This window comes from Acinetobacter sp. YH12145 (assembly GCF_013418335.1).
In the GTDB taxonomy this organism is placed as follows: domain Bacteria; phylum Pseudomonadota; class Gammaproteobacteria; order Pseudomonadales; family Moraxellaceae; genus Acinetobacter; species Acinetobacter amyesii.
On the sequence record NZ_VPCE01000001.1, the window covers coordinates 173,015 to 230,685 of the forward strand.

At 40.9% G+C, this 57,671-nt stretch carries 59 protein-coding genes, 5 tRNA genes, 1 other RNA gene and 1 riboswitch (2 of these 66 running past the window's edge); of the genes, 30 read left to right on the top strand and 35 right to left on the bottom strand.

The genetic code is table 11. The features are described 5' to 3' along the window. Window positions 1-616 carry the 5' portion of an All-trans-nonaprenyl-diphosphate synthase gene (gene sdsA, locus FTU80_RS00805; RefSeq protein WP_078191391.1) on the bottom strand. 362 nt of this gene lie to the left of the window's left edge, so 616 of the gene's 978 nt are visible here — the first part of the coding sequence; the start codon lies at window positions 614-616; its stop codon lies beyond the left edge, outside the window. Between the two features lie 460 nt (window positions 617-1,076). Between sdsA and rplU the strand changes: the two genes are divergently transcribed. The 9 genes from rplU to FTU80_RS00850 all read left to right on the top strand — a co-directional run bounded on the left by rplU (window position 1,077) and on the right by FTU80_RS00850 (window position 9,853). Next, complete coding sequence (gene rplU / locus FTU80_RS00810) at window positions 1,077-1,388, top strand: 50S ribosomal protein L21 (protein WP_078191390.1); 312 nt, start codon at window positions 1,077-1,079, stop codon at window positions 1,386-1,388. 19 nt (window positions 1,389-1,407) lie between these two features. Then, window positions 1,408-1,662 (top strand): 50S ribosomal protein L27, encoded by a 255-nt coding sequence (gene rpmA / locus FTU80_RS00815; RefSeq protein WP_067764378.1) that lies wholly within the window; start codon window positions 1,408-1,410, stop codon window positions 1,660-1,662. Between the two features lie 183 nt (window positions 1,663-1,845). Next, window positions 1,846-3,645, top strand: a complete 1,800-nt coding sequence (locus tag FTU80_RS16345; RefSeq protein WP_257221377.1) for a YadA-like family protein — start codon at window positions 1,846-1,848, stop codon at window positions 3,643-3,645. A gap of 232 nt (window positions 3,646-3,877) precedes the next feature. Then, entirely contained in the window at window positions 3,878-4,573 is a 696-nt protein-coding gene (gene lolA / locus FTU80_RS00825) for an outer membrane lipoprotein chaperone LolA (RefSeq protein ID WP_111885313.1), read from the top strand. A gap of 161 nt (window positions 4,574-4,734) precedes the next feature. Then, complete coding sequence (locus FTU80_RS00830) at window positions 4,735-5,526, top strand: RsiV family protein (protein WP_180083732.1); 792 nt, start codon at window positions 4,735-4,737, stop codon at window positions 5,524-5,526. A gap of 117 nt (window positions 5,527-5,643) precedes the next feature. Next, the gene (gene serS, locus FTU80_RS00835) at window positions 5,644-6,915 is read left to right on the top strand and encodes a serine--tRNA ligase (RefSeq protein ID WP_078192204.1); all 1,272 of its coding nucleotides are present in this window, start codon (window positions 5,644-5,646) and stop codon (window positions 6,913-6,915) included. Between the two features lie 73 nt (window positions 6,916-6,988). Continuing rightward, complete coding sequence (gene cysG, locus FTU80_RS00840) at window positions 6,989-8,389, top strand: siroheme synthase CysG (RefSeq protein ID WP_180083735.1); 1,401 nt, start codon at window positions 6,989-6,991, stop codon at window positions 8,387-8,389. A gap of 315 nt (window positions 8,390-8,704) precedes the next feature. Beyond that, window positions 8,705-9,184 carry a tRNA (cytidine(34)-2'-O)-methyltransferase gene (locus tag FTU80_RS00845; RefSeq protein ID WP_111885295.1) on the top strand — a complete coding sequence of 160 codons (480 nt, stop codon included), beginning with the start codon at window positions 8,705-8,707 and terminating at the stop codon, window positions 9,182-9,184. 168 nt (window positions 9,185-9,352) lie between these two features. Continuing rightward, window positions 9,353-9,853 carry a hypothetical protein gene (locus FTU80_RS00850; RefSeq protein WP_218948983.1) on the top strand — a complete coding sequence of 167 codons (501 nt, stop codon included), beginning with the start codon at window positions 9,353-9,355 and terminating at the stop codon, window positions 9,851-9,853. A 112-nt stretch (window positions 9,854-9,965) separates the two neighbouring features. On the opposite strand, the gene FTU80_RS00855 is transcribed toward FTU80_RS00850, so the two are convergent. Both FTU80_RS00855 and FTU80_RS00860 read right to left on the bottom strand, forming a co-directional pair. Then, on the bottom strand, window positions 9,966-11,531 hold the full coding sequence (locus FTU80_RS00855) for a PT dipeptide repeat lipoprotein (protein ID WP_180083738.1): 1,566 nt from the start codon (window positions 11,529-11,531) through the stop codon (window positions 9,966-9,968). Between the two features lie 70 nt (window positions 11,532-11,601). Next, window positions 11,602-11,997, bottom strand: coding sequence for a hypothetical protein (locus tag FTU80_RS00860; RefSeq protein ID WP_180083741.1), 396 nt, complete (start codon window positions 11,995-11,997; stop codon window positions 11,602-11,604). A 152-nt stretch (window positions 11,998-12,149) separates the two neighbouring features. Between FTU80_RS00860 and FTU80_RS00865 the strand changes: the two genes are divergently transcribed. From FTU80_RS00865 to FTU80_RS00875, 3 genes are all read left to right on the top strand, one after another. Further along, window positions 12,150-13,346: a cupin-like domain-containing protein gene (locus FTU80_RS00865; protein WP_180083743.1), complete on the top strand. Its 1,197-nt coding sequence runs from the start codon at window positions 12,150-12,152 to the stop codon at window positions 13,344-13,346. A gap of 66 nt (window positions 13,347-13,412) precedes the next feature. After that, window positions 13,413-14,225: a DUF6502 family protein gene (locus FTU80_RS00870; RefSeq protein WP_180083745.1), complete on the top strand. Its 813-nt coding sequence runs from the start codon at window positions 13,413-13,415 to the stop codon at window positions 14,223-14,225. Continuing rightward, entirely contained in the window at window positions 14,203-14,841 is a 639-nt protein-coding gene (locus tag FTU80_RS00875; protein WP_180083747.1) for a hypothetical protein, read from the top strand. The genes FTU80_RS00870 and FTU80_RS00875 overlap by 23 nt, the downstream gene beginning before the upstream one ends. Before the next feature lie 61 nt (window positions 14,842-14,902). On the opposite strand, the gene FTU80_RS00880 is transcribed toward FTU80_RS00875, so the two are convergent. From FTU80_RS00880 to rpoD, 6 genes are all read right to left on the bottom strand, one after another. Continuing rightward, window positions 14,903-16,300 (bottom strand): APC family permease, encoded by a 1,398-nt coding sequence (locus FTU80_RS00880; RefSeq protein WP_180083749.1) that lies wholly within the window; start codon window positions 16,298-16,300, stop codon window positions 14,903-14,905. A gap of 265 nt (window positions 16,301-16,565) precedes the next feature. After that, window positions 16,566-17,750: an iron-containing alcohol dehydrogenase gene (locus FTU80_RS00885; protein ID WP_111885299.1), complete on the bottom strand. Its 1,185-nt coding sequence runs from the start codon at window positions 17,748-17,750 to the stop codon at window positions 16,566-16,568. Window positions 17,751-17,753: 3 nt separating this feature from the next. Further along, entirely contained in the window at window positions 17,754-18,287 is a 534-nt protein-coding gene (locus FTU80_RS00890) for a hypothetical protein (RefSeq protein WP_180011534.1), read from the bottom strand. A 76-nt stretch (window positions 18,288-18,363) separates the two neighbouring features. After that, window positions 18,364-19,023 carry a lipoyl(octanoyl) transferase LipB gene (gene lipB / locus FTU80_RS00895; protein ID WP_180083751.1) on the bottom strand — a complete coding sequence of 220 codons (660 nt, stop codon included), beginning with the start codon at window positions 19,021-19,023 and terminating at the stop codon, window positions 18,364-18,366. Window positions 19,024-19,180: 157 nt separating this feature from the next. Next, window positions 19,181-19,468 (bottom strand): YbeD family protein, encoded by a 288-nt coding sequence (locus FTU80_RS00900; RefSeq protein ID WP_078191448.1) that lies wholly within the window; start codon window positions 19,466-19,468, stop codon window positions 19,181-19,183. A gap of 127 nt (window positions 19,469-19,595) precedes the next feature. Further along, complete coding sequence (gene rpoD, locus FTU80_RS00905; RefSeq protein ID WP_180083753.1) at window positions 19,596-21,485, bottom strand: RNA polymerase sigma factor RpoD; 1,890 nt, start codon at window positions 21,483-21,485, stop codon at window positions 19,596-19,598. A 399-nt stretch (window positions 21,486-21,884) separates the two neighbouring features. Between rpoD and FTU80_RS00910 the strand changes: the two genes are divergently transcribed. Together FTU80_RS00910 and FTU80_RS00915 are read left to right on the top strand one after the other, a co-directional pair. Beyond that, window positions 21,885-22,094: a PA3496 family putative envelope integrity protein gene (locus FTU80_RS00910; protein WP_078191373.1), complete on the top strand. Its 210-nt coding sequence runs from the start codon at window positions 21,885-21,887 to the stop codon at window positions 22,092-22,094. A gap of 67 nt (window positions 22,095-22,161) precedes the next feature. Further along, window positions 22,162-22,686: a YecA family protein gene (locus FTU80_RS00915; protein WP_078191372.1), complete on the top strand. Its 525-nt coding sequence runs from the start codon at window positions 22,162-22,164 to the stop codon at window positions 22,684-22,686. 80 nt (window positions 22,687-22,766) lie between these two features. Here the strand turns inward: FTU80_RS00915 and FTU80_RS00920 are convergent, their stop codons facing one another. The 5 genes from FTU80_RS00920 to FTU80_RS00940 form a co-directional block, all read right to left on the bottom strand. Further along, a complete protein-coding gene (locus FTU80_RS00920; RefSeq protein WP_180083755.1) occupies window positions 22,767-23,183 on the bottom strand; it encodes an ABZJ_00895 family protein in 417 nt (138 codons plus the stop codon). Window positions 23,184-23,306: 123 nt separating this feature from the next. Then, window positions 23,307-23,717 (bottom strand): ABZJ_00895 family protein, encoded by a 411-nt coding sequence (locus FTU80_RS00925; RefSeq protein WP_180083757.1) that lies wholly within the window; start codon window positions 23,715-23,717, stop codon window positions 23,307-23,309. A gap of 21 nt (window positions 23,718-23,738) precedes the next feature. After that, the gene (locus tag FTU80_RS00930) at window positions 23,739-24,350 is read right to left on the bottom strand and encodes a DedA family protein (protein WP_111885305.1); all 612 of its coding nucleotides are present in this window, start codon (window positions 24,348-24,350) and stop codon (window positions 23,739-23,741) included. 362 nt (window positions 24,351-24,712) lie between these two features. Continuing rightward, on the bottom strand, window positions 24,713-25,009 hold the full coding sequence (locus tag FTU80_RS00935; RefSeq protein WP_180023226.1) for a hypothetical protein: 297 nt from the start codon (window positions 25,007-25,009) through the stop codon (window positions 24,713-24,715). Between the two features lie 194 nt (window positions 25,010-25,203). Further along, a complete protein-coding gene (locus tag FTU80_RS00940; RefSeq protein ID WP_180083759.1) occupies window positions 25,204-26,136 on the bottom strand; it encodes a rhodanese-related sulfurtransferase in 933 nt (310 codons plus the stop codon). 188 nt (window positions 26,137-26,324) lie between these two features. On the opposite strand from FTU80_RS00940, the gene FTU80_RS00945 reads away from it, so the two are divergent. Beyond that, window positions 26,325-26,813 carry a DUF1289 domain-containing protein gene (locus tag FTU80_RS00945; protein ID WP_168378110.1) on the top strand — a complete coding sequence of 163 codons (489 nt, stop codon included), beginning with the start codon at window positions 26,325-26,327 and terminating at the stop codon, window positions 26,811-26,813. A 63-nt stretch (window positions 26,814-26,876) separates the two neighbouring features. After that, window positions 26,877-27,488, top strand: a complete 612-nt coding sequence (locus FTU80_RS00950) for a LysE family translocator (protein ID WP_180083761.1) — start codon at window positions 26,877-26,879, stop codon at window positions 27,486-27,488. Between the two features lie 85 nt (window positions 27,489-27,573). Here FTU80_RS00950 and ribB read toward each other — a convergent pair whose 3' ends face one another. After that, window positions 27,574-28,233: a 3,4-dihydroxy-2-butanone-4-phosphate synthase gene (gene ribB, locus FTU80_RS00955; RefSeq protein WP_180083763.1), complete on the bottom strand. Its 660-nt coding sequence runs from the start codon at window positions 28,231-28,233 to the stop codon at window positions 27,574-27,576. A gap of 103 nt (window positions 28,234-28,336) precedes the next feature. Beyond that, window positions 28,337-28,491: riboswitch (FMN riboswitch) on the bottom strand. Window positions 28,492-28,661: 170 nt separating this feature from the next. Here ribB and FTU80_RS00960 point away from each other — a divergent pair. Beyond that, window positions 28,662-30,503: a DUF2157 domain-containing protein gene (locus FTU80_RS00960; RefSeq protein ID WP_180083765.1), complete on the top strand. Its 1,842-nt coding sequence runs from the start codon at window positions 28,662-28,664 to the stop codon at window positions 30,501-30,503. Further along, the gene (locus FTU80_RS00965; RefSeq protein ID WP_180083767.1) at window positions 30,503-31,114 is read left to right on the top strand and encodes a GDYXXLXY domain-containing protein; all 612 of its coding nucleotides are present in this window, start codon (window positions 30,503-30,505) and stop codon (window positions 31,112-31,114) included. Before FTU80_RS00960 ends, FTU80_RS00965 begins: the two co-directional genes overlap by 1 nt. 132 nt (window positions 31,115-31,246) lie before the next feature. Here the strand turns inward: FTU80_RS00965 and panD are convergent, their stop codons facing one another. The 11 genes from panD to FTU80_RS01020 form a co-directional block, all read right to left on the bottom strand. Next, on the bottom strand, window positions 31,247-31,627 hold the full coding sequence (panD, locus tag FTU80_RS00970) for an aspartate 1-decarboxylase (RefSeq protein WP_078192181.1): 381 nt from the start codon (window positions 31,625-31,627) through the stop codon (window positions 31,247-31,249). A 150-nt stretch (window positions 31,628-31,777) separates the two neighbouring features. Beyond that, window positions 31,778-32,353, bottom strand: coding sequence for an aminoacyl-tRNA hydrolase (gene pth, locus FTU80_RS00975; RefSeq protein ID WP_168378106.1), 576 nt, complete (start codon window positions 32,351-32,353; stop codon window positions 31,778-31,780). A 20-nt stretch (window positions 32,354-32,373) separates the two neighbouring features. Beyond that, a complete protein-coding gene (gene rplY, locus FTU80_RS00980) occupies window positions 32,374-32,670 on the bottom strand; it encodes a 50S ribosomal protein L25 (RefSeq protein ID WP_180083769.1) in 297 nt (98 codons plus the stop codon). A 98-nt stretch (window positions 32,671-32,768) separates the two neighbouring features. Further along, a complete protein-coding gene (locus tag FTU80_RS00985; protein WP_078191360.1) occupies window positions 32,769-33,722 on the bottom strand; it encodes a ribose-phosphate pyrophosphokinase in 954 nt (317 codons plus the stop codon). A 37-nt stretch (window positions 33,723-33,759) separates the two neighbouring features. After that, window positions 33,760-33,834, bottom strand: a tRNA-Gln gene (locus tag FTU80_RS00990). A 91-nt stretch (window positions 33,835-33,925) separates the two neighbouring features. Next, window positions 33,926-34,000 (bottom strand) — tRNA-Gln (locus FTU80_RS00995). A gap of 28 nt (window positions 34,001-34,028) precedes the next feature. Beyond that, window positions 34,029-34,103 (bottom strand) — tRNA-Gln (locus FTU80_RS01000). Window positions 34,104-34,141: 38 nt separating this feature from the next. Beyond that, window positions 34,142-34,216 (bottom strand) — tRNA-Gln (locus FTU80_RS01005). 3 nt (window positions 34,217-34,219) lie between these two features. Beyond that, window positions 34,220-35,059 carry a 4-(cytidine 5'-diphospho)-2-C-methyl-D-erythritol kinase gene (gene ispE, locus FTU80_RS01010; protein WP_180083817.1) on the bottom strand — a complete coding sequence of 280 codons (840 nt, stop codon included), beginning with the start codon at window positions 35,057-35,059 and terminating at the stop codon, window positions 34,220-34,222. 28 nt (window positions 35,060-35,087) lie between these two features. Continuing rightward, window positions 35,088-35,666, bottom strand: a complete 579-nt coding sequence (gene lolB, locus FTU80_RS01015) for a lipoprotein insertase outer membrane protein LolB (protein ID WP_180083771.1) — start codon at window positions 35,664-35,666, stop codon at window positions 35,088-35,090. A gap of 9 nt (window positions 35,667-35,675) precedes the next feature. Next, window positions 35,676-37,388 (bottom strand): hypothetical protein, encoded by a 1,713-nt coding sequence (locus FTU80_RS01020; protein WP_180083773.1) that lies wholly within the window; start codon window positions 37,386-37,388, stop codon window positions 35,676-35,678. A 78-nt stretch (window positions 37,389-37,466) separates the two neighbouring features. Here FTU80_RS01020 and hemA point away from each other — a divergent pair, with 78 nt between their 5' ends. Next, the gene (gene hemA / locus FTU80_RS01025; RefSeq protein WP_180083775.1) at window positions 37,467-38,750 is read left to right on the top strand and encodes a glutamyl-tRNA reductase; all 1,284 of its coding nucleotides are present in this window, start codon (window positions 37,467-37,469) and stop codon (window positions 38,748-38,750) included. A 54-nt stretch (window positions 38,751-38,804) separates the two neighbouring features. Here the strand turns inward: hemA and FTU80_RS01030 are convergent, their stop codons facing one another. Then, window positions 38,805-40,733 (bottom strand): DNA primase, encoded by a 1,929-nt coding sequence (locus FTU80_RS01030; protein ID WP_180083777.1) that lies wholly within the window; start codon window positions 40,731-40,733, stop codon window positions 38,805-38,807. 221 nt (window positions 40,734-40,954) lie between these two features. Beyond that, entirely contained in the window at window positions 40,955-41,938 is a 984-nt protein-coding gene (locus tag FTU80_RS01035; protein ID WP_180065829.1) for an outer membrane protein assembly factor BamD, read from the bottom strand. 71 nt (window positions 41,939-42,009) lie between these two features. Between FTU80_RS01035 and rluD the strand changes: the two genes are divergently transcribed. The 4 genes from rluD to FTU80_RS01055 all read left to right on the top strand — a co-directional run bounded on the left by rluD (window position 42,010) and on the right by FTU80_RS01055 (window position 46,018). Next, window positions 42,010-43,062: a 23S rRNA pseudouridine(1911/1915/1917) synthase RluD gene (gene rluD, locus FTU80_RS01040; protein ID WP_180083780.1), complete on the top strand. Its 1,053-nt coding sequence runs from the start codon at window positions 42,010-42,012 to the stop codon at window positions 43,060-43,062. A 44-nt stretch (window positions 43,063-43,106) separates the two neighbouring features. Further along, window positions 43,107-43,847, top strand: coding sequence for a peptidoglycan editing factor PgeF (pgeF, locus tag FTU80_RS01045; RefSeq protein ID WP_180083782.1), 741 nt, complete (start codon window positions 43,107-43,109; stop codon window positions 43,845-43,847). 40 nt (window positions 43,848-43,887) lie between these two features. After that, complete coding sequence (locus FTU80_RS01050) at window positions 43,888-44,439, top strand: flavodoxin family protein (protein WP_078192171.1); 552 nt, start codon at window positions 43,888-43,890, stop codon at window positions 44,437-44,439. A gap of 229 nt (window positions 44,440-44,668) precedes the next feature. Then, window positions 44,669-46,018, top strand: a complete 1,350-nt coding sequence (locus tag FTU80_RS01055) for a hypothetical protein (protein ID WP_249708367.1) — start codon at window positions 44,669-44,671, stop codon at window positions 46,016-46,018. Between the two features lie 53 nt (window positions 46,019-46,071). Here the strand turns inward: FTU80_RS01055 and smpB are convergent, their stop codons facing one another. Continuing rightward, complete coding sequence (smpB, locus tag FTU80_RS01060) at window positions 46,072-46,545, bottom strand: SsrA-binding protein SmpB (protein WP_078191351.1); 474 nt, start codon at window positions 46,543-46,545, stop codon at window positions 46,072-46,074. Between the two features lie 137 nt (window positions 46,546-46,682). Between smpB and coaD the strand changes: the two genes are divergently transcribed. From coaD to FTU80_RS01080, 4 genes are all read left to right on the top strand, one after another. After that, window positions 46,683-47,174, top strand: a complete 492-nt coding sequence (gene coaD / locus FTU80_RS01065; protein ID WP_078191350.1) for a pantetheine-phosphate adenylyltransferase — start codon at window positions 46,683-46,685, stop codon at window positions 47,172-47,174. Between the two features lies 1 nt (window position 47,175). Then, window positions 47,176-47,439, top strand: coding sequence for a YfhL family 4Fe-4S dicluster ferredoxin (locus tag FTU80_RS01070; RefSeq protein ID WP_078191349.1), 264 nt, complete (start codon window positions 47,176-47,178; stop codon window positions 47,437-47,439). 26 nt (window positions 47,440-47,465) lie between these two features. After that, an RNA gene (rnpB, locus tag FTU80_RS01075) (RNase P RNA component class A) lies at window positions 47,466-47,845 on the top strand. Window positions 47,846-47,918: 73 nt separating this feature from the next. Next, window positions 47,919-47,995 (top strand) — tRNA-Met (locus FTU80_RS01080). A gap of 66 nt (window positions 47,996-48,061) precedes the next feature. Here the strand turns inward: FTU80_RS01080 and FTU80_RS01085 are convergent. Further along, window positions 48,062-48,640 carry a hypothetical protein gene (locus FTU80_RS01085; protein ID WP_180083784.1) on the bottom strand — a complete coding sequence of 193 codons (579 nt, stop codon included), beginning with the start codon at window positions 48,638-48,640 and terminating at the stop codon, window positions 48,062-48,064. A 163-nt stretch (window positions 48,641-48,803) separates the two neighbouring features. On the opposite strand from FTU80_RS01085, the gene FTU80_RS01090 reads away from it, so the two are divergent. After that, on the top strand, window positions 48,804-50,216 hold the full coding sequence (locus FTU80_RS01090) for a P-loop NTPase fold protein (RefSeq protein ID WP_180083786.1): 1,413 nt from the start codon (window positions 48,804-48,806) through the stop codon (window positions 50,214-50,216). On the opposite strand, the gene FTU80_RS01095 is transcribed toward FTU80_RS01090, so the two are convergent. Next, a complete protein-coding gene (locus FTU80_RS01095; RefSeq protein ID WP_078192167.1) occupies window positions 50,200-50,817 on the bottom strand; it encodes a CatB-related O-acetyltransferase in 618 nt (205 codons plus the stop codon). The genes FTU80_RS01090 and FTU80_RS01095 overlap by 17 nt on opposite strands. A gap of 101 nt (window positions 50,818-50,918) precedes the next feature. Then, on the bottom strand, window positions 50,919-51,323 hold the full coding sequence (locus tag FTU80_RS01100; RefSeq protein ID WP_078192166.1) for a RidA family protein: 405 nt from the start codon (window positions 51,321-51,323) through the stop codon (window positions 50,919-50,921). A gap of 141 nt (window positions 51,324-51,464) precedes the next feature. On the opposite strand from FTU80_RS01100, the gene FTU80_RS01105 reads away from it, so the two are divergent. Continuing rightward, complete coding sequence (locus FTU80_RS01105; RefSeq protein WP_180083787.1) at window positions 51,465-52,052, top strand: TetR/AcrR family transcriptional regulator; 588 nt, start codon at window positions 51,465-51,467, stop codon at window positions 52,050-52,052. A gap of 79 nt (window positions 52,053-52,131) precedes the next feature. On the opposite strand, the gene greA is transcribed toward FTU80_RS01105, so the two are convergent. The 3 genes from greA to carA all read right to left on the bottom strand — a co-directional run bounded on the left by greA (window position 52,132) and on the right by carA (window position 57,102). Beyond that, window positions 52,132-52,608 carry a transcription elongation factor GreA gene (greA, locus tag FTU80_RS01110; protein WP_078192164.1) on the bottom strand — a complete coding sequence of 159 codons (477 nt, stop codon included), beginning with the start codon at window positions 52,606-52,608 and terminating at the stop codon, window positions 52,132-52,134. Window positions 52,609-52,715: 107 nt separating this feature from the next. Beyond that, window positions 52,716-55,946 carry a carbamoyl-phosphate synthase large subunit gene (carB, locus tag FTU80_RS01115; protein ID WP_078192163.1) on the bottom strand — a complete coding sequence of 1,077 codons (3,231 nt, stop codon included), beginning with the start codon at window positions 55,944-55,946 and terminating at the stop codon, window positions 52,716-52,718. A 13-nt stretch (window positions 55,947-55,959) separates the two neighbouring features. Next, window positions 55,960-57,102, bottom strand: coding sequence for a glutamine-hydrolyzing carbamoyl-phosphate synthase small subunit (gene carA, locus FTU80_RS01120; RefSeq protein WP_078192162.1), 1,143 nt, complete (start codon window positions 57,100-57,102; stop codon window positions 55,960-55,962). 309 nt (window positions 57,103-57,411) lie between these two features. Here carA and FTU80_RS01125 point away from each other — a divergent pair, with 309 nt between their 5' ends. Beyond that, window positions 57,412-57,671 carry the 5' portion of a hypothetical protein gene (locus tag FTU80_RS01125; protein ID WP_180083789.1) on the top strand. The gene runs 226 nt beyond the window's last position, so 260 of the gene's 486 nt are visible here — the first part of the coding sequence; the start codon lies at window positions 57,412-57,414; its stop codon lies off the right edge, out of view.

A 57,671-nucleotide genomic window follows, 5' to 3' on the forward strand; every position in this document is an offset into this window, starting at 1 on the left:
AGTGTCCGGCAAATTTTCTAAGCGGTTCACGGTACTCTGGTGTACCAGTCAGAATCGCTGCACCTTCGGTAGCGAGCTCAAATAAACGTGATGTTTTGCCGTGAATAATATCTAAGTAGGTCTGTTCCGTGGTTTCTGGTTGATGCTGTGATTGAAGTTGTAAAACTTCACCTTCAGCAATTTCACAGGTACCCGTTGAAAAGTCTTTGAGTAATACTTTGCTGTCTAGATCCACCAATAAATCAAAAGCGCGAGAAATCAAAAAATCACCCACAAGTACGGCAGTTTGATTATTCCATGTCGCATTTGCTGTTGGGCGGCCACGGCGTAAACCCGATTCATCGACTACGTCGTCATGAACCAAGGTTGCGGTATGTAGCATTTCAATAATTGCTGCAAGTTTACGGTGTTTTTCTAAATCTTCTGCGCCACATGCCTTTGCTGCAAGTAAGCACATAATGGGACGCATGCGTTTACCACCTGCTTCAACCACATGTTTACTGACTGCCATGACCAAGGCAACTTTAGACGTGATCCCTTCATTAATAAATTTGTCCATCGCAGCAAAGTCAGTAGCAACAGGCGCGAGAATATCTTGCTTAAAGTCGATGGTCATATGAAGAGAAACCTCAATAATTTTTGAATTACAGACGTAGTGTAGCAATTTGTTATATGAATAACAGATAAGAACTTACTCAATTGACTTAATCTTAAGTGATTTTTTTCATCAAGCGGAAGTATTGTACTTATTTTTTAACAGACTTTTATCTTTAGCATGTTGTTTGAACAGCATGTTGTTGATGTCAGTCCAGTGTATATTAGCGAATTGTTGCTAAAAATCTATGTCGAACCTTGCCAAAAAACATGGTAAGTGAAATAGATCACTCATTTTAATACTTTTAATGACACTGTTTATATAATAAACGCATACTCATCTAATATTTTACGGAAATGGCTTGTTGTTTTTCGGGTTATCCCTTAAAATCTTTGCCTTTGCGAAACCCCAGTGACGATCGTTTTAAGATCGGTATATCCCTTTACCGGCACGACAACACGGGCATGTTTGGAGTACTTAAATGTACGCAGTAATCCAAAGCGGTGGTAAACAACACCGTGTAGTTGAGGGTGAAACCCTTAAAGTAGAATTATTGAAAGCTGAAACTGGCTCAACTGTTACTTTTGATGACGTGTTGATGCTTGTTAACGGTGACAGCATTCAAATTGGTGCACCAGTAGTAGCTGGCGCTAAAGTAACTGCTGAAGTAGTTAGCCATGGTCGTCACGACAAAATCCGCATCATCAAAATGCGTCGTCGTAAACACTATCGTAAACAACAAGGTCACCGTCAATGGTTCACTGAGTTGAAAATTACAGCTATTTCAGGCTAATTACGAGGAGTAAGTAGACATGGCAACTAAAAAAGCCGGTGGTTCGACTAAAAACGGTCGTGACTCGAACCCAAAAATGTTGGGTGTTAAAATCTACGGCGGTCAATCTGTGACTGCTGGTAACATCATCGTTCGTCAACGTGGTACTGAATTCCACGCTGGTGTAAATGTAGGTATGGGCCGTGACCATACTTTATTTGCAACTGCTGACGGCGTTGTGAAATTCGAAGTGAAAGGCCAATTCGGTCGTCGCTACGTATCTGTTGAAGCGTAAGCTTTAATAGAAAAAAGACCCGCATTTTTTTGCGGGTTTTTTTTCGTCTGAAGAAAATGTGAGGTATTATTTTAGATTGTTACAAACGATGTGTATATCAACAAATCACCATAAATAGTGATTTAAATCACAAAAATTAAAGAGCGTAATAGAGGAGTACAAATACAAAAAAAGGATAAGGACATGAATAAAATATTGAATACAGTTTTTATCAATGCTGACTATCAGAAAAGGAATTGTCCTGATAAAAGCCAACAAATTGCATTTGAAAAGACACTAGGACTTGGTGAAACAACTTCAATCGCTATTAAAGCTGTACCAAAATTACTTGCTGTGAGTATTTTACTTTCTATAGGTTCAATTGCATGGGCTGGTGGTTCAGGAGGACATACCTCAGGTGGTTCAACCTGTTCGAGTGGTTGTAATGATTCACATCAACATTCGGGCGGAAAAGGACACACAAGTCATGGGAACGGCAATGGTTATGGACATGAGGGAGGAGGAAAACCTCATGGTGGGCATCAAGGTTTACCTGGCGCTGATGGCAAAGATGGCGTGGATGGTGTGGACGGCAAAGATGGCGTCGATGGCAAAGATGGTATAGACGGCAAGGATGGTGTCGACGGACTTAATGGCCGTGATGGAGTCGATGGTAAAGATGGTGTCGATGGTCTCAATGGCCGTGATGGAGTCGATGGTAAAGATGGTATAGACGGCAAGGATGGTGTCGATGGTCTCAATGGTCGTGACGGAACCGATGGTAAAGATGGTGTCGATGGACTCAATGGCCGAGATGGAATCGATGGTAAAGATGGTGTCGACGGACTCAATGGCCGAGACGGAATCGATGGTAAAGATGGTGTCAACGGACTCAATGGCCGTGATGGAGTCGATGGTAAAGATGGTATTGACGGTAAAGATGGTGTCGACGGATTAAATGGTCGTGATGGTATTGACGGTAAAGATGGTGTCGATGGACTCAATGGCCGAGACGGCATCGATGGTAAGGATGGGTTGAACGGTCTGAATGGTAGCAATGGTTTAGATGGTGCAAGTGCTTATCAAGTTGCGGTGAACAATGGTTATGAAGGCAATGAAGACCAATGGCTAGAAAGTCTACGTGGTGCAGTTGGCGCACAAGGGCTAACCGGTGAAAATGGTTTCAGTGCGTATGAACTTGCGATAAAAAATGGATTTGTCGGTACTGAAGTTGAATGGTTGTTGAGCTTAAAAGGAACAGATCCGTACATTAAAATACAATCAAACGTTGCCAATACAGCACCTAAACCAACTGCGAATGGACAAGATGCGATTGCAGTCGGTGCAGGTAATAAAGCTGATGGTAATCAGTCTATTGCCCTCGGTATAAACAATACAGTCAGTGGTGATGGATCTGGTGCTGTAGGTTCAAATAACACAGTCACAGGTAATAATACCTATGTGGTTGGTAACAATATCAACACCTCTGCAAATAATGCTGTTGTACTTGGCAATGGTTCAAGCTCTGACCGCAATAACACGGTTTCCGTTGGCTCGGCTGGTGCAGAGCGGCAAATTATCCATGTGGCAGCTGGTACGGCAGACACCGATGCGGTAAACGTGAAACAAATGCGTCAAGCAGATCTAGAAGTGTTAAATAGTTCAAAAGCATATACAGATCAGCATGGGGCAAATGTACTCAACCAATCCAATAGTTATACCAATCAACGTGTGAATGAATTGAACCATAATTTCAATAAATTTAAAGATAATGTTTACGGTGCTGTTGCTTCAAGTATTGCAATCGCCTCCTTACCTCAACCAACAGATGCTGGATACAACATGTTCAGTGTAGGTATGGGGACTTGGGAAGGTTCACAAGGCTATGCAGTAGGTTTTAGTGGAGTAACTGAGAGCAATAAATATGTGTATAAATTGGCTGCAACAGGGAACTCTGAAGGTGACTTTGGCGCTGGTGCATCGATCGGTTGGCAATGGAAGTAACTCAATATTGGATTATTAAAATTGCTAAATCGTTGTTTAACTATTTGAAAGGCATTTGAATCAAATCAAGTGCCTTTTTATTTTATATTTCTCCATCATGATGAATAAAAAACAGCAATTTGCATTAATAACCATACAAAACTTCTTATTTTCTCTAAATTTAGTCAATGAAAGTGGTTTAAGATGGAGCCATCTAACAAATTGCGTTGATGCAAATATAAAAGGTGAATCTATGAAAATGCTTCGTAAAACCATCTGTGCTATGGCATTAGGTGCAGCGACACTGGCACCGGTTATGAGTACGACAGTATTCGCGGCACCAGTTGCAGCGTCGGAGCAGCAGGCAACTGCCAATTTGGTGAAACAATTATCGGGTATTAAAAGTTTTACAGCTAACTTTCAGCAAACTACAAAAGTGACTAACCCAAAAGCAACTCAAAAGAAAGGTTTAAGTGCGCAGCATATGAACCAGACTTTTACTGGGGTCATGAAAGTTCAGCGCCCGGGTAAATTCTATTGGGAAACAACCAGCCCATCTAAGCAAACTATTGCGACCACAGGTAAAACAGTTTGGATCTATGACCCAGACCTACAACAAGCAGTACGCCAAAGCTTAGATGACCAAGTTGCGAATACGCCTGCATTATTATTGTCAGGTAATACGGCTCAAATCATGAAGTCTTATCGTATTACACAGCCGAATAAGACCAAAACTTATTACACTTTATATCCAAAAAGTGATGATGGTGTGTTTCAAAGCTTAACCATTAGTTTTGGTGCGAAAAATGCGCCGACTTTAATGATTCTCCAAGACTCATTAGGTCAAACAACCCATGTACGTTTCAATAATGTGAAGGTGAATGCGTCTATTCCAGCGTCAACCTTTAATTTTGTACCTCCAAAAGGTACGGACATTATTGATCAATAATTCTCATAATCGAAAAAAAGCAGACATCGGTCTGCTTTTTTTATGGAGAAATGTAAAGCCAGCAAGCTGAATATAAGAGAAATTTAGTAGTATGCTGATATTCACAGTTTGCTTAAATGAAGTGACTTGTGGTTTTGACTGTTGCTATAGGGAATTTTGGGATGAAAAAAAATCATATGAATAATATAGCTTGGGCTGTTTCAGCTGTGGTTTTAGTCGGGTCATTAACGGCCTGCCATCCTCGAAATGAACCTGTTGAAGGTGCAACGACGGAACAGAAGCCAGCAGTCGTCGCTGATGCGATTCCACTTATTCAATCTAAATCAGTTGCGATGCAATTACCAAAAGCACAGGCTTGCGATGCGGAAGGCTGTACCCAATATACGATTCAAACGGTTGAAACCAATGTTGATTGGATTAATCAATATTTTACTGATCGGATTAAAAAAGCAGACCCGATTGCATTTTCAACTGAGCCGAATCAAAAAATCGATTTATCAGACAAGACGGATGCAGGCCTAAGTCAAAGTACCACTTCTGTTCGATATATTAGTCAGTGGGGACATATCGCAACTTTTGCAATCGAAAGCTATACCTACGCAGCGCATGCGGCTCATGGTATGTCCCATGTTGAATATGTCAATTTTGATTTAAAAGCCAAAAAACGTTTGGCTTTACAAGATGTATTGGTCAAAGGTGCAGATACGAAAGTGATTAGCGCACTTTTTGATGCCAACTATATGTGGTTAGATAGTCATGATATTGAACGTTCAAAACTTCAGTTAAGCGATAATTTTTATTATGGTGCGAACGGGATTGTATTTGCTTATCCACTGTATGAATTGGCGAGTTATGCAGAGGGCATGCCTGAGCTAAAACTTCCATATTTTACGGCTAAAGGGCTATTTAAACCTGAATATTTACCAAGTTTGCCAAATTACGACACCAAATAAGACAATTTGAAGCAAGATTATTGGTTTAATAAGGGGCAGCTGTAAGCTCGGTCACTGTATTTTTGAGTGTTAAGAGCTTACACTATAGCCAGTTTTTTTCTTTACTTAAGATTGGCTATGATCGACCCGAAATTACTCAGAAATAATATTGAGGCTGTAAACTTAGCCTTAGCAAAACGTGGTGTTCAACTTAACGTAGCAGAGTGGGCAGACCTTGAAGCTCGCCGTAAGGAAATTCAGTCTAAAACTGAGTCGTTACAAGCTGAACGTAATGCTGGTGCAAAACAAGTTGGTCAAATTAAAAAAGCTGGCGGTGATGCATCTGAAATCATGGCACGTATGTCTGCTATTGGTGATGAAATTAAAGCCGCAGAAGTTGCACTTTCTGAGCTTCAGGCTGAACTTGAAGCCAAATCTTTATCGATTCCAAATTTACCTCATGAGTCTGTGCCAGAAGGCAAAGACGAAAATGACAATGTTGAAGTTCTAAAGTGGGGTACACCACGTCAGTTTGATTTTGAGATCAAAGACCATACTGACTTGGGTGAAATGATGGGCGGTTTAGAATTTGAAACCGCAACCAAATTGACAGGTACTCGTTTTAGCGTACTCAAAGGCCCATTGGCGCGTTTACAGCGTGCAATTACCCAATTTATGTTAAATACACATACCTTGGAAAATGGCTATACAGAAGCTTATGTACCGTATTTGGTTAATGCAGATTCTTTACGTGGTACAGGCCAATTGCCTAAATTTGAAGAAGATTTATTCAAACTTCAAGGCGAAAAAGAATATTACTTGATTCCTACAGCTGAAGTTCCTGTAACTAACTTCGTGCGTGATGAAATCATTGACCCAGAACGTTTGCCATTAAAATATGCAGCGCATACGCCATGTTTCCGTAGTGAAGCGGGTTCGTATGGCCGTGATACACGTGGTTTGATCCGTCAACACCAATTTGACAAAGTAGAAATGGTTCAGATTGTAAAACCTGAAACTTCGATGGATGCGTTGGAAGAATTAACGGGTCATGCCGAAGGTATTCTTCAAGCATTAGGCTTACCATACCGTAAAGTCGTTCTGTGTGGCGGAGACATGGGCTTTGGTGCAATCAAAACTTATGATTTAGAAGTTTGGGTGCCAAGTCAAAATACCTACCGTGAAATTTCATCTTGCTCATGCATGGGTGACTTCCAAGCACGTCGCATGAAAGCACGTTACCGTACTGACCAAAAGAAAACTGAGTTTGTACACACGCTAAATGGTTCAGGTTTGGCAGTTGGCCGTACTTTACTTGCCGTGATGGAAAACTATCAACGTGCAGACGGTTCAATTGAAATTCCAGCAGTACTTCGTCCATATATGGGCGGTGCTGAATTTATCGATTAATAGTCGATAAAGTGCATACATTTGTGCACAAAAATTGCTTAAGACAATCAGATTTAAACTATTGAGGTCGTGTGTGGATATCTTTCCAATCTCTTTGAAGTTGCAGCAGCAACCTTGTCTGATTGTTGGTGGTGGTCGAATTGCATATAGAAAAGCTGTGCTGCTTGCAAAAGCGGGCGCTCAGCTGACAGTTTGCTCACCCGAAATTGAAAATGATTTATTGAGCTTGGTTAATCAAACTCAAGGTCAATATTTCAACTCGATTTATCACGAATCGGTTTATCAAGAAAATGCCATTGAGCTTCGTCAATTTCGTTTAGTGATTGCAGCAACCAATGACAAAGCAGTCAATCAGGCGGTATTTGAAGCCTGCGAAGCTGAAAATGTCTTGGTCAATAGTGTTGATGATCCGCCGCATTGCCGTTTTATGGTTCCTGCGATAATTGACCGTTCTCCGCTGGTCATCTCTGTTGCATCTAATGGCACATCGCCAGTGCTTTCACGCCAAATCCGCACCCAGTTAGAAAGCTCAATTCCACATGGCATGGGCAAACTGGCTGAGTTCTCAGGCCAATGGCGCGCAGCTGTTAAAGCCAAAATCGTCAATCCAGATGAACGCCGTATTTTTTGGGAAGATTTGTATGCAAGTCCGCTCAAAGAGCAAGTATTCAATGACAATTTGACTGAAGCCAATCGTTTGATTGAACAGGCCTTATTGGAATGGAAACAGCCGAAAGGTGAGGTGTATTTGGTTGGGGCAGGGCCGGGTGATCCTGAACTGTTGACCTTAAAAGCTCTGCGTTTAATGCAGCAAGCGGATGTGGTGATCTATGACCGTTTGGTTTCTCAGCCGATTATGGACCTCTGCCGCCGCGATGCCGAAAAAATCTATGTAGGTAAAGCAAGATCCAATCATGCTGTTCCGCAAGAAGGCATCAATGCCTTACTGGTAAAATACGCAAGTGAAGGCAAACGCGTCTGTCGCTTAAAAGGTGGAGATCCGTTCATCTTTGGCCGCGGCGGTGAAGAAATTCAGGAACTCTTTGCGGCAGGCGTTGCTTTCCAAGTCGTTCCGGGAATTACTGCTGCCTCTGGATGTTCGGCTTATGCAGGGATTCCTTTAACGCATCGAGATTATGCGCAAAGTGTACGCTTCTTGACAGGGCATCTCAAAGAAGGTTCACCTGAGCTACCTTGGAATGAGTTGGTTTATCAAAATCAAACGCTCGTGCTGTATATGGGCTTGGTCGGTCTAGAAAAAATTTGTGAGAAACTCATTGCGCATGGGCAGCGTCCAGACATGCCTGTCGCATTGGTTTCTAAAGGGACGACACCTGAACAAAAAGTCGTGGTCGGTACATTGGCAGATATTGCATCTAAAGTCAGTGAATACCAAATTCAGGCGCCTACATTGACCATTATTGGTGATGTGGTGAGTCTGCGTGAACAACTTCAATGGCATGAGCGAGGGTAAGCAACGCAACGCGTTGCCCGAGCGCAAGGCGAAGGCTATGCCTGAGCAAAGAGGATAAGCAGGCTGCTGAATTGTCCACGTGCAAGGCGAAGGCTATGCCAGAGCAAAGAGGATAAGCAAGTTATTGTATTGTCCAATTGCAAGGCGAAAGCTAAGTACAAAGGATATGAGTAAGTGGATTGTCCTCGTGTAAAGCGAAAGCTAAGCAACGTAGATAAGCAAGCGCTTGTAGTACCATCTAAACTTATGCTTCAGCTTTGTAACTATAGCCCGAGCTTAAAGTCATTATTTAACTAAAGAGTAGAGAAAAAAACTGTGATCCATGTTGTTTTATACGAGCCAGAAATTCCTGCAAATACAGGGAATATCATTCGTTTATGTGCCAATACTGGAGCGCAGTTGCATTTGGTCAAGCCATTAGGTTTTGAGCTGGATGATAAAAAACTCCGCCGCGCCGGTTTGGATTATCATGAATGGGCACACATGAAAGTATGGGAAAACTTTGAAGAATGCCTTGCGGGCTTAAAAGCGCAAGGCATTGAGATGGATGCCATTTATCCATTAACCACCAAAGGTTTTGAAACACCGCATACCTCTAATTTAAATCGTCCTGTGGCACTGTTGATGGGGCCAGAAACACGTGGTTTGCCGGAAGATGTCCGTATGATGTTCCCAAAAGAACATTGGATTCGCCTGCCGATGGCACCAAATTCACGCAGTTTAAACTTGTCTAATGCTACTGCTGTGATTTTATATGAAGCTTGGCGTCAGCAAGACTTTAAAGAATTGGTCTAAGTGTGATCTGTTCAAAAAGCCGCTCTATCGAGCGGTTTTTTATTAGGAGTGAACACAGTGAACCATTTACAGCAATGAAGTTTTGTAAAATAAGGGCTTAAAAACTTCAGCATCAATATAAAAATGTGTATAAGAACACTGTGAAGAAATAAAACGGGTACTTAAAACTTGAAATCTATAAATTTAAAAGCTTTTGGTGTCGTGATTGCGACCGGATTCATTTCATCAATGAGTTGGGCTAATCCAACCGTATCGAACACAACAGAACAGACAACAGTGACCGTCACTGCAACTACAGAAAATGTTCCAGTTGTACCGAAGGTTGAGGTGATCAAGCCTTTTACTAAGGCTGAAATCCAGCAGGGCATGTTGGAAATGCAGCAAAGACAAAATCAGCGTATTGAGGAATGGGGAAAAACACTAAAAGCCGACGATTTTGAACGTTCATGGTATGGTGGTCGCCAATTGAAAAAAGCAAAGCGTCAGGAAGTATGTGGGCTATATCAAGACTTAGTCAATGAAACATACAGCTTGGCTCAAAAAAATAAAGCGCGTCTTAGCCCTGCCGATCAGCAGTTAGTAGCAGATCAAAATCAATTTATTCAAAGTTTAGGTTATGAAAAAAATATTGTAGATACCAAGATGGGTTTTAATTGCCGCCTAAAATAAGTGGTTTGCTGAAACCCTTTTGATTCATCTCAATAATTAATGTCCTTGATGTCGAAACAACAAGGACATGGAAAAGCTCAAGGACTTTTAAAAGCTCAAATTACCTCGTGAATTAATCAATTAAATTAAAGTCACTCAGTTCTGTTTTTAGATGTTTTGGATTGTTTGCAAACAGTAGTTGACCACTGGTGTATAACCAACCGAGTTGACCTTGCTGCTGGAGACGTTTCAGCAAGACGTCGTTAAATGTCGACGTTGCAAAGACAGTTTCACTAAAGACTTTAAACTCACCGACATTAGTGTTTTCACTGTCTTTCATAAACAGCATGCCGTTTTTGGTGGTTGAACTCATATCTAAAGCACGGCTGACTAAGCGGTAACCGTCTTTTGCTTGCTCATCGATCATCTCCTGTAATTTTAAGCTGCGCTCTACACTATTGCTGCCGGTTGGGTAAGTTTTATAGCGATAGCTGTAAGTGCCATGGTGTGCGCTGCTATTTATACAGGTTGCAACTTTAGGACTATTTTGTTTGCCGTTCAGAACTTCAGGTCGTAAACCTGTGAAATAGCTTTTGAACTGAATAATACGGCAGCCTTGAGAACCTAATGTATTGAGCATGGTTTCCAGTTGCACTGGGTCAACGAGTGGGGAAACATAGCCGCTGTCATAGGTGTATGTCGCGGTATCGTTTTCCTTTTTAATGAAATAATCTTTGAAATTCAGGGCATTGGTTGGTCTGACGCTATGCAAGTATTGATAGCCTGATTTACCTTTTTCATTTAACTGATTACGCCATGTAAAATAAATGTCAGCGGTAGAGGGTGCTGCACGGTCTGCAACAATATGATTGAAACGCGTATTTTCATTGGCAAGTTTCATGTAGCTATTAACATTACCATTGTCCAGGGTTTTAGTATCATAGCCAATTAACTTATAACCGCTTTGTCCCATTGTATTGAGCTGAGCCAAGAAGTTTACTGTGTCGGTCGTATTAATAAAGCTCTCAGACTTAAAATCTGCAGTTGTGATTTTGGTTTTCGGTTTTAAATTGGTGAAGAATTCATTGGAATTTTTTGTATAGCAGCGGCTGTCCTTGAGTGGGTCGGTAATTAGACCTCGTTGCATGATGATATAGCTTGGATTTGAAATCGTCGCGTTAATTACACAGAAAGAATTATTATTTAAAAAAGTTAAGACACGGTTGCTCGTCGCGCCACCTCTGACTGGTTGAAACTTAATGGCATGATATTCAAAGTTATTTAGAGTTGCAGCAGGCTGTATTTCACTCAAGACCATGTCATGAAGTAATTGATAGCGTTTGGAAATAAATTCACCGCTGCAAGTTTTACTTGAACTATTGTGTACCGCATATTTTAGTTCTTCGTTCACTGCACTGACTGAATTTTCACTGGTTTTATGAATTGAAATTTGTGGCAAATCACAATTACTGTTACCGAGGGCAGAGTTCCCTTGAATCCATTCTCCTGTGAATTTATCCGCTACAGTTGTTGGTGTAGGTGTAGGTGTAGGTGTAGGTGTAGGTGTAGGTGTAGGTGTAGGTGTAGGTGTAGGTGTAGGTGTAGGTGTCGCGCCATCATCATTGGAGCTTGATCCACCACAGCCCACCAATGTCGTAAATACAGCAGCGATAATGCTGATTTTGTGATTATTATTCATGACTAGTGCTCAATAGAGTAAAGTTGTTATGTACGGCTGATGCGGTTGTATAAACATTTAAAATCAAGATTTATTGAACAAGGTGTGATTCAATCCAGCCATTGCCATGTTCTGTAGTGACTTCTATCAAACCTGTTTTAGTCATGTTTCCCGCAAAAATAATGTCTGCATTTTTTGACAGTTTATTAATGACTTGGCTCGATTTATCGGCAGATTGATAAAGCGGTAGATTATTAATTTTAGGTCTGAGTTGCTGTCCCATGCTGAAACCATTTGCAGCATAATTTGAGTTAGTCGTGGCCCGACTACCTGTCCATTCTTTTGCGGTATTCGATACTTCTTTGGATGTTTCATTAAATTGATTCAGCGTATTTCTTAAATCACGCATGGTATCGGCAAAACCTGCATATACCGGTATTGAAGCTAAAGACAGACTGCTAACAATGACTAAATGACGAATTTTCATGAACTTTCTCCTTTACTTTGTTATGTCATTCCGCATGAGTTTTGTCGGATTCATAACATTCGCGGTGTATAAATAATTATAAAATGCGAAAATTTAGCATTTTTAAAATAGATCATTTATACTTCACTTGTAAAGAGGGTGGAGTGGTGAAGATGAATGTAGAAAGCCAGAGTGAACATCTAAAGCAAAGTAAAAATTGGTATCAGTCCTTACCGACGGAATGGCAAAATTGGTTGAATGAAAATATTGAAAATGGTTGCGATGTACAGAAAATAAGTCTAATTTTACAATCACATGGATTAAGCCCAAGGGCGGATCAATACTTATTTTCTGATGCAGACCAACTTTCAGAACAGCTGCAAAATGAACTTTTGGACTACAGTCTTGAGGGCTTAGAAACAGATGAAATTTTAGAAAAAATTAAGCAAAAAAATATTTCAAATCATTTGATCATTCAGTTTTTAAAGCGTGTAAACAATAACGTAATTTTTAAAAAACTGAAGCAAGTACAGCAACAGCAGAATAAACAGCGTTGGCTATTACAGGTGATGGGTCAATTGAATCAATTGAACGACCACATTCCATCCACAATCGATTGCATAGAAACACCTGATTTTGAAACATTTATAGAGCGGTATTATAGCCAGATGCGACCAGTCATTTTAAAAGGTGGGATACAACATTGGCCTGCACTGCATAAATGGAGTCCTGATTATTTTGCACAGCATTTTGAAAATGAGTTGGTTGAAGTCCAGATGCATCGTGAGCAGCATCAAGATTTTGAAAAAAATTCGGTACAATTGAAACGTATTATTTTGATGCAAGATTTTGTCGCACAAATTAAAGCCACTAAGCACAGCAATGACATTTATTTAACTGCGAATAACGCCGCTCAAAATAAGCAATTTATGCAAAAGATTAGTGAAGATCTAGGTGACTTCGCCAAAGCTTATTGTCAAAAAGAGATCAAAAATCGACATTTTTTATGGTTTGGCCCTGCAGGCACATTTACACCACTGCATTATGACTTAACCAATAATATGTTGGCACAAATCTATGGACGTAAAAAAGTGACTTTGATTCCTGCATGGCAAATGCCGTATATGTATAACGATCATTGGGTATTCAGTCAGGTTTCAGACGTCGCAAAGGCTGATCTAGCAGACTATCCATTGTTAGAAAAAGTGACGCCATTTGAGTGCATTTTGCAACCTGGAGAAACCTTATTTATCCCAATTGGCTGGTGGCATAGCGTTGAAAGTTTGGATATATCGATCAGCGTGTCATTTACGCATTTTAATGTAAATAATCATTTTTTTACTGAATATCCTCAAGATCTCATCAGATAAAAATTGTGTAGTAGAAAGAATAATGCGAAAATTTCACTTATGCAGTCTAATTTTCATGGCAATTCAATGAGCAAACTTCTCACCAATGAGGCAGATCAAAATTTACAGCAAGTATTGGTGCTGATGAATGAGTTGAGCCAATGGTTGATACGATCAGGTGTTGGATATACTGAGTTTACTGCTGCATTGAAGCCTATATTTTTTCAACAAGCTGTACAAGAGTTGGAGCGTATCGATCAAAAACCCACGATTTCTGCGATCAGTTTACTTTCAGGCCTACACCGTAAAGACGTGACAGCTTATAAAGAAGTGATTTCTGAAGGTAAGGATTTGACCGAAGCGACTGTTTCAGAGCCGATTAGTGTGCCATCACGTGTGATTGGTTTATGGTTAGCAGAAGGTTGGGGAGATTCTTTACCATTTACCAGTGAGTCAGAAAATAGCTTTGAAATGCTGGTGAAAAGAATTTCAACAGAACGTCATCCGCGTTCAGTACTCAACGAGCTTATAAGGCTTGAAATTGCGACAGAAAAAGATGGGCAGGTGTATTTACAACAGCGTCGTTTTATTCCAGATCCTTCACAATTAGAAGCACGCAAAATTTTAACTCGAAACGTTCAAGCGCATTTAGAAGCAGGTTTGCATAATTTATTGAATCCTGATGAAATGCCATACTTAGAACAAGCCATTTGTGCTGACGAATTAACAGAAGACTCGATTAATAAATTACATGAAATGAGTTTAGAGCTTTGGCAGAAATACTCACTACAACTTTTAAAACTTGCCGCGGAGCGTTGCGAAATGGATGAGGGAAATCCTGAAGCAAATCGTGTATTTCGCTTTGGAGTTTATCAACATGATACGAAAATTAAACTTTAAGACTTTAACCCTTTGTGGCTTGATCAGCGTTTTAGCGGGTTGTGACATAGAGTTTTTTCGAAGTGGTGGGGTTACAATTGAAGGTACAGGTGATCCAATCATTGATATCGGTCATGCAGGGGATGGCCGCGGAACAATTATCTTGGGGACACGATATTTAGAGTTTTCAGCTTCCGTGCAGGATTCTTGTTATGGCGTGGAACGTAAATTAGCCTTCCTCAATCCATTTGATCGTCAGTCGATTGACACAAAAACGTATGTAGAAATACCTGCTGCCCAAGCGGATCTTAATTCGCAAAATGTTCAATTGATCTTAAAAAATACCAATAGCGTACCAGTCACCATTCATTTGCAATGTGATATGCCATTAACCATGCAATTATTCGAGCAGGTTAGACCATATTTTCCAAAACAAGTATGTGATACACCTATAGATATCAAACTCTATCCACAACAACAGCATATATTTGAAGCAGCTGTAAATTTAGAGACTGTTGAAGATGGTATATGGTCACACGGTGATGGAGCATCGGTTGAATTAAAAGGCAATACACCAGACAAGTGTGAAGAAATTTCAATTCAATTTCAGCAATCTAGAAAATTCATACAACCTTAATTGGTATATTTAAAACAAAAAAGGCGCTTTAAGCGCCTTTTTTGTTTAGAGATAAACTTGATTAGAATTTATCATCAAATTCGTTATGTTGCGGTGCAGGGTGTTTAAAACCTTTAGTTTTATAACCAAGGTATAAAATACCGAACATTGCCCACCACAAACCATATTTCAATGCAGTTTCTTCAATTTCTAACCACATCGCAAAGATACTGATAAAGCCAAGCATTGGAATAACGACAAAGCTAAAAATATCTTTGGCTGTTTTTGTGCGGCCATCACGAAGTGCATAACGTGAAATCACAGATAAGTTCACGAAAGTAAAGGCTGTCAATGCACCAAAACTAATCATCGAAATGACAATATCAAGATTCATAAAGCCCGCAGTTAATGCAACCGCACCTACGATCATGATGTTGTACGATGGTGTGAAGTTTTTCGGACTAATATGACCAAAAATCTTTTTGTTAATGACGCCATCACGACCCATTACATACATCAGACGTGATACGCCAGCATGTGCAGAAATACCTGATGCCATTACTGTCACAATCGCAAAAGTTAACACATAGGATTGGAACAGTGAGCCGCCGACGAGCAAGAGTATCTCTGGCTGTGTTTCAGCAATATTCTTGAAATAGTTACCCGGCTCAGCAGGGAAGAACAGCTGCATGAAGTAGGTACTAATAATGAAGATAATCCCTGCGATTAAAGCAGTTAAGAAAATCGCTTTCGGCAGTGTTTTCTCAGTATCTTTGGTTTCTTCTGCCAATGAACTTAATGAGTCAAAACCAGTGAACGAGAAGCACAGTAATGTTGCACCTGTAATCAGCGCACCCACAGACGTCAGCTCATTCCAAAATGGCTCAAGGCTCCATAAGTGATAGCGTTCTGCCGCAGAAATCGGGCCATCAGCATTGAAGCCCATTTGAAGCTTGCTGTAGACCATCCACGTGAAAATACCAATTACTAATAACTGCACAAGTACAATCAGGCTGTTGAAGTTAGCAACAAAACGCGCGCCGCGTAAGTTAATTCCAGTCATGAATGCCGTTAGCACAATGACCCATACCCAGTGGTTTACTGTTGGAAATAGTGCTTCAAGGTAAATCACTGCAAGAATAATATTCACCATTGGAGATAATAGGTAGTCTAACCAAGAAGACCAACCCACCATGAAACCAACGTTCGGGTGAATAGATTTTTGGGCATAGGTATACGCAGAACCCGAAGAAGGGTAGCGACGGATCATATGACCATAACTAATCGAGGTAAACAGAATTGCAATAAGGGCAATAATGTAAGAAGTCGGCACGTGTCTATGACTTTCTTCAGATACTAAACCAAAAGTATCAAATAGAGTCATTGGTTGGATGTAAGCCAAACCAATAATAATAATGTGCCAGAGTCCAAGCGTTTTTTGCAGTTTAGCTGCCGATTGAGTCCCAGAGATATTTGTCAACGGCGTTATCCTCTTATCGTTGATCAAGGATCAGTCATATTCTAAGGATCGTTTGAGACGAACGATCCCCCCTACGTTTTAAAACAAAAGTGCGCCAATCTACTCCAAATTGGTACATTTTGTCAGTAACTTTGAAATTATTTTTAGCAGAAATTATGCCAGTTTGATTAAAAAATAACTGATATTGCGTTCTGCAAGTGAAAAGCCCGATGTTTAAAAAAACATCAGGCTTAATTTTTCGCTATATTCGCTTATTTTTCAGCAATTACCAAGCTTTTTTTAGAATAGTTTTAAGGTCTTCTAAGCTGGCTTCTTTAGGATTATAAATAATAGATCCATCATTCAGTGCTTTCTCTGCTACTTCATCTAATTGAGCTTCAGTCACTTTACCTGTTTCACTCAAAGTACGTGGTAATTTGGTCAAACTAAACAAGCGGTCACGCATGGCTAAAAGCGTTGAAATGGCTTTTTCAGCGCGGAGGTTGGCCGGTGTTTGTGCATAAATATCAGGACCAGCCAGTGGTAATAGCAATTCAGCAATCTTATCGCCATTCACTTCTTTGTTGTATTCCAACACATACGGCAAGAATAAATTCATGCATAATCCATGGGGCAGGTGAGCAACAGCACCTAAAGCATGACCCAATGAGTGGACTAATCCAACCATCGAATTCGAAAATGCAATTCCTGCCATTGTAGAAGCTTGTGCAAGTTCTAAGCGCCCATGTGCATCGCTGGTATTATCTAATACACCAAATAAGCTATTGCTAATTTTCTTGATTGCGGCAGTTGCATAGGCATCTGAAATCGGGTTCGCCGCCATGCACGTATAGGCTTCAATGGCATGCGTCATCGCATCCATCGCTGTCATTGCTGTAAGATGAGGTGGCAAAGTTTGCGTCATACGTGGGTCAAGAATTGCCGCATGTGGCATCAAATAATTCGATGCAAAGGCCATTTTTACATTCTTTTCAGGGTCAGAAACCACAGCGACCATAGTCACTTCTGAACCTGTCCCTGAGGTTGTTGGAATCACAAAAAATGGTTTTAAAGGTTTTGGTAAGTTGTGCGCACCTGAGTATTTCAGTAAGTCATCACCACCTTCAGATACCAAGATGTTGGTTGCTTTAGAGGTATCAATCACTGAACCGCCACCGACGGCAATAATGGCATCACATTGGTTGTCGCGGTAAAGTTGAGCTGCTTTACGTACGGTTTCTAAACTTGAGTCTGGCGGAACATCATCAAAAATATAGCCAATCACCGTCTCGGTACTTTCAAATGCCGCTTCAATCGGTGCAAGTAATTGATTACTGCGAACACCTTTGTCAGTAATGATCATGGGGCGTTTAGCACCCAAAGTAGACAGTTCAAATGGGATGTGTTCTAAAGCAGCATGGCCAGCAATCACTTTTACAGGACAGAAAAATTCGTAATATGGTTTAGCCATGTGTTATGCGCTCCGTTTTAAATAAGACTGGGCTACTTTTAAATAAATATTTGCAGCACCGCTCAGTTTTTCTTTTAGGCTTAAATGTGTTGGATATTCTTTGACAGCCAATTCAGCCACCAATTTAGGTAAAATTAACGCTTCCATTTTGTTGAGACAACGCACCAGTCGGATGGCATAAGACAAATCACCATCGGCGATCATGCGGTCATTGGCAAAGGCTTGTGCGGTACTTTCTTGAAATGAGAAGACCAAAAAGGCATGATTCAAATGCTTAAACGTAATGGTTAAGTCAGGCTTTTGAGTGCCGGGTGTGAGGAGTTTGAGTTGATGGTCTTCCGTGACTTGCGCGACAAATGCAGCACCATTAGGAAAAACATTCATAGATAAAATAAAATTAACTGGAAATTTAGCAACTTCTTGTTTAATTTCTTCATCGACCTGGCTCGCCATGACCAGACCTCTGCCAATCACATCCATCATGAGTTTGACATAGGCCTGCTGGAGCGCGGGTTTAACGGATTTAGTTGCAATCACGTGTACATCCCTTATCTATAATTATTAAATTTAGAGCTTTTACTCTAAATTATTTTCTTTGAGAAAGCAAAGTCTTTTATAGTTGTTTGACTGTTACGTCTTTAAAGTAACCACTGTTTTTCAAAGTATCAATGATATCGACGCATAAGTTTTCAAATTTAGGGTAATCTTGCACCAAATCTTGTATACGAACCATTTCTAATCCAGCATAGCCACATGGATTAATGGTATGAAAAGCAAATAGATCACAATCGATATTCAGTGCCAAACCGTGATAACTGCGGCCTTTACGAATTTTAAAACCGAGAGAACCAATTTTGCGTTCTGCAACATAAACACCCGGTGCATCAGGCTTGGCATAAGCGTCGATGCCGTACTTTTTCAGCAGTTCGATCATCAAGTTTTCTGCATAGGAAACCAGCGTACGCACGTTCCAACCTAAGCGATTCAAGTCAAACATGAAATAAGCGACCAACTGACCCGGTCCATGCCAAGTGACTTGTCCACCACGGTCTGTTTGTACCACAGGGATGTTACTTTGCACCAAAATATGTTCAGGTTTGCCAGCTTGCCCCTGAGTTAATACATCGGGATGTTGCAATATCCACAGCTCATCGGGTGAGTATTCATCTCGCTGTTCAGTGAGAGTTTTCATCTCTAAAAAGCGGTCTGCATAAGGGGTAAGGTGGTTATATTGACGAATGATTAATTCGGGTTTTTGAACAGTTTCAGTCACGTATTTCGTGTCCTTTTCTATCAAATTCATGTATGGATTATAATGAATTAGACGTACAAAAGGGGGGTTAAATACTGAATTACTTGAGGGTATTACTATTATACTTAGACATAAAAAACACGCCCTAAAGCGTGCTTTTTTATTTAAATCAACAGAATTACAGCGCGGTACGAATGTGTTTACAAGCTGCTAAATCCGCATAGACCGCATGTACTTGTTCTAACTCTTCGAAACGTAATTGAGCAGTAATTGAATGATATTTACCTGTACGAGATGGAGTCACAGTCATTTTACTGCCATCAAAATCAGGAAAATGTTTAACAAAAATTTCATTCACTGCAAGGCGAAGTTCTTCACCTGCATTACCAATCAATTTAATAGGGTAGTCCATAGGGAAGACCCAAAGATGCTCTTGCAATTCACGTGAAGGAGCGCGATTAGTCATATCAGTCATGGGACACCTCATTATTTAAAAATACCTGCAATGAGCAGGTATTTGGAATCATTTGCTACATGCTCATAATATGGGGCGGAAAACCCCATATTCAAGCCTGCATTGTCCTAGTTATAGGTTAATCATTCTCAAGGAATGAACGCAAATGCTCTGAACGTGATGGATGGCGAAGTTTACGTAATGCTTTCGCTTCAATCTGACGAATACGTTCACGTGTTACGTCAAACTGCTTACCCACTTCTTCCAATGTATGGTCTGTTGGCATATCAATACCAAAACGCATTTTCAAGACTTTTGCTTCACGTTCAGTCAAGTTTTCAAGAACTTCACGTGTTGCTTCTTTTAAGCCTTCAGACGTTGCAGCATCAATCGGAGAGGTGATGTTGCCGTCTTCAATGAAGTCACCAAGATGCGAATCTTCGTCATCACCAATTGGTGTTTCCATTGAAATTGGTTCTTTCGCAATTTTAAGCACTTTACGAACTTTCACTTCGTCCATTTCTAAACGTTCACCTAATTCTTCTGGTGTCGGTTCACGACCCATTTCTTGAAGAAGTTGGCGAGATACACGGTTGATCTTGTTAATGGTTTCGATCATGTGTACTGGAATACGAATGGTACGTGCTTGGTCGGCAATCGAACGCGTAATCGCCTGACGAATCCACCATGTTGCATAAGTAGAGAACTTATAACCACGACGATATTCGAATTTATCCACCGCTTTCATCAAGCCGATGTTACCTTCTTGGATCAAGTCGAGGAATTGCAAACCACGGTTGGTGTATTTTTTCGCAATCGAAATTACCAAACGTAAGTTCGCTTCAACCATTTCCTTTTTCGCACGGCGAGCTTTCGCTTCACCAATCGACATACGTTTAGAAATGTCTTTGATGCCTTTAACATCTAAACCAAGTTCTTTCTCGATGTCAGCGATTTTTTGTTGGAATGCCAGAACGTCAGGGCGGACTTTTTCAAGATAGCCTTTCATTTCTGCAGGTGCTTTAGCAATTTGTTCATCTAACCAAGCAAAGTTAGATTCTTGACCTGGGAAAGACGTACGGAATTGAGTACGGTCCATACGACCACGACGTACTGCATAGCGCATAACTTCACGTTCAGAAGTACGGATTTGGTCATGGGTATTACGAATCAAATCAGAGATGATGTCGAATAAACGTGGTGTGAATTTGAACATCATGAACACAGTTGCAAGTGCTTCAAGTGCAGCAGCAGCTTCTTTACTGTTACGACCATGTTTTTCAATTGCAGCTTTAGTGACTAACCATGCTTGTTCAAGCTCAGTGAAACGTGCTTTAGCAATTTCAGGATCTGGACCAGATTCGCCTTCAGAATCATCATCACCTTCAGACTCGTCTTCTTCATCGTCATCATCAAGTTTGACATCTTTAGTTGGCTTGTTGGTTGATGCTTCATCTTCATCGATCTCAGAATCATCTTCGTCGATCACTTCAGGGATGGCTTCGTCAGATTCTGGATCTAAATAACCAGAAAGAATATCAGCTAAACGGCGTTCACCCGCTTCATAATCTTTATATTCTTGCAATACAACTTCGACTGCATTTGGCCAATAAGCAATAGAATGTAAAACGTCACGAATACCTTCTTCGATGCGTTTTGCAATGCTAATTTCGCCTTCACGTGTCAAAAGCTCAACTGTACCCATTTCGCGCATATACATACGCACAGGGTCAGTGGTACGACCCGGTTCATTTTCAACAGATGCAAGTACAGCAGCGGCTTCTTCTTCAGCAACTTCGTCAGTCGCTTCGCTGCCACCTTCAAACATTGTATCATCAGTTTCTGGTGCACGATCATGTACCGGAATACCCACGTCATTCAACATCTGAATGATGTCTTCAATCTGTTCACTTTCAGTGATTGAGTCCGGGAGATGATCGTTAACCTCGGCGAAAGTTAGGTAACCTTGCTCTTTGCCTCGGCTAATCAGAGCCGCTACTTGAGAAGTAGGGGAAGTCATATCGCTCATCTTTGCTTACTCTTCGTTGAATCTGTGGCAGTAAAAAACCGTGCATTTTAGCACGATCGTCTCATTAAATCTTGTTAATAGCTGGCTTATCCCATTAGGACGGTACAGCATCAAGCTGTCCAATGAGATATTAAAAATTTAAATTCAGTAATTTAGGTGGGGCTGAAATTGTTGTTTTCAAGTTCATCCCATGCATCGATTATTTTACGAGTCATCTCTGACTGTCATAAAAATGAAGGACGCAGGGTGGATTATATCATGCCACAGGTTTTGGTAAGAAAAAAAGACCTATTTTTAAAGTTTAGTTGTTAAAAAAACAAATAAAACTTGACAATATTTTATATCCCATATAAATAGCGGCTAGACCCCTTCAATTTTTTTCATTATGAGGTAGTTTTGGTGTCTTCTACAGATTTTGAACTAGATGATAACTACGGTGATGATGATGTGAATTTCGATGAGGCCAGTGCAAAAACTAGCGCGAAAGAATCGTTAGAAAAGCGCCGACTTATTGATGACCTTCTGGCTCAGCGCCGTCTTGAACGTGAGCTTAAAGATTTTGATTACGACATCGACGATGACGATGATTTTGATGACGAAGAAGACTAAATAGCGATTTAGCATAGCGCTTGAAAATGCTATGCTTACGCATTAAGTTTCTAACTCTGGATTTGAAATGAGTGCTTTAGATTTAGACCTTTTGAGTGACTATTTAGACGGCGATGACAACGAGCATGGTCTAGATTTTGCAGCGACTCATGGTTTTTTATGTGCAATTGCAGTAGGCCCAGCTTTTGATAAATGGCTAGACGAACTTTTTGATAACAATCAGAAAAAAGTACCTGCTGAAATTATTGCACAAGTAAAAGCATGGCTCGAATCGATTCGTCAGAATCTTGCCAATGAAGATGGTATTGAATTTCCATTTGAAATTGAAGAAGCCGATGTTGAATCAAGTCTTGGTGACTGGAGTGTTGGCTTCGTTGATGCCATGTTCCTAAACGAAGATGCATGGTTCACCGACGAGTTTGAAGAACAATTGGTAGATTTAACTTTGCCAATCATGGTGTTCAGCGGCATTGATGAAGAAGATCCACAAATGGAATCTTTCCGTCGTAATGGTCAGTTGATGGATGAACTTGCAGAAGAAATCCCAACCAATTTGAACGAATTATATTTGATGTATCACACACCAAATTAATTTCGACGAAATTTAAAAAAAGCACCTTGGGGTGCTTTTTTTAGCGCTATACCTTTTCAATTCAAAGTTAGTCTAAAGGCTTAACTACGTTTGGCTTTTAAGAAGCTCTTTGCCATCCATCCAAAAGATAAAGCCAACATGAGATAATGGATGAATAAGGTAAAGCTGATAGCAAGCAGCCAGACCCAAGAGGGTAATTGCGTTAGCGCCATTTGAATAAAGGCTTGGGTTTCAGGGAAGATCAAGAGACAAATGACTGTAGCAACGACACTGATGAGAACCGAAGCTAAAATACAGCTCCAAATCAAAGTTCGCTTTTCTAACTTATTTGGCACTCGCTGATGGTCTTTAACAAAGCTAGATGCTGCAGCAAGACCGCCCACGATGAGACAGGTAATGGATGAACCACCGGGTAAATCAAAGAAAGACTCTATGGCTGCGACAGCGACCATGGCGAGGGCATAAGCAATGCTAAATGTGATGATGTATTTTTTCATTATTTAATGTTCATGTTTTCGTTTTATAAAGAGCGAGTATAGCTTGCCCGAAGTTTCTTCACTGAATTTTAAGTTTCAGTGAAGGGTATTGATTCAAATTCTAACGGAATAAGTTAAAAAAATTTATAATTTTTTAGCGCAGTAGTCTGCATACCAACCGTAGGCAATATGAAATATCGTGCCATGAATGGCGACCATGCAGAGCATAACTACAGCAGTTAGCCCAATGCCTGCATTATCTACAGACTTCATAATGCTTTCGGCATTGGGATTCATTAGCACCAAGAACAGCACAAAAAAGCTACCAATGATGATTGCAACGGCACTGGAGCCCCAAACCAGTTGAATCTTTTCATGGTTGCTAGGCACGCGTTGTTCTTTCTTTACAAAATGCCCAACGCTGATTAATGCACATGCCACCAATGTAGGAATTAATGTAATAACACCTAGATTTAATCCAAAAATTAATACGGTAATCAAAAGCACCAAGGCGATGGTATAAACAGCAGCAAAGTGTAGGAGATAGTGTTTCATTTAAGCCCCAAAAACAAAAAATTAACGAGGTCGACGTTGATGTCGACGGTACAAAATCCAAGCAATAATGATGACTGTGATCAGAATAATCACATGGCCAACTTTACTAAATATTTGCTGCATTAACTGCTGATTTTCACCTAAATAAAAACCCATACAAGCTAAAAAAGTGGTCCAAATAATCGTACCTAAACCACTATAAAACATAAACTTCCAAAATGGCATGCGGCTCATTCCAGCAGGAATACTAATAAGAGAACGCACAGCTGGAATCATCCGGCCGAAAAATACAATGCGGTGACCGTATTGCTCAAACCATGCTAGAGATTTTTTTACATCTGCCGATTTGATAAATAAATACTTTCCATAGCGATCGACGAAGTGAAAGATGGATTCATGCTTAAACTTATAACCAATCCAATATAGCAATGCAGCCGCCAGTAAAGAGCCGACACAACCTGAAATAATGACACCAATGAGGAGTAGTTGACCTTGGGAGGCAGAATAGCCAGCCGAGGGCATAATGATTTCAGAGGGGATTGGGGGGAAGACATTGTCAAGAAACATGAGTAGGGCAATACCGAGATAACCCAATTGTTCCATGATTGAAATGATCCATTCAGTTAAAGTCATGGTAGCTAAGGCAGAGAAAAGGTGTATTTATCCTATGTTGAAAAGCGCAGTGGGTAAAGTTCCGTTTTAAATATTCCTGAAACCACCTAAGTAAAACAACAAATATTGAGTTCATCTTGTATTAAGTAGCACGTAGGCTGAATTAGAAGGAAAAGTATGAATACGTGATGGCATTAAGCAATGCTGAATGATATAAGGTTGAATAATTGAAAGGCTTGGATCATAGTTTTTATAGTATTGAGTGTACGCTGTTCAGTTTGGATTTTATTTAGATTTCGGAGCTTTAGCAGCTTTAAAAATCGTTTTATGTACTGAACAGCGTAGGACAAAGTTGCAATAAGTAGCGTTGCAAGGTGCATAAATTAATCATCATGTTCCATATTTAACAGTGTGTGAATATAGACTTGGCGTAAGCTCAGAGATAAAGCAAATGGAATCACACAAAGTCCAAGAATGTTGAGCATAGTGGGTTGTAAGTGCAATGTATAAGCAATAAATAAGGCAAAAATTGCACCAATGCATGTAGCAACACTGACTATCAAAATATGCGACTGTTGGTTAAGGAGGTGTTTTAATTCTCCTACACTTTCTTTTACACGGGGAGCGGGTAAAGCAAGGCGCCTTGAGGTTGCAATTGGAGAGTTGATTAATTTTGGCATAATGCTTTCCTTTTCAATTATCTATAATGATTTTCTCGGATCAATTGATCAGAATAAGCATAAATGCGCGAACTGATTCTCGTAAATAACCAGATATAGTTATTTTGTCAAAAAAATTAAGTCACTGTTGAGAATGCGTAAAAAAAGCCCTAAAAATAGGGCTTTTATTTATATATCGTTACAACAAATTTTCCTTAGAGGCGCTTACGTTTTGCTGCCACAATTTGTGATTGACGCATACGGAAGCCAGCTTTTTGTTGTTCCGTGGTTTTGTCGATACAGTATTTGCATGATACGCCATGTTCGTAGCTCGGAAGTTCAACTTCAGCAGGAGCCAGTGGCCAACCGCATGCGTGACATTTGATATTTTCGCCTTCTTCCATACCGTGAGTGACAGCAGTACGACCGTCAAATACGAAACATTCACCTTCCCACATGCTGTCGGAAGCAGGGGTTTCTTCTAAATATTTTAAGATACCGCCTTTAAGGTGATAAACCTCATTAAAGCCTTCTTGAAGTAAAAGTGAGGTTGATTTTTCACAGCGAATACCGCCTGTACAGAACATGGCAATTTTCTTATCTTTATGCTGCTCAAGCTCTTTTTTCACGTATTCAGGGAATTCACGGAAAGTCTCAGTTTTCGGGTCAATCGCACCCTTAAATGTACCTGCTTTGTATTCATAGTCGTTACGTGTATCAATTAGGATTACGTCATCACGTGCAATTAGTTCATTCCATTCTTTAGGATCAAGATAGTGACCGACTAAATCACGTGGTTTCACTTCCACACCTAAAGTCACGATTTCTTTTTTCAGTTTGATCTTCATTTTACGGAATGGTTTATCCGTACTATGCGATTCTTTGTATTCCATCGCATTAAAGCCTTCATTGAGAAGGAATTGATGGATGATATCTACAGATTTACGGTCACCGGCAACAGTACCGTTAATACCTTCACCTGCCACAATTAGAGTACCGCAAAGGTTGATGGTTTTTACCAAGTCTAAAAGACGTTGTTGAAGATCGGCAGGATCTTGAACTTCTTTGAATTGATAAAGTGCGGCAACAACCCAACCAGAGGTCGCTTGCTGTTCTACAGGTGCAAGCTGTTCTACAGTAGCGTTCATGGAGTACTCCAAATGAATAAACAGGATAAAAATTAAGGCGCACATTCTACCGTGATTTGGATGAATAAGCGAGTAAAGCGATGGCTTTTAACCACACATTTGATCATAGCTTCATTTCAGTAGTTTTAGCGTGTATAGTCATGCCGAGTTGTTTTTATCCCATAAATATTGATTGAATGGAGCCGGTTTTGAGTACTGATCGTCGAATTGCCTCGTTGACCCCATGTGCAGGGCGTTGTTCTACGGTATTTGGTGATTCAGTCTGTCGTGGTTGCCGCCGCTTTAACCATGAAGTCATAAAATGGAATACCTATACAGCAGAGCAACACACGGCCATTTGGTGTCGTTTAGATGCACAATTAGATCAAATTTTAATACCGATGTTGCCGCAAGCAGATATCATCCATGTCGAAGGCTTTGTCTTGTCTAAGCGAGTTCGCTTACGTCCAGATGCAAGCAAAGGCCGTAAACTGTATCACGCACTCAAGCTCTGCGAAAAAAACCGTCATTTCACAGATGAAAGTGGACTCGGGATACATTACAAACAGGTGCGACCGTTGTGGGATGAATTTGAGCGTCGTGTTTTAGCACTCGCCACAGCCAGCTATGATTTGGCATTTTTAAGAGCAGATGCCATTCGTTTGCATTTATTGCAAAACATGGATGAAGAGGACTAAGTCCTCTTTTTTTATTTATGAAATTTATCGTGATGTAAAAAAAATAAGTAAAGGAATCTCAGCGTGAATTATTCGGAGTACTTTTTATATTGTGTGGCCGTCATCGTAATGATTGCAACACCTGGACCTGTCATGCTGTTGGTCGCAAGTTCAGGTTTACAAGGCGGATATAAAAAGGCATTTCAAACCATTGTCGGGACGAATTTTGCTTCACTGATTTTGATTGTGCTGTCAGTGTGTATTTTAAAAGGCATTTTAAATGTTAATGCGCATTGGCTCGATGGCATCAAAATACTGGGTTGTTTATATATTGCTTATATTGGATTTGATATTTTAAAAGAAGTAACTATACAGCCCACTGCACAATCTCTGCAGTTAAAAGCAGCACAAGGGGGTTTTAAGCAAGGACTAATTGTGGGAATTTCAAATCCTAAGGATATTATTTTTTTCGCATCATTTTTTCCGCAGTTTGTAGGAATTACTCCTCATCTTAATCTGAGTTTAATTGTGTTGACCCTGAGTTGGATCGTTTTAGATTTCGCAACCTTGTCTTTGGTGTATTTGTCTTTTCATCGATTGTCGAAATCTCGCTGGTATAAAAAATTGTTGGCCGTGTGTGGGGTGATTTTAATGGTAGTTGCCATCTACGGGATCTATAGCATATTCACGGTTTAATTCTTAATTTGAAATATGCAGTAAAAAATAAAAAGGCTGATTCAATCAGCCTTTTATGAACGTGTAGAGCTTTAATTAATTCGCACTAGAGATTGTGCTGTAAACGATATTGCACAATCTCTTCAATGGTGAGTACAGTCAAATGTTGGGTTTGTGCATACGCTAAAACTTGTACGCCATTGGCCATTGTGCCGTCTGGGTTGGTTAATTCACACAAAACACCTGCAGGTTTTAAACCGGCCAGACGTGCCAAATCAATGGTGCCTTCAGTATGTCCGCGACGGGTCAATACGCCGCCTTCACGCGCACGTAAAGGAAAAACATGACCCGGACGGTTTAAGTCACTAGCAACAGCACCATCTTTAATTGCGGCTTTGACTGTAGTTGTTCGGTCTTTTGCTGAAACGCCAGTAGTAACACCTTCCGCAGCTTCAATGGTGACAGTAAAGGCAGTTTTAAAATGGCTAGAGTTATCAGACACCATGGGTGGAAGTTCTAAATGATTAGCCTGAGCATCGGTTAAACACAGGCAGACAATCCCTGAACCGTCACGAATCATACGTGCCATGGTTTCTACAGTCAGTGTTTCTGCAGCAACAATCAGGTCGGCTTCATTTTCACGGTCAAAATCGTCCATGACTAAAACAGGCTTGCCTTGACGAATGTCTTCTAAGGCTTGCAGTATGCGCTGTTCTGCAGGTGGAAGGGCAGAAAAGAAAATTTCGGGTTGAATTAAACTAGACATTGAAACGCTCGCGTAAATTTTAGATACGGTTGAACATTTCAGGACATGTGAAATAGTGGCGTTACGATATATATTGAAAATGATCAATGATATAGAGATGTGACGTCGTCTTCTTTCATCCGGACTATACCGTCGGCTCAGGTATTGCACCTGATCTGCGAATCGCGTTTAAACGATTGGCTCGTGGGCTTTTTTTCAGGGCTTTCAACCCAGCAAATTTACCACCGGTGGGGAATTTCACCCCGCCCTGAAGCGATGTGTCTTTAGTATAGACCTGTTTGAGTGATGATGGGGGATTATTGCTTAGAATCATTTGCAAAATTTTAGATAAGTAAAGTTATAAGATTGGATTTGTAAGCATTTATATAAAGTGTGTCAAAGCATGCTATCGTGCCGATAAATCAACCATGATTGCATAATGATAAAAAATGACCGTTCCTCAGCATTCTCAGCAGCAGAATATAAAGCTGCATCGTTCACAGTTAGATCAAGAGTTTTCAACAGATCTGTTCCAAGATGTACAGGTTATTCGGTATCTGCAAGTAATCGGTGTTGCACTGATAGCAGCCAGTTTTGTGTATTTGATCGCGGCAAACTGGTTGATGTTACCCAAATTTATTCAATTGGCAATTCCAATGTTGCTGTTGGTACTTAGTGCTGTGACGAGTGTATATTTTGCCGGGCATGCTTGGATTCAGCAAAGTTTAGAAGCTTTAAGTGCTTTGTTGCTTGGATTGAGTTTGGCTGTGATTGGGCAGGTCTATCAAACAGGTGCAGACAGTTATCTGTTGTTTTTGGTGTGGGCTTTGCTGCTTTTACCTTGGTTATATCGACCGAATATTGGAGTCTTTGCGTTACTGTGTTTGATCAGTCAATTGGCATTATTTTTATATTTTAAACAAAGCTATTTAATCGTTGATCATTCATGGTGGTATTTACTCTGCATGAATGTATTGACCGCAATATGTGTGACCTTGTGTTTGAAATATTATGCTGCACTGCGCTTTGTATTTGTTGCATTTATTACACTAATGTCGATGTATTGCATGTTTTTATACTGCGGAAATGGGGCAGAGCAGTATCAATGGCAATATTTAATTTTTGCATTGTTGCTTCCAATTTATCTGATTATCTATTTTTATCGACAACATCGTGCATTAGAAACCAGTTTACAAGCTGCAGGTCTCGCCGCGAGTTTCAGTATTTTGATTTTCCAATGGGCAGAACATATTTTATCTGACTCGAGTGCAGGATTGTTGGTTTTTGCCTTGCTGATATTTGCTTGGTTTGCGGTGATCAGTTGGGCACTGATGAAATTTCTGCCACAGACTAAATTTGCGGTTATTCCTTTAGCTATTGGGGCATGGTTCGCAGGCATTATTTTATCGAGCTTATTGCTGACCTATTGGAAAGCGTTTTCGATCGTCATGGGCTTAGTTTTTGTGGCTGTGGCTTGGTGGTTGATTCGAAGTGCTAAAATTGTCTTTAGTCGCCAATTTGCTTACTGCTTATGGGTATGTGGCCAATCTGCGGTCTTCATTCATACAGAGAGCTTAACCAATAGCATTTCGTTTATTTTAGTGTTGCAAATTGGCGTTATATTGCTTTGTTTGTTTAGTCGAATGCATTGGTTTATTGTTTTTATTCAACTCATTGCAGGATATGGCCTTGCAGTGGCCACACTATTTGATGCCGATCTTTTTATGAGCGATGAACATGTCATCTTAGCTGTGATTGGATTGAATTATATTCTACTGATTTTCTTGCTCGGGAGTGCAACAGCTTGGTTGCACTCGATGTATCGAAAAAGCATTGTGTTATGGATGTTATGCATCGTATTGGTGGGTGTGGTGTTGCAGACGTTGTCAAATAACATTCTACAGTTTGAACAGACCCAACATGGCGTTCTTGACCTGTTTGTCGGTTACCTGCTGCCTGTGGTTTGGCTTGGCCTTTACATCGCAAATCAGCAAAAACAGGTGGGGAGCGAAAAATGGCCGTTACTGCTATTGGGCCTTGTGCTGATTGCGATGGGCTATTTTGGAATTTTCTTGTTATTGGTTTTATTGGCATGGGCGCAGGTCTATCAGCAATCTTTGGTTAAAGCCTTGAGCATCTTGTTGATCATTTTTAGCTTATGGATGCTGTACTACAATTTGGGTCTGAGTTTTTTATTGAAAAGTTTAACGATTTTGATCTCTGGCCTTTTGCTGCTTGGCATTACCAAGATGTTATCTGCGATACAGCATAAACAAGGGGGAGATGTGTGATGAACATACTCAATAAAAAAATGCTTCCTATTGGTTTGGCTGTACTCAGTATTCTTTTATTTGTGCTGATGATTGCACGTCATGAATGGCATCTGGCAAACAGTCAGAGTATTTATGTAAAGCTGCAGCCTGTCGATCCACGCTCTTTGATTCAAGGTGATTATATGGCCTTGAATTATCAGCTCTATTTTGGTGGTCAGCCATCAAAAGAGCAATCTGCCAATGGGCAGGCTGCCAAAGCGAACACAGAAGAAAATGTACACCGTGACTATTTAGTCGATCAAAAAAGTATTGTGAGTTATGCGCAGCTTGATGCAAAGCGTAGAGTGATTCGAACCAGTTTCAACCCAGAGTTGTTAGCGCAGTATCCAAGCTCATCTACAAAACTGGTGCTCAAAAATCCTGACAATAGATTTGAGGGTTTATATCCCGCTGCGAGAAGCTTTTTATTTGCTGAAGGTTTGGAGTCGTGCTATCGCGATGCGCAATATGCAGAGCTAAAGGTGCAAGAAAATGGTCAGCCTTTGTTGGTGGGTTTGGTCGGAGAGCATTTACAGCCCTTTGATTGTAAACAAAACCAAGCATGGTGGAAGGGCCCGAGAGCAGGGTAGATAAATTGAGCTGTTGAGTTGCATGTAGTGATTTGCGTCTAATACTGAATTTTTGCAGTCAATAATGCATAGTTCAGCCATAAAAAAGCCCGCAAATTTTTGCGGGCTTTTTAGAATCTTTAAATGCTTGAATTAAGCAACTTGAACTGGAATACAGTTCGCTGTGTGGTTCACAGTGTTGTTTGGGTTCGCATAAACTAAACGTGGCTTATGTGCATTGGCTTCAGCTTCTGTGAAATCGCCAAAAGTTGCGATAATCATCAAGTCGCCAATATCTGCTTGGTGAGCAGCACCGCCATTTACAGAGATAATGCCAGAACCCTCTTCACCACGAATGGCATAAGTGGTAAAACGCTTACCATTAGTCACGTTCCACATATGAATTTCTTCATATTCACGGATACCGGCTAAATCTAGAAGAATACCGTCAATTGCACAAGAACCTTCATAATGTAATTCTGCTTGTGTAACGACGCAACGGTGGATTTTAGCTTTTAATAAACGAGATAGCATGGCTAGCGTCTCCTTGGTAGACCTAAGATCGTATCTTATGGTGGAACAATCTCTTGAATGCTGGGTGAGCAGTCAAATGCAAGCGCATTTTGCTCTGAAATCATTCAGATGGCAATAAGTATTGTTCAACAATTTGTGGAATTGTCAGTTCTATTTGTAAGCGTTGATCTGGTTCATAGCTTGCTGAATCTCACCACTTACCAACAATTTAGTACGTGATAAGGCATGTGCAATAGCATCATCCATTAAACCTTGTTCACTACTTGGTGCTTTACCTAAGACATGGCCTGAGACACGTTCTTTAGAACCAGGATGACCAATACCAATACGTAAACGATGGAAATTTGGACCAATATGCGGGACGATATCGCGTAAACCATTATGACCACCATGACCACCGCCAGTTTTCAGGCGAATGACACCAGGGTTCATATCAAGTTCATCGTGTGCGATAAGCATTGCTTCGGGAGCAATTTGATAGAATTTGGCGAAGGGAACAACACTTTGACCAGAGAGGTTCATAAAGGTTGTAGGTAACAGCAGACGAACGTCTTGACCTTCGATATTACCACGACCACTGATGCCTTTATATTTAGGATCAGCTTTGAGTTGGATGCCATATTGTTCTGCAAGGCGTTCTACAAACCAGAAGCCTGCATTATGGCGGGTTTGGGCATACTCAGAACCTGGGTTACCCAAACCAACAATCAGTGAAAGTTTACTCACTCATTTACACCATTTAACACTTATGCGCGTTTGAAGTCAGCGTGCATAGGAGTGTTTTTAGCTGGGTGACGTTGTAAAGCTTGGATTTTAACGCTTTCAGCTTTACCGTCGATGTTGATTTCAACAACTTCTTCAAAGAATGCGTTGTTTTCTAAAGCTTTAACAAGTTCGCGAAGTTCCAAAGTAACTGCTACAGGTTCAGTTGCACCACCGTAGATGATTGCTGGTACTTTATTTTGAAGACGAAGGCGGCGGCTCGAACCTTTCCCTTGTACTGCTTCTTCACGTGCTACTGCATTTAATACGAAGTTTGCCATGATAGACATTCCTATTTAAGTTTAATTGACTAGACCTTCGACCAGTCTAGTGATAGAAAGCCCCACCAAAAGGCAGGGCTTTTAAATTTAGCGCTATATTATAGATAAGAATCGAACATTGCGCTAATAGATTCTTCGTTGTTAATACGACGAATTGTTTCAGCAACCATACTTGCAACTGAAACTTGGCGAATCTTACCAAGAGCTTGAGCTTCTTCTGAAAGCGGAATAGTGTCTGTTACAACCAATTCGTCAATCACAGAGTTTTTCAAGTTTTCTAAAGCTTTACCAGAAAGTACAGGGTGAGTTGCGTAAGCAACAACTTTGCGAGCACCAAAAGTTTTTAGTGCGTCAGCAGCTTTACACAATGTACCTGCTGTATCCACCATATCATCAACGATGACACAGTCACGGCCTTTAACGTCACCGATCAAGTGCATTACTTGAGATTCATTCGCTTTTTGACGGCGTTTGTCGATGATCGCAAGATCGATATCACCCATTTGCTTAGCTACAGCACGCGCACGTACTACACCACCAACGTCAGGAGAAACAACCATTAAGTTGTCGTGTGACTGTTGACGAAGATCTGCTAAAAGTGCAGGAGTACCGTAGATGTTGTCTACAGGAATATCGAAGAAACCTTGGATTTGGTCAGCATGAAGGTCGATCATGACAACGCGGTCAATACCAACAGTTGTGAGCATATCTGCAACAACTTTTGCTGTAATTGGCACACGGCTTGAACGTGGACGACGGTCTTGACGAGCATAACCAAAATAAGGAATGACAGCAGTGATACGACCAGCACTTGCTCGACGCAAAGCATCAGCCATAACTAAGATTTCCATAAGGTTATCGTTAGTTGGAGCACAAGTTGGTTGTACGATGAATACGTCTTTACCACGAACATTTTCAGTAATTTCGACAGCGATTTCACCGTCAGAAAATTGACCTACAGATGCAGCACCTAGAGGGATGTGAAGGTGGCTAACGACTTTTTGGGCGAATTGTGGATGTGCAGATCCACTAAAAACGACAAGATTGGGCATGAAGCACCCTTGGCGGTTGGCAAATTGGAGAATTAGATGGCAGGGGCGGCTGGATTCGAACCAACGGATGCCGAGATCAAAACCCGGTGCCTTACCACTTGGCGACGCCCCTAATGCGGCAGAACTTTAATATTTTTACAGTATTTTGTCAAGTTGAAACAACAAAGATACCGCAAATTATGCTCTGTCTTTTTTGAAGTAAATGGCAGGGGCGGCTGGATTCGAACCAACGGATGCCGAGATCAAAACCCGGTGCCTTACCACTTGGCGACGCCCCTAAATTGATGAAATAGCGAATAAAGTAAATGGCAGGGGCGGCTGGATTCGAACCAACGGATGCCGAGATCAAAACCCGGTGCCTTACCACTTGGCGACGCCCCTAATACTTTACAGCAATTACATCTACAGGTGAAAAATGATGGCAGGGGCGGCTGGATTCGAACCAACGGATGCCGAGATCAAAACCCGGTGCCTTACCACTTGGCGACGCCCCTATATCAAACTTCAAAATGACGTAATGGTGATTCTTGCAAACTGCGAACCAAGTAAGATTTACATGGTGCATTTTTCAATATGTCATCAATATTCATATTTTCAGTCACTTCAGTAAATACACAAGCACCTGTACCTGTAAGCTTTGCTGTACCGAACTGATCTAAGTACCGCATTGCTTCATCGACTTCGGGATATAAGCTTCGTGCCACAGGCTCAAAGTTATTTCCAAAATCAGATGGCGTTTCCTGATAGCCGCAAAATTTAGTGGGCTTTGAGTCTCTTGTCAACGTTTTTTGTGAAAAAAGCAGTTGAGTGCTGATAAAACAGTCAGGTTTTAACACAATATACTGTTTTTGAGCTAAATCTATGAATGTTAAGTGTTCACCGATGCCTTCTGCCCATGCATTTAGACCATGTACAAACACGGGAACATCTGCCCCAAGTTGTAAGCCGAGTTCTGCAAGTTGTTCGGTATTTAGACCACATTTCCATAGTTGATTGAGCACGATTAGGGTGGTGGCTGCATTGGATGAACCACCGCCGAGCCCTGCACCCATCGGAATATTTTTTTCAATGTGGATTTTTTGTGCAGTCAGTGCTTTAGCAAACGGTTTGAGTATTTGAGCAGCACGATAAATTAAATTTTGCTCTAGATTAACGCTGTTTAAGCCCTCAATTTGAATAAAATTTTCATCAGCAGAATTTGCAAGTGGGTGAAATTCCATCCAATCTGATAAATCGATGAGCTGAAAAATCGTTTGTAATTCGTGATATCCATTCGGACGTCGGCCAGTAATGTGCAAAAACAAATTGAGTTTTGCAAGAGAAGGTACACGAATCATGGAAGTCATAGTTCAGCTTTTAGGCAAATTAACGATTTTGAATCACCATTGTAATACGGTTTTCCTGACCGGATTCAAGTGCTTGTTTTAAAATTAACTTGTTCGGTACCGTCGCAGTCTCGTTATAGCTCAGGTCTACGGTCCAACCATCTTCAATAATCTGTTGTGGGCGCTGCGCAGTATCGCGTTGAATTTTTGCTTGTGTGGTTGCAGGGCGTGCCTGTACCCAGTCGACGAGGTGGGTAATGGGAGCTTGCCAACCGGTAGCACGCTCGAGTAATTCTTCTGGTGTTGCTGCTTCAATCAAACCGGTTTTTGCACTATTGAGTTGAACTTGACCGGGTTTACCGCTGATTTGAGTTTTTCCAACACCTAATATGCCACTCAGTTCGATATCATATTCATTGCGGTCTTGAACCCAAGTAAAAAAAGCACTTCCTGACTGTTGTGGCGTGCGCACACCAATCTTACCTTGTAAGTTGAATTGATTTGCAGCGACTTCTTCAGGGCTGGGTTGATCGGGTGTTTTAATATATTGCTGACAACCGGTAAAAAATAAAGCGCAGCAGGTCAGGGCAGATACCCCAAATTTTGAAGATACTTGCATAAAGTCTTTTTAACTCTTTTTCATGGGTTGGGGTAACAATAACGAATGTAGTTGCTCTAATTGCGGATCATTCGGATGTTTTTGTTGGAGTTGTTGTAACAACGCGTCAAATTTATTCATATCACCTTGCATGAAGACTGATCGTGCGTAGCGAATGCCAATTTTTAAACTATTACTCAGTTCATATGCTTTGGCCAAAACAGATGCAGATGTACTAAAATCATTTTGCAAATAACAAATATAACCGAACGTATCTAAAATTGAGGCTTGCTCAGGAGCATATTCTAAGGCATGTTCGACGTATTTTCGGGCTTCATCTAAGCGTCTATTTTGTACCGCCAAGGTATAGGCATATGCATTTAAATAGGTCGGGCTATTGGGTTCAATTTCAAGTAATTGTTTTAGTAATTGGTCGAGTCTATCTTTATCTTGATGGGCGTCGAGCAGTAGAACTTCGGCATAAATGAGCTCAGGATCTTCGGGTAAGTTTTTTACCGCTTCATCAAGCAAACGGACTGCTGCTTTTTTATTGTTCATGCGTTTTAAAATATCTGCCTGAGCAAGATATAAGAAACTGGCATGTTGAGGATAATTAACCCGCTCTTGGGTTAAAAAGCGCAGTGCATCATGCAGCTTATTTTGCTGGCTAAAAATGCTGATCATATTGCGCCGTGAAACTGTATAAAGACTGCCATCAACAAGGCGATAATAGGCTTTTGCCGTTTCATAATGCTGTTTGCGTTCAGCATTTACTGCGAGATAGTAATACGCTTCATTTTGGTATTTGCTTGAATAACGTAACTCCACCAAATACTTTTCGGCTTTTTCATAAAGCTCTAAGTCAATACTGGTCAAACCTGCCATAAATAGCGGTTCTTCAGCAGATGGCCATTTCTTTAGTATATCTTCGAGTTTTTCTAGACCTAATTCTGACTGATCGATTTTAATTAAATATTTTGCTTCTGCTAAGCGAACTTCCATATTGTTGCGGTGTTTACGGCTGGATTTTTCGAACCATTTTAAGGTTTCTTCTTCATCACCTAACGACATAAGTAAATTGGCTTTCATTAAGATATAACCAGTCACTTTCGGGCGTTTTTTTAGTGCTAAATTAATGGTGTCTAAGGCATCAGCAAAGGCACCATTTTGAGCTTGTAAACCTGCGACTAAGACCAAAATAGAAGGGTTGGTTTTCTCCTTGCTAGCGGTCAGTGCTTGAATCAGATAAGCGCGATCTTCCTCTGATTCAGGGGAAATACCCGCCAAAATTTGTTCTAAATCTGCATTTGGGTCAATGGTTAAAATTTTATCAAGTGTTTCGGCAGCAAGCTCATATTCATGGGCTTTCAAAGCAATATGTGATAAATAAAATAATGCTGGTACATCTTCAGGTTCTTGCACAACCCAATGTGTAGCAATATCTAAGGCTGCTTGTAAATCATTTTGCTCAATAGCAACGTTTAAAGCACGCTGTTTGACCATGGTGGATTTACTTTTGATTGCAAGCACGGTGTAATTATGAAGCGCGGTTGGGATGTCGTTATAAGCTAAGGCAAATTCTGCAATCATACTTTGTTTAATTGCATCATATCCTGAATTTGCATGGTAAACTTCTCCCACGGCCCGAATTGGGGCAGTAGAAGCCATGCTACCAACAAGTAAGAATGTGGTAGAATACTGCTTTATTGTCTGGCCGTTCAGTCGGCTATTTGTTAGACGCAATTTTTCTTGATCCAAGTAATGCTTTTTATGACGCCGATAATGCACAATAGCATAAATTTAGCGAAATGATGATCTGATATGTCTTTCTTTGCATTGGGTGTCAACCATCAAACCGCCTCTGTAGAACTGCGCGAACAGATTGCATTTAACCCTGAAAAGTTAACAGCGCTGCTTGAACAGCAAAGCCATGCACCTGAACTCAATGACATGGTGGTGGTATCTACATGTAATCGTACTGAAGTCTATGCGATGTCTGAAAATGCAGACATGGTATTGAATTGGCTTGCCCAATCAAATGGTATTGATGTAAAGCAATTGTCAAATCATGTGTATCGTTATGAAAATGCACAGGCGGTGACACACCTCATGCGTGTGGCTAGCGGTTTGGATTCGCTCATGCTTGGTGAGCCTCAAATCTTAGGTCAAGTTAAGACGGCTTTGTCCTTAGCCAAAGATGCCGAAACTGTCTCCCCAAATTTAAACCGTATTTTTGAATATGCCTTTTATGCGGCAAAACGAGTGCGTTCTGAAACAGCCGTAGGAAGTCATGCAGTGTCGATGGGCTATGCCGTTGCTCAGCTAGCTTTACAGGTTTTTAGTCAGCCTGAAAAATTGACGGTCATGATTGTTGCTGCTGGTGAAATGAATAGCTTGGTTGCAAAGCATTTGGCCGAAATGGGTGTGGGCAGAATTATTATCTGTAACCGTACACGTGCCCGTGCCGAAGCTTTATCCCAAGAGATTGCTCATCGTGTAGAAGTTGAAATAATTGATTTTGCAGATTTGGCAGACAATTTACATCGCGCAGATGTAATTTCAAGTTGTACCGGAAGCTTACATCAAGTGATTTATTTTGCGGATGTTAAAGCAGCACTGAAAAAACGTCGTTATAAACAAATGCTGTTGGTTGATTTGGCTGTACCACGAGATATTGAAGCCAAAGTTGAAAGTTTAGATGGTGTTTATTTATATGGTGTCGATGATCTGCAAACAGTCATAGAAGAAAACTTGGCTCAGCGTCGTCAGGCGGCAGTTGAAGCCGAAGTGATGGTTAATCAGCTTGCGACAGATTTAATCACACAGCAAAAAGTGAATTTGGCTGGCTCGACAATTCATGCATACCGTGAACATGGGGAGTCATTGCGTCAAGAAGAGCTGGCTTTGGCCTTGAATCGTCTACAAAAGGGCGAAGATGCTGCGAAGATTATGCAAGAAATGTCACATCGTTTAACCCAAAAGCTGTTGCATCCAACCTCTATCGTGCTGCGCAATGCTGCGATGGCGGAAGATCCCGCTTATTTTGAAATGTTAGAACAAGATTTAGTAAATGTGGCTGAAAATCGCCGTAAACCAAAGAAATAAATAAAGCTATTCATTGAATAACGGTCATTCACAGTTTGAACTTGAAATTAAAACTTAATCTTCAAGGAGCGTGAGTGATCTTTTTTTATCAATATCATAAATACGTTGTTTTAAATTACGCATTTCTGCAAGGCTAGAAAACTTATTCGACTTGATCTTGAGTTGTAAGAATTGATATTGCAATTTTGTCGATAAATCTGCTGCAAGTTTATCTGCCTGTTCAGGTGATGACGTATAATCGCTGATATTGGCATGCTCTAAAATATGTTGTAATTCATGATGATGAGCTGCACAAGCACCGAGTACATAATAGGTCGATAACTCTGGGTCATCAGGCAATTCATCAAAAATCACATTGAAAATATTTAACACATGATAAAGCAAGAGGTCTTGTGAAACTAAGGCGCGTAAAGGCTCAAAATGAATGTAGAGATAAGGATGATTGATCAAAATCGCAATCACATATTCTTCAGCATCAATTTTTGTACTAAAGCTCAATGATGCATCATTATTGACTTGAGGCTGCCACTTTCGGCTAAACCCTAATTTTTCACGGAAATATTGTTGTAGCAAATAACGATATGAACCACCTTTCGGCAACAGTTCAGTGAGCTGTCTGAGTTCACCCATCACCTGACTTTTACCCTCAGGTGAACTGACATCATGATTTTGCGTTAAATGTGCAAAAACAAATTCAGAAAGAAGCGGTGAGGTGTGCAGTAACCGTCGAAAATTTTCAATACCTTCACGGCGGATCAATGAATCTGGGTCATGGTCATTCGGCAATACAAAGAATTTAAGTTCACGTCCATCATTCAGTAATGGAAGGGCAATTTCGAGCGTACGACGAGCTGCTTTTTGACCTGCGGCATCACCATCAAATGCAATGGTAATGCGGCTATTTTGCTTAAATAAAATGTTTAAATGTTCAGTATTACTGGCAGTCCCTAAAGTCGCTACAGCGCCATGAATGCCATATTGCTGTAGGGCAATAACATCCATATAACCTTCGACCATTAACCAATCTTGGGCTTTTTGTTTACGGCCTTCATATAAACCATAAAGTAACTGGTTTTTATGGAAAACTTCAGAGTCTGGAGAGTTGATGTATTTCGGTTTGATTTCATCATTTAGGGCACGACCACCAAAACCGACCACACGACCTTTCGCATCTCGAATCGGGAAAATCACCCGCTCACGCAGTAAGTCAAAGTCACGACCACTATCACTGGTGCGAATCAAACCGAGGAGTTTGAGTCCTTCGATATCTTGTGGAAAGGCTTTTTCTAAATGTTGCCAATCTTCGGGGGCATAGCCTAAACGCCAATAGGCGATGGTGTCTGCACTGAGACCCCGTTGTTTAAAATAAGCTTGCCCAATTGGACTGAGCGGAAGTTGTTGCTCATAAAACTGTGCGACATTTTCCAGCAAGTCATATAAGTTTCCGTCTTGCGGCACATCTTCAAATCCATTGGTAACTTGGTCAAAGTGAGCAAACGGATCGTTCCCATAAAAGGCATCTTCGTTATTTTGAAACTCAGCAAATGGGTCGTGTTCGAAATTTACTGCAGCAGGATTTGTGTCGGTTTCGCCTGTTTTGGGTGGCAGAGCTTTTGCTTCGATTGGAGGTTTTTGTACAGGTTTGGGTTTAGATTCGCGTTTATATTTGAGTTTATTGGAATCGTTATTGTCTTTCGGTAGTTCAATACCCGTTTGGCTAGATAAATCCTTCATTACTTCGATGAAGTTACGGCTACCAATATCCATTAAAAAACGGATGGCATTACCATTGGCCTGACAACCAAAGCAGTGAAAATATTGTTTATCACGATAGACATGGAAAGATGGCGATTTTTCCTGATGGAATGGGCAGCATCCTGAGTAGGTGCGTCCAGTCTTTTTCAATTTCACAAATTGACCAATCACATCGACAATATCGGTGCGATCTAAAATTTGATCAATTGTATGTTGAGGAATGGCCATGCTGTTTTATCTGTCTATCTATTGAATTTGGGCAGTTCGTGAAATATGTTGAAATCAGCAATGCTGTAAGTTCAGGTGGAGATGCAGTACAGCATCGTCCATCGAACTATTGTATACCTTTTAATCTAATCGAATCTGTAGATCCTGAAAAGATAAAAGGGCAAGTATTCTAACTTGCCCTTTGTGAAAAATCGACCTTCGTTGCGACTATATTATTCAACTTATTCTGACGACTCAGTTTTTTCGCTATGAGGACGATCCAATAAGCCAAAGCTTAAACGATTGGTTAAACTGCGTTTTTCTTCATCGGTTTCAACTACGTCTGTAGAGGTTTGCTCAGACATCGTCTGTGCTTCTTTACCGAAAATACCCAAAGTTGCACGGTTAAGGAAGCTACCTTCACTACGTGCAGCACGCATATTGACCGTACCGTCTGACTTCACAAGTTTTGGATAGTTCAGTTTAAGTACTTCAATGTATTGCTGAGACGTGGTTTTATCACCAAGTTTGTCGTAACCATAGGCTACAGTCGCTAGAGCTTCTGGAACTTGCGGTGCTTGCGGATAATGTTCGATCACCCAAAGTGAACGTTCAACAGCAGCTAACCATGCTTTACGCTTCACATTAAAACGCGCCGCATTCATTTCGCTTTCAGCCAATTCTTGACTGATGAACTTCATACGTTGTGCGGCATCGACTGCATATTCACTCGATGGGTAGCGACGGATAAAGTCGACAAAGTTTTGATAAGCCACTTTGAGATAGCTCACATCACGATGCGATTGCTTTAAAGAAGTATAGCGAAGCAAACCGTTGTAGTTTTGCTCCATGTTTGAAACACCACGCACGTAGTACGCATAATCAACTTGCGGATGTTGTGGGTTCATACGAATAAAACGGTCTGCAAGTGCAATCGCACCTTCATAGTCTTTTTGCTGAAACTTTACATACAATAGTTCAAGTTGTGCTTGCTGCGCATAGTTACCTGTAGGGTAGTAGGTCTCTAGAGCTTCAAGGTGTTTTGCTGCATCTGTATATTGGTTACGTTCAAGCGCTTTTTGTGCTTTTTCGATATAAATCTGTTCGCTTGATTGTGGACCTGTGTCGACCACTTCTTTCTTTGGATTACTGCTACAGCCTACCATTGCCGATGCAATGCCTATTGTTAGAGCAAGCATTGTCATTTTATATTTTGGTAGCGACATAAAAATTCCTCTGTTAATACGGGCAATGAGCTACAATTGAACTATTAAACCACTTTTGTCTGAATGAGCAAATGAGTCAAGCACAATCTTCCAATTCTAATTTCCCTGAAACTGATTTCAATTTACTTGAAGATTCTGAGGATGCAGATAACCATACTTCAGACTCAACTGCAACACGTTTATCGTTGCAATTTCAATTGGATGAAAGCTATTTAGGACAACGTATTGATCAGGTTTCAGCACTGGTTTGGACTGATTTTTCTCGCGAAAAGCTAAAACAGTGGCTCAAAGAGGGCCATTTGTTGGTCAATGGTAACATTGTGAAACCAAAGTACAAATGCGAAGGAACAGAGTTACTGACTTTAGACGTCGAGTTAGAAGCACAAACACGTAGCTTACCTGAAGATATTCCACTTAATATTGTCTATGAAGATGACGATATTATGGTGATTAATAAACCTGTCGGTATGGTTGTTCATCCAGGCGCTGGAAACAGTACAGGGACATTGGTAAATGCAATTTTGCATCACTACCCAAAATCTTCAGAGTTGACCCGTGCAGGTTTGGTGCATCGTATTGATAAAGACACCTCAGGTCTGTTGGTGGTGGCGAAAAACCTCGAATCCCAATTTTCTTTAAGTAAACAATTGGCGAAGAAATCGGTTTACCGTATTTACGATTTGATCGTATATGGCAACATTATTGCTGGCGGTACAGTCGATGAACCAATTAAACGTCATCCTGTCGATCGCATTAAAATGGCTGTCTTGCCGGGCGGTAAAGATGCGGTGACTCACTATAATGTGAAAGAACGTTTCCAAAACTTTACCCGCGTTCAAGCACGTCTAGAAACGGGTCGTACCCATCAAATTCGTGTGCATTTTACTTATATCGGTCATGGTCTTGTGGGCGATCAAGTGTATGTACCACGTGTACGTATGCCTGCAGGCGCGTCGGGGTTATTAGATGACACTTTACGTGGCTTTAAACGTCAGGCTTTACATGCGGTTAAATTGGGTCTCGTTCATCCACGTACAGGTGAAGACATGATGTTTGAAGCACCATGGCCTGAAGACTTTAATCAATTGGTTGAAGTATTACGTAGCGAAAACAAAGCTTATTAAGTTTTAACCTGATTTACACGCCATAGATAGAAAAGGACGGCAACATGCAATTTGTTCAGGGACTTCCACAGGGTGTTTTTGTGGGACAAACTCGAGTTCATCATGATCAGACGCAACCCGCTGAACAACCTGAACTGGCAGGATTTAATCTGGCATTGCATGTGGGAGATGATGCAGCGCGTGTGCAAAAGCACCGGATGCAATTGCTCAAAGACTTTGCTGAATATGGCGTGAATAAAATCAGCTGGATGAACCAAACCCACAGTACGCTATGCCATCGCATTGATGAACAGATTAACTTTGTTGCACCCGAAGGCGATGGTATGGTCACGCAGTCTAAACATCATGCCCTGATGATGATGACCGCAGACTGCTTACCCGTGGTTTTGGGTAATGCTGACGGGACAGAAGTTGCCAATCTGCATGCAGGTTGGAAGGGCTTGGCTAATGGTATTGTGGAAAACACCATTGCAGCCATGCACACTCAGCCAACATGGGCTTGGTTGGGGGCAGCCATTTGCCAAGAGAGTTTTGAAATTGGCGCAGAAGTCAAAGCTGCCTTTTGTTCCAAATACCCAGAACTGGAAAGTGCATTTAAAGCTGGTGTAAAGGAAGGTAAATATTATGCTGATCTTTATGCGATAGCGCGTTATATTCTTGCATTACATGGGGTTAAAGCTGTAACCGGTGGCGACCAATGTACCTTTTTGCAAGCTGAAGAATATTTTTCTTATCGCCGCGAAGCGAAAACAGGACGTATGGCAACATTCGTCTTTATGCTTTGAAAATGCTAAACTTGACTGAATCTATCGACTTTTAAATGTTATGTCTTTGACTGCTAAATCTCTTGCTGTTGTTTACCACAGCCCCTATGGGCACACTGCCAAAGTGGCGAATTTCATTGTACAAGGTGCAGAAAAAGCCGGTGTAAAAGTTCATCTCATGAATGTAGAGCATGTGGATTGGGATGAATTGGACAGTGCAGATGCCATCGTTTTTGGATGCCCAACCTATATGGGCAGTATGAGTGCGGCAATGAAATTATTCATGGAGCAATCATCTAAACGCTGGTTAGCACGGACATGGCAAGGCAAGTTAGCCGCTGGTTTTACCAATGGTGGCGGCTTAAGTGGAGATAAATTGGCAGTATTGCAGCAAATCAATTTATTCGCCATGCAGCACGGCATGTTGTGGAGCGGTCTTCCATTGATGCCAACTGGACGAAGCACAACAGATTTAAATCGGATGTCGAGCTTTTTAGGTTTAATGACACAATCGGATAATGCGCCTGTTGAAGTCACGCCACCTGCGGGTGATTTAGAAACCGCTATTTGGTTTGGTGAATATCTGGGACTGTTGTTAAATAAAGTTAATTAATTTGTAAATAAATCGTTTGAACTATCATTTATAAATCTTTGAAAACACTAGTGATGGAAATATTACTGGGGTTTTTATTGGCCTAAAATTCGTGAAAATTGGCATTTTGTATAATTGAGTTGTGATGCGTGTCACAAATTGCCATTCATTTACGCCAACGCTATTGATTTAATCTTCTCATAAATTTCACTCGGGATGAGTGACGAATATTAAAAAGGATTAAATAATCGTGAAAAAAACAATAGTCGCAATGGCATTGACCTTATGTGTTTCTGACGTTGTTTTTGCAGCAGAAGGATTGGTGGGATTAGCCGATGAAGAATTGTCTGCCATCAATGGTGCTGCATTGATGAATATGTCCTATACCGATCCTATTTTGGTCAACCAACAAATGGTCGATGAAAATATTGGTTTTTACAAACTCAGTTTAGATGCCGTCATGGATCTAAATGTCAATGTCAAAAGTTTGCAACTCGGCTGTGGTGGGGTAAATGGGTCAAATGGCTGTGATATTGATATTCGTCATCTGGCGTTGAGTGGTAATGCAACGTCGACCGATGCCAATGGTAATCCCGTCTTTAATGGTGATCGAGCGTCAACAAGTGCCGAACTGAAAAATCCGTTTATTGAATTTGCAATTAAAAACCCAAAACAAGCGGCTTTACGTGAAGTTAAAGGCTTCCGTGTCAGTGCTGAATCAATTACAGGTTTATTGACCACAGGTATTCAAAACACGGGTGCGCCGACAGATGGGATTAAGTCACTGAGCGGTTATATGAAAATTGCACCGACTACAGGGATAGCAAAGACCCAAGCAGCGATTTTTGGTGATAGCAGCAGTGAGACTTTATCCGGTAACTTGGTGATTAATACGATTTGGAACAATGATCGTAGCTTTGTCAGCCAACCTGAAAATAGTAAGGGTTTAAAAATTCCTTCAATGAATGTGCCATTTACCGTCCCTGAAATTACCATCAACGGAAAACGACAAACTCAAGCCGTTGCCAAAAATATCAGTGCGACTGTACCGTCGATTCAACTCAACCGTGATAGTGGTAGTTTGCAGGTCAAACTTGACCGTAATTTGTTATGGGTAGAAGGGGCGCAGTTCTTTATGGATTCGGGTTCATCAATTGATGGTTTGAAAATGAACATTACCTTTGAGCAAGCCTTAAATATGATTCATAACATTCCACTAAATGGCACAGCCGGTTATTTATCGCTTCAATCTCAAGATATTAGTTGGCCAGATGCCAATGCCGATGATATTGCACGTACAGGTTGGTGGATGTCATTTAAAGACCCGATCAATATTGGCAAATTGAATCCAACATCTGAAGTGGATATCTCAGGCGTCTTGCCACAAGTTGCTCAAAAAGTATCGCAAATTTTAACCAATGAACCAATTTATATTCCGTTAGGTTCTGCTGTTGGTGCAGCATTTGGTCTGCCAATTTATAAAAATGTAGGTTCAATTAACCTCAGTAATGCAGGTGCGGCCAATTTAACTTTAAAAAATCAGGTCTTGGGGAATCAGGAAGTTCGGACTAACTGTTTTGGTGGGTTGAAATTCTGCTAAATCTGCAATTTAAAAATAAAAAAACCTCCAAGATGGAGGTTTTTTTATTGAACTTATTTATGAAAAATACGGGCTTTATCGCGCTGCCAATCACGGTCTTTTTCCGTTGCACGCTTGTCGTGAAGCTGTTTACCTTTTACTAGGGCAATTTCAAGTTTGGCATGAGGACCTTTCCAGTAACATGCCAAAGGCACACATGAATAACCTTTTTGGTTAATTGCACCTTGTAGTTTTTCAATTTCACGGCGGTTCAGCAATAATTTACGAGTACGTGTTGCTTCAGGCACTACATGTGTCGAAGCACTCAGTAAAGGTTGCACTTGAGCGCCGAATAAAAATGCTTCACCATTTTTAAACGTAATATAGCTCTCTACGATAGTCATACGACCCGCACGCATTGATTTGACTTCCCAGCCTTGTAATGAAAGACCCGCTTCAAATTTTTCTTCAATGAAATAATCGTGACGCGCACGCTTATTTAGGGCAATCGTACTGCTACTATTTTTTTTAACTACTGCTTTCGTCATAATCAAAAACTTCCAAACTTAGCACTATTGTACCCGAACTTTGAATAAGATGAAGTTTTTAAATTTACAAGCTGACTTCACCTATAAATCAAGATTTTGTTAAAATACCCGTCTACAAAATAACAGAGTACAACTGGATGTCTAAAACTCGTGTAATTTATCCGGGCACATTCGATCCAATTACTAATGGTCATATCGACTTAGTGACACGTGCATCACGCATGTTTGACGAAGTTGTCGTGGCAATTGCAATTGGACATCACAAAAACCCTGTGTTTAGTCTGGAAGAACGTGTTGCACTAGCGCAAGAGTCTTTAAGTCATTTGTCAAATGTTGAGTTTGTAGGTTTTGATGGGCTGTTGGTCAACTTCTTTAACGAGCAAAAAGCAACAGCCGTGTTACGTGGTTTACGTGCAGTTTCAGATTTTGAATATGAATTTCAATTGGCAAATATGAATCGCCGTTTGGACAGTAAATTTGAAGCCGTGTTCTTAACCCCATCAGAGCAATATTCGTTTATTTCATCTACGCTCGTGCGTGAAATTGCACGTTTAAATGGTGATGTCACTCAGTTTGTACCACAAGCTGTTGTGGAAGCCTTTAAGCGTAAACAACAGCAAGGTTGGTAGAGTGTCTTTATATATCACTGATGAATGCATCAACTGCGATGTCTGTGAACCTGTATGCCCCAATGAGGCGATTTTCATGGGGGAACTCATTTATGAGATTAACCCTGATTTGTGTACGGAATGCGTTGGGCATCACGATAAACCGCAGTGTCAGTTGTTCTGTCCGGTGGACTGTATTCCATTGGATCCGGCACATCCTGAAACTCAGGAACAGCTTCAACAAAAGTACGAAAAACTAACTGCTCAAAAAACATCAAGCAATTAGTTCTCAGATTTGTTAGAATGCGCCCCGAAGTGAACCAGACGATCGCTGCTGTGTATAGGTCTCCGTGACTAAAGCAGGGGAGGAAAGTCCGGGCTTCATAGGGCAAGGTGCCAGGTAACGCCTGGGCGGCGTGAGCCGACGGAAAGTGCAGCAGAGAGTAGACCGCCTTCATTATGGTTTTGAGCAATCGAAATCGGAGGTAAGGGTGAAAGGGTGCGGTAAGAGCGCACCGCGTGTCTGGTAACAGTTCACGGCATGGTAAACCCCACCGGAAGCAAGACCAAATAGGGATCCTTTAGGCATGGCCCATGCTGGATCCGGGTAGGTCGCTTGAGCGTATGAGTGATTGTACGCCTAGAGGAATGATCGTCCTCGACAGAACCCGGCTTATCGGTTCACTTCAACAAATTTTGATCAAATACGCGCATTATGGGCTTGACGATATTTAAATATACCTCCATAATGCGCGCACAGTTTAAGGCTATGTAGCTCAGTTGGTTAGAGCACCGCACTCATAATGCGGGGGTCACAAGTTCAAGTCTCGTCATAGCCACCATATTCAAAAAAGACCACTCCGATTGAGTGGTCTTTTTTTATGTCTAAATCTTCCAAATTTAAAAAATTAACGATAAACAAAACGACGCATGCCTGCACGTAAGGCAAATGCGCCATGCATATATACGCCGCCGAGCCAATACGGCACATTGTAAATATCTTCATAGCGATATTTAACTAAAGCAAACTCAGCCAATAGTCCTTCAAAGAACGTGCCGCCAATGGCAAGCATAATGGCTAATATCAGTAGCCATGTACGCTCATAGCTAAATAACCAGCGAATAAAAAAGCTAATATAGAAAATCCAGCACAATGCTTCAGGGTGGAAGTTACCAAAACCACTGAGTATGTAGACAATCGCAAAGAGTACTAAAGCCTCAACTAATGGAGCTGTACCATCGTGATGGCAACTGAGCTGAGTCATTACATAGTGTTTAAGTCGTTGTGTAAGTTGAATATAGCTAAATGCCATGAAAGCAAAGGCAATAAAAAAGCCAGGGAATACCCACCAAGCTTGATGGAAAAATAATGGGTTGGGATAACTAAGCGTCTGGGTATAGACATGAATCGCATCGCAAAAAGTTGCGACGACTGCTGCCAGCAGGGCAAGTATAAATATGCCTGAGAATTGAGTGGTTCTCGTCATCATTCATCCTGAAAAGTAGTGATCTTTTTATTTTGTGAGTTCTTTATAGAATGAATTTGGAGAAAAGGCTATGACAAGTTACGAGATGCTCATGTGTTAAATGTTAATTTATAGCGCTACTGCTATACTCAATACATAGTTAACTTTATGAATATAAATAGAAATGATAGATAACCAATTAAACTGGCCTAAAGATAATTTTGAGAATATTGAAACTGCATGGGAAGGTGATCTTTGGGATCGCCGTCGTTTAGGGGAGCAACTTACAAATTACGTCGATCGTTTAAACTGCGGTGCTGTTCTTGCTTTGGATGCACGATGGGGTGAAGGCAAAACGTGGTTTGTTCGTCACTGGGCGAAACATTTAGATGATTCTCAGCATAACGTGATTTACCTAGATGCTTTTGCTAATGATTATTTGGATGATCCTTTTTTGGTAATTGCATCTGAAATTGCTTCAAAGTTAGATAAAACAGCCGAAAATAAGCCCTTAGTGCATAAATTTAAGAAAGCAACGGCAGTTATGCAGCAAGGACTTTTAACTCTAGCTCCAACACTTATTGCTTCAATGATTAGCTGTGCATTAACGGGTGGGATTATTCCACTTATTAAAATTGATAGTGAGCAAATCACAGATAAACTTGATGATGCAATTGATAAAGTGACTGAAAATATTGGAGAAAAAGTTACAGAAGCAATTCAAGCTAAGATTGATAGCTATGAAGAGGAAAAACAATCTTTGCAGGCTTTTAAAAGTACATTAACTGAGTTAGCTGCAAGTTTAGAAAATCCCTTAGTTTTTATTATTGATGAGTTGGATCGTTGTCGTCCTGATTTTGCGATACGATTAATTGAAAGGGTTAAACATTTCTTTGATATTCCTAAAATTGTTTTTGTTTTGGTGATGAATAAGCCACAATTATCACAGTCAGTTCAGAATTTTTATGGTTATGAAGCAGAGATAACAGCTGATTATTTTGAAAAATTTATAGATTTAACAATTAAATTTCCAAATTTGGAACCTTATATTAACTATGAAAATGTATTGAAGGAAGAACTTTATAGAATTGGTGAGATGGAGCATAAAGAAGCTTTAAATGAATTCTTTTTTTGGGTATTAGCATTACAAAATTATAAAAACTTCAACTCACGTGAATTAAAAAGAAAAATTAATCAATATGCTATTTTGAAAACTAATGATTTTAGAAAAAACCTAATATTAATTGCGTTTGTATTTGGTGTGGAATTTTCAAAAGATTTGAAAATATTTCGTTTAGTTTTAAGTAAGTTAGTTGAAAAATTTAATTTGTCTTTTAGTGACAGTAAATTTCTTGGAAATATTATTATCAGTAAACTACGAACTGAATATTTCATTGATGAATTTCATATAGGAAATTTATATAATAAACAAGTAACATTGAATGAAAAATATGTATCAGTGGGACAACAAGATGCCAAAGAATTGTATATGCTGGAAACTTATACTCCCTTTGCTATCCAGAAATTAAAACACTCCGATGATTTTATAATTGATTGGAAAAACTATGTTGAATCGGGATTTAATCTAGATATTTGATTAATGTATCAACATCATCCGTCTGCAATTTTTCCCGCATCTTTAAAAACTGCTTTTCATCTAAGTCATAGAGCTTGAGGGAAAGTAGTTTTTTGATATCTTCTTCAGGAAAGCGATATTTAATAATTTTAGCAGGGACTCCGCCTACTACTGCATAAGGTGGCACATCTTTAGTCACCACAGCACCTGTAGCAACGACAGCACCTTCACCCAGTGTCACGCCTTGCATAATCATGGCACGTGAGCCGATCCAGCAGCCATCACCAATGATTGTGTCACCCGCAGGGACAAAACTCCGTGTATCAAATGGAAAGGCTGAAATCCAGTCTGTGCGGTGGAGTTGGTTACCGCCCATCATAATCACGCATTCTGCGCCAAAACAGACAAAATTACCGATATGTAGTTGGTCTATCGGCTTCTCAGTTGTTGCAGGTTTATCATGCAGATAACGCACCACACAGCGCTCAAAACCCTGATCCCAATATGCAGAATAATATGAATAATTACCTTTGATGTGAATATTTGGGTTCTTCACTGTTTTAGAGATGAACTCAAATTCACACCAATGATTGACAGGTGAATTAATCAATTTTTCAGACATAACTGGGATACAAAAATAGGGAATGTGCCATTATACCGAATAGATCTTTACGCTGGTGAACAATCCAATTCCACAAATGAACTGATGGCAAAACTAAGTTTTTAGGTGGTTTTAGATTGTTGAGGAATACGGGCAATGACCTTAATTTCAAAATCAAAACCCGCCAGCCAATTCACACCAATCGCTGTCCAGTTCGGATAAGGCTTTTGGGTAAATACCTGATTTTTGACTTTCATAATGCTTTCAAATTGCTGTTCAGGATCAGTATGAAAGGTGGTGACATCAACGATATCATCAAAAGTACAACCAGCAGCTGCCAATGTTGCAGCCAGGTTTTCAAAAGCCCGTTCTACCTGTTTCTCAAAATCAGGTTCAGGAGAACCATCCTCACGGCTACCAACCTGACCTGATACAAAGAGTAAATCTTCCGATTTGATGGCAGCCGAGTAACCATGCTGTTCATACAAAGCATGCCGATCTTGGGGAAATATTGCAGTTCTTGTCATGACTATTCTCGCTTAATGTTAAATTTAAAAAAATATTTTTAAAAACGGCATAAGTTTTCACATACGCTTCGTATGTAAACATAATTGACATACGGGCCGTATGTCAATTAAAATTTTGGTAAGGATGAGGTAAGCAAAGCAATGTCTGTTCGTGAACAAAAAATGGCGGCAACCCGCAAGAAACTGATTGAAGTAGCACGTCGTGCATTTGCTGAGTATGGTTATGCAGACACGTCCATGGATAAACTCACGGCAGACGCGGGGCTGACCCGTGGCGCGCTGTACCATCATTTTGGCCACAAACGGGGCTTATTTGCTGCTGTGGTCGATCAAATTGATTCAGAAATGGCTTCATCTGCCCAGCAGCATCTGGAGCAGCCTGAAGATCTTTGGGAAGGGCTGATGCTTGAAGGGCAAGCCTATATTGAAAATGCTTTGAATCCTGAATTTCAGCGTATTGTACTGCGTGATGGGCCAGCTGTATTGGGAGATCCTGCACATTGGCCCAGTCAAAACAAATGTTTGCAGTCTACCCGTGAGTGCGTACAACAGTTATTGGCAGTAGATCGAATTAAAGCAGTAGATCCTGAAGCGGCTGCCGTGTTTTTAAATGGCGCTGCCATGAATGCCGCACTTTGGGTCGCCTCCAGTGAGCATCCTGAACAGGCACTCCCAGAAGCATTACATGCCTTTCAAGTCTTTGCGTCAGGATTGTTAAAAGAAGGATAGAGTGGGGTTGTTGATAATCAATTGTCTGAATATAAAAAACCCCTCAAAAGAGGGGCTTAAAATTGCTTATCTTAATGAATTAAAGATATTCAACTTTAGAAATTTCATACTCAACTTCACCTTGTGGTGTGTTGATTTTTACATCGTCGCCTTCGTTTTTACCCAAAAGACCACGCGCAATTGGTGAATTCACAGAGATTTTGTTGATTTTAAAATCTGCTTCGTCATCACCAACGATTTTATAAGTCTTTTGTTCTTCAGTATCTAAGTTTTCAATGGTCACAGTCACACCGAAAACCACACGGCCATTTTGCTCAAGTGATTTAACATCAATCACTTGGCAAGCACCCAATTTACCTTCGATATCTTGGATACGGCCTTCACAGAAACCTTGTTGCTCACGAGCAGCGTGGTATTCAGCGTTTTCTTTCAAATCCCCATGTTCACGCGCTTCAGCAATTGCTGCAGTAATACGTGGACGATCAACACTTTTAAGTTGCTGTAATTCTTTCTCTAGGGCAATTTTGCCTTCGGGAGTCATAGGATAACGTTGCATTGTTGTCCCTCATGTTTGTAAAAAGAAAAAATCAGTAAAATTTTTACTGACCTAGAAATGAAAAAAAGCCCGCCACCGAGAGGTGGCGGGACTTCTCGGTAACTTAATTAACCTTTAGTAAGGTCTTGTAAGCGGTATACATCCATTGGCAATTTGATTGCTAAAGCTTGGCATACTGCATCAGCACCGTTAAGGGTAGTTGTGTAATACACTTTACCTTGTAATGCAGAGCGGCGGATCGAGAATGAATCTTCTTGAGCCTGTTTGCCTTCAGTTGTATTGATAATGAGGTGAACTTCGCCATTTTTCAAGCGGTCTACGATATTAGGACGGCCTTCAGTCACTTTGTTCACACGTTCACATTCAATACCAGCATCTTTAATCACATCATAAGTACCGCCAGTAGCGATCACTTTAAAACCAAGATCTGTCAACTGTTTCGCAATACCAACAGCACGAGGCTTGTCAGAATGACGAACAGATAAGAATGCATGTTTTACTTCGCCTTCCGTTGGTAGGCCTGGTAAACGGTCATTAGAGCCTAACACAGCTTTATAGAACGCTTCACCAAATGTTTTACCTACACCCATCACTTCGCCTGTAGATTTCATCTCAGGGCCAAGAATTGGGTCAACACCAGGGAATTTGTTGAATGGGAACACAGCTTCTTTTACAGAGAAGTGTTCAGGAATAATCTCTGTAGTGAATCCTTGAGATTCTAGAGATTGACCAGCCATACAACGCGCAGCAACTTTCGCTAAAGATTCACCAATGCACTTAGATACGAATGGAACAGTACGTGATGCACGTGGGTTCACTTCTAGAATGTATACGTCAGTGCCTTTAACAGCAAACTGTACGTTCATTAAACCAATTACGCCAAGCTCTTTCGCCATAGCGATGGTTTGACGGCGCATTTCGTCCTGAACTTCTTTAGATAAAGAGTAAGGAGGAATAGAACATGCTGAGTCACCTGAGTGAATACCAGCTTGTTCGATGTGCTGCATGATACCGCCGATCACAACGTCTTTACCGTCAGATACGCAGTCCACGTCAACTTCAATCGCATCATCTAGGAAGTGGTCAAGAAGTACAGGTGCTTCGTTCGATGCTTGAACCGCATCACGTAAGTAACGTTTCAATTCTTCGTCGTTGTACACGATTTCCATCGCACGACCACCAAGCACGTAAGATGGACGTACCACAAGTGGGTAGCCAACTTTAGCTGCTTCAGCCATACCTTCTTCAGCAGATTTTACAATGCTGTTGTTTGGTTGACGAAGTTGTAGACGTTGAATCATTTGTTGGAAACGTTCACGGTCTTCTGCACGGTCAATCGCATCAGGTGATGTACCGATAATTGGCGCACCAGCTTCTTCTAAAGCACGAGCCAATTTAAGCGGAGTTTGACCACCGTACTGAACGATAATGCCTTTAGGCTTCTCGATACGTACGATTTCAAGTACATCTTCCAAAGTGATTGGTTCGAAGTACAAACGATCTGATGTGTCGTAATCCGTAGAAACCGTTTCAGGGTTACAGTTCACCATGATAGTTTCATAGCCGTCTTCACGCATTGCAAGGGCAGCGTGTACACAGCAGTAATCGAATTCGATACCTTGACCAATACGGTTAGGACCGCCACCGATGACCATGATCTTGTCGCGAGTAGACGGATTCGCTTCACATTCTTCATCGTAAGTTGAGTACATGTAAGCTGTGTCAGATTCAAACTCTGCAGCACATGTATCTACACGTTTGTAAACTGGAGTTACACCCAAGTTCCAACGGTGTTTACGGAATTGTTTTTGTGAAATACCCATCAATTTCGCAATACGAAGGTCAGATAAACCTTTGCGTTTGAACGAACGGATGTTGTCAGCGTTTAAGTCACCAAAACCTAAAGATTTGATTTTCTCTTCAGTTTTGATGATGTCTTCGATTTGGATTAAGAACCAACGGTCAATATTCGTCGCAGCGAACACTTCATCTAACGTGAAACCATGACGGAATGCATCGCCAACGTACCAAATACGCTCAGGACCAGGCACTTTAAGTTCTTGAAGGATTTTCTCTTTCGCACCTTCAGTACCCACTTCGATTTTTTCATCAAAGCCAGCAGCACCCACTTCAAGACCACGAAGCGCTTTTTGTACTGACTCTTGGAAGTTACGGCCAATTGCCATGACTTCACCCACAGATTTCATCTGAGTCGTCAAAGTTGCGTCAGCTTGTGGGAATTTCTCGAAGTTGAAACGAGGAATCTTAGTCACAACATAGTCAATCGCTGGTTCGAATGATGCAGGAGTTGTACCGCCAGTGATGTCATTTTTCAATTCATCAAGGGTATAACCGACTGCCAATTTCGCTGCAATTTTTGCAATTGGGAAACCGGTTGCTTTAGATGCCAAAGCAGATGAACGAGAAACACGAGGGTTCATCTCGATCACAACCATACGGCCATCTTTCGGGTTAATACCGAACTGAACGTTCGAACCACCCGTTTCTACACCAATTTCACGAAGTACTGCTAAAGAGGCATTACGTAAAAGTTGGAATTCTTTGTCTGTTAATGTTTGTGCAGGGGCAACAGTGATTGAGTCACCTGTGTGCACGCCCATTGGGTCAAAGTTTTCAATGGTACATACAATGATACAGTTGTCGTTTTTGTCACGAACAACTTCCATTTCGTACTCTTTCCAACCAATCAATGATTCATCAATTAAAAGTTGGTGAGTAGGAGAAAGGTCGAAACCGCGTTCACAGATCTCGATAAATTCTTCTTTGTTGTATGCGATACCACCGCCTGAACCACCCATCGTAAATGATGGACGGATAATCACAGGGAAACCGAAGCGTGCTTGAATTTCTAACGCTTCTTCCATTGATTCAGCGATGTCAGCTTTTGGACATTCAAGACCAATTTTACGCATTGCTTGGTCGAAGAGTTTACGGTCTTCGGCTTTTTCAATTGCTTCTTTAGTCGCACCGATCAATTCAACATTGTATTTTTCTAAAATGCCGTGCTCATCAAGGGCGAGGGCACAGTTCAATGCAGTTTGACCACCCATTGTTGGAAGAACTGCATCTGGGCGTTCTTTCTCAATGATCGCTGCAACAGTTTGCCACGTAATCGGTTCGATATACGTTGCATCTGCCATTGCAGGGTCAGTCATAATCGTTGCAGGGTTAGAGTTAACAAGAATAACTCGGTAACCTTCTTCACGAAGCGCTTTACACGCTTGCGCGCCTGAATAGTCAAACTCACACGCCTGACCAATCACAATCGGACCAGCACCAATAATTAAGATGCTTTTAATGTCTGTACGTTTAGCCATGATGCTTCCTTAATTACTTCTTAGATGCTTCGATAAGTTCGATGAAATGATCGAACAGTGGTGCGCAGTCATGTGGACCAGGGCTTGCTTCTGGGTGACCTTGGAAACTGAACGCAGGTTTGTCTGTACGATGAATCCCTTGAAGGGTTTGGTCGAACAGCGATTTGTGCGTAGCTTTCAAGTTTGCAGGAAGAGTTTCTGCATCCACTGCGAAGCCGTGGTTTTGAGAAGTAATCATCACTGTACCATTTTCTAAGTTTTGTACAGGATGGTTAGCACCGTGGTGACCGTGAGGCATTTTCACAGTTTTTGCACCTGAAGCAAGTGCAAGAATTTGGTGACCCAAGCAAATACCAAATACTGGTACATTGCGAGCATCTTCTACAATTGTTTTTACAGCTTCAATTGCATAATCACATGCAGCTGGATCGCCGGGGCCGTTCGATAAGAACACGCCATCTGGATTCAATGCAAGTACGTCAGCAGCAGGAGTTTGCGCAGGCACGACAGTCAATTTACAACCGCGGTCTGCGAGCATACGTAAGATGTTGGTTTTGACACCGTAGTCGTATGCTACAACATGGAATTTAAGTTCTGGTTGAGCGAAACCTTTACCAAGCGCCCAAGAGCCTTCAGTCCACTCGAAACCGGTCGGATCACAGCATTCTTTTGCAAGGTCTAAACCATTAAGACCACCAAAAGCACGTGCTTTAGCTAACGCTTCTTCTTCAGTCGCGTTTTCACCAGCAAGGATACAACCGTTTTGCGCACCTTTTGATCGCAGAATACGCGTTAATTTACGAGTATCAATATCTGCGATAGCAACAACATTGTGTTGTTTAAGGTAATCACTTAGTGATTGCTCAGCACGGAAGTTGCTATGCAATAAAGGTAGGTCACGAATGATCAATCCGTTGGCCCATACTTTATGAATTCGACCTGACTCAGCGTCTTCATCATTACAACCTGTGTTACCGATATGTGGGTAAGTTAGGGTCACAAGTTGTTGTGCATAACTTGGGTCAGTCAAAATTTCTTGATAGCCAGTCATGGCAGTGTTGAAAACGACTTCACCAGTCGTACTACCCGATGCGCCAATTGAAGTACCTTTAAAAATAGTACCATCGGCAAGGGCTAAAATTGCTGGGGTGCTCAAACCAAAGCTCCTGAAATTTAGGCTGTAAAAAAGCGAGAAGACGAAAAAAAAGGAAGGCTGCTTAAAAACCTACCCTCCTTACATCTGCTCGCTTGAACTTAACACGGCATTATACGCAGAAAGCCACTGAAAGTCCATTGTAAATATTAGGAATAAAGCAGATAAAGCGCTTGCATTTTAGAATAAAGTTTGGTTTTGCAAAATCGTAGAAAAATGTAAGCAATTAATTATTGTCAGACAAATCATAAATTAAAATTTATCAATAAGCGCTATTGTGGTTCGGTCAGCAAAAACTATAGGTACAAAGTCATGGCAACACAACAAAAACAAACAGCGGCTAAATCCTCCCTGAAAGAAGTCGTTATCGAAGGTGCTGAAAAGCTTGAACAAGTTGCAAAAGAAGCGAGTGTCCAAGCCACAGAAGCGGTCACTGAAAGCAAAGAAAAGATCGGAGCAGAGGCAAAGCAGTTGAATGCCAGTGTGCAAGATCAATTGCGTCAGTTGAAGCAAGATGTGTTGAATAAACTTGATCAGCTAAAAGTTCAATTTGGTTCATCGCAAAAAGATTT

Coding starts and splice junctions, on each gene's coding strand:
- rplU (WP_078191390.1), top strand. CDS start 1,077: ATGTACGCAGTAATCCAAAGCGGTGGTAAACAACACCGTGTAGTTGAG.
- rpmA (WP_067764378.1), top strand. CDS start 1,408: ATGGCAACTAAAAAAGCCGGTGGTTCGACTAAAAACGGTCGTGACTCG.
- FTU80_RS16345 (WP_257221377.1), top strand. CDS start 1,846: ATGAATAAAATATTGAATACAGTTTTTATCAATGCTGACTATCAGAAA.
- lolA (WP_111885313.1), top strand. CDS start 3,878: ATGAAAATGCTTCGTAAAACCATCTGTGCTATGGCATTAGGTGCAGCG.
- FTU80_RS00830 (WP_180083732.1), top strand. CDS start 4,735: ATGAAAAAAAATCATATGAATAATATAGCTTGGGCTGTTTCAGCTGTG.
- serS (WP_078192204.1), top strand. CDS start 5,644: ATGATCGACCCGAAATTACTCAGAAATAATATTGAGGCTGTAAACTTA.
- FTU80_RS00855 (WP_180083738.1), bottom strand. CDS start 11,531: ATGAATAATAATCACAAAATCAGCATTATCGCTGCTGTATTTACGACA.
- FTU80_RS00860 (WP_180083741.1), bottom strand. CDS start 11,997: ATGAAAATTCGTCATTTAGTCATTGTTAGCAGTCTGTCTTTAGCTTCA.
- FTU80_RS00865 (WP_180083743.1), top strand. CDS start 12,150: ATGAATGTAGAAAGCCAGAGTGAACATCTAAAGCAAAGTAAAAATTGG.
- FTU80_RS00870 (WP_180083745.1), top strand. CDS start 13,413: ATGAGCAAACTTCTCACCAATGAGGCAGATCAAAATTTACAGCAAGTA.
- FTU80_RS00875 (WP_180083747.1), top strand. CDS start 14,203: ATGATACGAAAATTAAACTTTAAGACTTTAACCCTTTGTGGCTTGATC.
- FTU80_RS00885 (WP_111885299.1), bottom strand. CDS start 17,750: ATGGCTAAACCATATTACGAATTTTTCTGTCCTGTAAAAGTGATTGCT.
- FTU80_RS00900 (WP_078191448.1), bottom strand. CDS start 19,468: ATGACTAATCGCGCTCCTTCACGTGAATTGCAAGAGCATCTTTGGGTC.
- rpoD (WP_180083753.1), bottom strand. CDS start 21,485: ATGAGCGATATGACTTCCCCTACTTCTCAAGTAGCGGCTCTGATTAGC.
- FTU80_RS00915 (WP_078191372.1), top strand. CDS start 22,162: ATGAGTGCTTTAGATTTAGACCTTTTGAGTGACTATTTAGACGGCGAT.
- FTU80_RS00920 (WP_180083755.1), bottom strand. CDS start 23,183: ATGAAAAAATACATCATCACATTTAGCATTGCTTATGCCCTCGCCATG.
- FTU80_RS00925 (WP_180083757.1), bottom strand. CDS start 23,717: ATGAAACACTATCTCCTACACTTTGCTGCTGTTTATACCATCGCCTTG.
- FTU80_RS00930 (WP_111885305.1), bottom strand. CDS start 24,350: ATGACTTTAACTGAATGGATCATTTCAATCATGGAACAATTGGGTTAT.
- FTU80_RS00935 (WP_180023226.1), bottom strand. CDS start 25,009: ATGCCAAAATTAATCAACTCTCCAATTGCAACCTCAAGGCGCCTTGCT.
- FTU80_RS00940 (WP_180083759.1), bottom strand. CDS start 26,136: ATGAACGCTACTGTAGAACAGCTTGCACCTGTAGAACAGCAAGCGACC.
- ribB (WP_180083763.1), bottom strand. CDS start 28,233: ATGTCTAGTTTAATTCAACCCGAAATTTTCTTTTCTGCCCTTCCACCT.
- FTU80_RS00960 (WP_180083765.1), top strand. CDS start 28,662: ATGACCGTTCCTCAGCATTCTCAGCAGCAGAATATAAAGCTGCATCGT.
- FTU80_RS00965 (WP_180083767.1), top strand. CDS start 30,503: ATGAACATACTCAATAAAAAAATGCTTCCTATTGGTTTGGCTGTACTC.
- panD (WP_078192181.1), bottom strand. CDS start 31,627: ATGCTATCTCGTTTATTAAAAGCTAAAATCCACCGTTGCGTCGTTACA.
- rplY (WP_180083769.1), bottom strand. CDS start 32,670: ATGGCAAACTTCGTATTAAATGCAGTAGCACGTGAAGAAGCAGTACAA.
- FTU80_RS00985 (WP_078191360.1), bottom strand. CDS start 33,722: ATGCCCAATCTTGTCGTTTTTAGTGGATCTGCACATCCACAATTCGCC.
- ispE (WP_180083817.1), bottom strand. CDS start 35,059: ATGATTCGTGTACCTTCTCTTGCAAAACTCAATTTGTTTTTGCACATT.
- lolB (WP_180083771.1), bottom strand. CDS start 35,666: ATGCAAGTATCTTCAAAATTTGGGGTATCTGCCCTGACCTGCTGCGCT.
- hemA (WP_180083775.1), top strand. CDS start 37,467: ATGTCTTTCTTTGCATTGGGTGTCAACCATCAAACCGCCTCTGTAGAA.
- FTU80_RS01030 (WP_180083777.1), bottom strand. CDS start 40,733: ATGGCCATTCCTCAACATACAATTGATCAAATTTTAGATCGCACCGAT.
- FTU80_RS01035 (WP_180065829.1), bottom strand. CDS start 41,938: ATGTCGCTACCAAAATATAAAATGACAATGCTTGCTCTAACAATAGGC.
- rluD (WP_180083780.1), top strand. CDS start 42,010: ATGAGTCAAGCACAATCTTCCAATTCTAATTTCCCTGAAACTGATTTC.
- pgeF (WP_180083782.1), top strand. CDS start 43,107: ATGCAATTTGTTCAGGGACTTCCACAGGGTGTTTTTGTGGGACAAACT.
- FTU80_RS01050 (WP_078192171.1), top strand. CDS start 43,888: ATGTCTTTGACTGCTAAATCTCTTGCTGTTGTTTACCACAGCCCCTAT.
- smpB (WP_078191351.1), bottom strand. CDS start 46,545: ATGACGAAAGCAGTAGTTAAAAAAAATAGTAGCAGTACGATTGCCCTA.
- coaD (WP_078191350.1), top strand. CDS start 46,683: ATGTCTAAAACTCGTGTAATTTATCCGGGCACATTCGATCCAATTACT.
- FTU80_RS01085 (WP_180083784.1), bottom strand. CDS start 48,640: ATGACGAGAACCACTCAATTCTCAGGCATATTTATACTTGCCCTGCTG.
- FTU80_RS01090 (WP_180083786.1), top strand. CDS start 48,804: ATGATAGATAACCAATTAAACTGGCCTAAAGATAATTTTGAGAATATT.
- FTU80_RS01095 (WP_078192167.1), bottom strand. CDS start 50,817: ATGTCTGAAAAATTGATTAATTCACCTGTCAATCATTGGTGTGAATTT.
- FTU80_RS01100 (WP_078192166.1), bottom strand. CDS start 51,323: ATGACAAGAACTGCAATATTTCCCCAAGATCGGCATGCTTTGTATGAA.
- FTU80_RS01105 (WP_180083787.1), top strand. CDS start 51,465: ATGTCTGTTCGTGAACAAAAAATGGCGGCAACCCGCAAGAAACTGATT.
- greA (WP_078192164.1), bottom strand. CDS start 52,608: ATGCAACGTTATCCTATGACTCCCGAAGGCAAAATTGCCCTAGAGAAA.
- carB (WP_078192163.1), bottom strand. CDS start 55,946: ATGGCTAAACGTACAGACATTAAAAGCATCTTAATTATTGGTGCTGGT.